Annotated in this window: 52 protein-coding genes (1 of these 52 running past the window's edge); 22 read left to right on the top strand and 30 right to left on the bottom strand. The window is 41.4% G+C overall.

The window, feature by feature from the left end:
• The 7 genes from pepT to ABD873_RS10910 form a co-directional block, all read right to left on the bottom strand.
• Positions 1-625 carry the 5' end (the start) of a peptidase T gene (gene pepT / locus ABD873_RS10940; protein ID WP_345068275.1) on the bottom strand. It extends 638 nt beyond the left edge of the window, so only the first 625 of its 1,263 coding nucleotides appear in the window; it begins with the start codon at positions 623-625; the stop codon falls past the left edge of the window.
• Positions 626-731: 106 nt separating this feature from the next.
• The gene (locus ABD873_RS10935) at positions 732-1,493 is read right to left on the bottom strand and encodes a DUF4197 domain-containing protein (RefSeq protein ID WP_345068272.1); all 762 of its coding nucleotides are present in this window, start codon (positions 1,491-1,493) and stop codon (positions 732-734) included.
• A gap of 41 nt (positions 1,494-1,534) precedes the next feature.
• Positions 1,535-2,371: an endonuclease/exonuclease/phosphatase family protein gene (locus tag ABD873_RS10930; protein ID WP_345068270.1), complete on the bottom strand. Its 837-nt coding sequence runs from the start codon at positions 2,369-2,371 to the stop codon at positions 1,535-1,537.
• A gap of 1 nt (position 2,372) precedes the next feature.
• The gene (locus tag ABD873_RS10925; protein ID WP_345068268.1) at positions 2,373-3,131 is read right to left on the bottom strand and encodes a glycerophosphodiester phosphodiesterase family protein; all 759 of its coding nucleotides are present in this window, start codon (positions 3,129-3,131) and stop codon (positions 2,373-2,375) included.
• Between the two features lie 9 nt (positions 3,132-3,140).
• Positions 3,141-3,965, bottom strand: coding sequence for a phosphodiester glycosidase family protein (locus ABD873_RS10920; protein ID WP_345068266.1), 825 nt, complete (start codon positions 3,963-3,965; stop codon positions 3,141-3,143).
• A 45-nt stretch (positions 3,966-4,010) separates the two neighbouring features.
• On the bottom strand, positions 4,011-4,658 hold the full coding sequence (locus tag ABD873_RS10915; RefSeq protein WP_039052705.1) for an HD domain-containing protein: 648 nt from the start codon (positions 4,656-4,658) through the stop codon (positions 4,011-4,013).
• A 4-nt stretch (positions 4,659-4,662) separates the two neighbouring features.
• Complete coding sequence (locus ABD873_RS10910; protein WP_345068263.1) at positions 4,663-5,826, bottom strand: THUMP domain-containing class I SAM-dependent RNA methyltransferase; 1,164 nt, start codon at positions 5,824-5,826, stop codon at positions 4,663-4,665.
• Between the two features lie 69 nt (positions 5,827-5,895).
• On the opposite strand from ABD873_RS10910, the gene ABD873_RS10905 reads away from it, so the two are divergent.
• Positions 5,896-6,270 (top strand): DUF3127 domain-containing protein, encoded by a 375-nt coding sequence (locus tag ABD873_RS10905; RefSeq protein WP_039052704.1) that lies wholly within the window; start codon positions 5,896-5,898, stop codon positions 6,268-6,270.
• Positions 6,271-6,328: 58 nt separating this feature from the next.
• On the opposite strand, the gene ABD873_RS10900 is transcribed toward ABD873_RS10905, so the two are convergent.
• On the bottom strand, positions 6,329-7,342 hold the full coding sequence (locus ABD873_RS10900) for an acyltransferase (RefSeq protein ID WP_345068260.1): 1,014 nt from the start codon (positions 7,340-7,342) through the stop codon (positions 6,329-6,331).
• A gap of 120 nt (positions 7,343-7,462) precedes the next feature.
• On the opposite strand from ABD873_RS10900, the gene ABD873_RS10895 reads away from it, so the two are divergent.
• Both ABD873_RS10895 and ABD873_RS10890 read left to right on the top strand, forming a co-directional pair.
• Positions 7,463-8,239 carry a hypothetical protein gene (locus ABD873_RS10895; RefSeq protein WP_039052703.1) on the top strand — a complete coding sequence of 259 codons (777 nt, stop codon included), beginning with the start codon at positions 7,463-7,465 and terminating at the stop codon, positions 8,237-8,239.
• Positions 8,240-8,243: 4 nt separating this feature from the next.
• On the top strand, positions 8,244-9,347 hold the full coding sequence (locus ABD873_RS10890) for a toxic anion resistance protein (RefSeq protein WP_345068258.1): 1,104 nt from the start codon (positions 8,244-8,246) through the stop codon (positions 9,345-9,347).
• Positions 9,348-9,366: 19 nt separating this feature from the next.
• Here the strand turns inward: ABD873_RS10890 and ABD873_RS10885 are convergent, their stop codons facing one another.
• From ABD873_RS10885 to ABD873_RS10870, 4 genes are all read right to left on the bottom strand, one after another.
• Positions 9,367-10,320 carry a hypothetical protein gene (locus ABD873_RS10885; RefSeq protein WP_345068256.1) on the bottom strand — a complete coding sequence of 318 codons (954 nt, stop codon included), beginning with the start codon at positions 10,318-10,320 and terminating at the stop codon, positions 9,367-9,369.
• A gap of 59 nt (positions 10,321-10,379) precedes the next feature.
• Positions 10,380-10,919 (bottom strand): fumarate hydratase, encoded by a 540-nt coding sequence (locus ABD873_RS10880; RefSeq protein WP_345068254.1) that lies wholly within the window; start codon positions 10,917-10,919, stop codon positions 10,380-10,382.
• Positions 10,919-12,316, bottom strand: a complete 1,398-nt coding sequence (fumC, locus tag ABD873_RS10875; protein ID WP_039052701.1) for a class II fumarate hydratase — start codon at positions 12,314-12,316, stop codon at positions 10,919-10,921. Before fumC ends, ABD873_RS10880 begins: the two co-directional genes overlap by 1 nt.
• A gap of 98 nt (positions 12,317-12,414) precedes the next feature.
• Entirely contained in the window at positions 12,415-12,984 is a 570-nt protein-coding gene (locus tag ABD873_RS10870) for a hypothetical protein (protein ID WP_345068251.1), read from the bottom strand.
• Positions 12,985-13,123: 139 nt separating this feature from the next.
• On the opposite strand from ABD873_RS10870, the gene ABD873_RS10865 reads away from it, so the two are divergent.
• Positions 13,124-14,731, top strand: coding sequence for a S41 family peptidase (locus tag ABD873_RS10865; protein ID WP_345068249.1), 1,608 nt, complete (start codon positions 13,124-13,126; stop codon positions 14,729-14,731).
• On the opposite strand, the gene ABD873_RS10860 is transcribed toward ABD873_RS10865, so the two are convergent.
• From ABD873_RS10860 to ABD873_RS10840, 5 genes are all read right to left on the bottom strand, one after another.
• Positions 14,728-15,849, bottom strand: a complete 1,122-nt coding sequence (locus tag ABD873_RS10860; protein WP_039052699.1) for an endonuclease/exonuclease/phosphatase family protein — start codon at positions 15,847-15,849, stop codon at positions 14,728-14,730. The two genes, ABD873_RS10865 and ABD873_RS10860, sit on opposite strands and share 4 nt — an antisense overlap.
• Positions 15,849-16,745, bottom strand: coding sequence for a rhomboid family intramembrane serine protease (locus tag ABD873_RS10855; RefSeq protein WP_345068246.1), 897 nt, complete (start codon positions 16,743-16,745; stop codon positions 15,849-15,851). The genes ABD873_RS10860 and ABD873_RS10855 overlap by 1 nt, the downstream gene beginning before the upstream one ends.
• A 26-nt stretch (positions 16,746-16,771) precedes the next feature.
• Positions 16,772-17,485: a rhomboid family intramembrane serine protease gene (locus tag ABD873_RS10850; protein WP_345068244.1), complete on the bottom strand. Its 714-nt coding sequence runs from the start codon at positions 17,483-17,485 to the stop codon at positions 16,772-16,774.
• A gap of 14 nt (positions 17,486-17,499) precedes the next feature.
• Positions 17,500-19,377: a DNA mismatch repair endonuclease MutL gene (gene mutL / locus ABD873_RS10845; RefSeq protein ID WP_345068242.1), complete on the bottom strand. Its 1,878-nt coding sequence runs from the start codon at positions 19,375-19,377 to the stop codon at positions 17,500-17,502.
• Positions 19,378-19,490: 113 nt separating this feature from the next.
• The gene (locus ABD873_RS10840; protein WP_345068240.1) at positions 19,491-19,961 is read right to left on the bottom strand and encodes an Lrp/AsnC ligand binding domain-containing protein; all 471 of its coding nucleotides are present in this window, start codon (positions 19,959-19,961) and stop codon (positions 19,491-19,493) included.
• Positions 19,962-20,249: 288 nt separating this feature from the next.
• Between ABD873_RS10840 and ABD873_RS10835 the strand changes: the two genes are divergently transcribed.
• Positions 20,250-21,293: a hypothetical protein gene (locus tag ABD873_RS10835; RefSeq protein ID WP_345068238.1), complete on the top strand. Its 1,044-nt coding sequence runs from the start codon at positions 20,250-20,252 to the stop codon at positions 21,291-21,293.
• Here the strand turns inward: ABD873_RS10835 and ruvC are convergent.
• Positions 21,290-21,853, bottom strand: a complete 564-nt coding sequence (gene ruvC / locus ABD873_RS10830; protein WP_345068236.1) for a crossover junction endodeoxyribonuclease RuvC — start codon at positions 21,851-21,853, stop codon at positions 21,290-21,292. The genes ABD873_RS10835 and ruvC overlap by 4 nt on opposite strands.
• A 72-nt stretch (positions 21,854-21,925) precedes the next feature.
• Between ruvC and ABD873_RS10825 the strand changes: the two genes are divergently transcribed.
• Together ABD873_RS10825 and ABD873_RS10820 are read left to right on the top strand one after the other, a co-directional pair.
• A complete protein-coding gene (locus tag ABD873_RS10825; RefSeq protein ID WP_345068234.1) occupies positions 21,926-22,921 on the top strand; it encodes a lysylphosphatidylglycerol synthase domain-containing protein in 996 nt (331 codons plus the stop codon).
• Entirely contained in the window at positions 22,905-24,035 is a 1,131-nt protein-coding gene (locus ABD873_RS10820; protein WP_345068232.1) for a glycosyltransferase family 2 protein, read from the top strand. The genes ABD873_RS10825 and ABD873_RS10820 overlap by 17 nt, the downstream gene beginning before the upstream one ends.
• Here the strand turns inward: ABD873_RS10820 and ABD873_RS10815 are convergent.
• The gene (locus ABD873_RS10815) at positions 24,032-24,769 is read right to left on the bottom strand and encodes a lysophospholipid acyltransferase family protein (RefSeq protein ID WP_345068230.1); all 738 of its coding nucleotides are present in this window, start codon (positions 24,767-24,769) and stop codon (positions 24,032-24,034) included. The genes ABD873_RS10820 and ABD873_RS10815 overlap by 4 nt on opposite strands.
• A gap of 163 nt (positions 24,770-24,932) precedes the next feature.
• Here ABD873_RS10815 and ABD873_RS10810 point away from each other — a divergent pair, with 163 nt between their 5' ends.
• The 4 genes from ABD873_RS10810 to ABD873_RS10795 are packed head-to-tail and all read left to right on the top strand — an operon-like array spanning position 24,933 to position 27,607.
• Positions 24,933-25,205 carry a DUF2089 family protein gene (locus ABD873_RS10810; protein WP_039052693.1) on the top strand — a complete coding sequence of 91 codons (273 nt, stop codon included), beginning with the start codon at positions 24,933-24,935 and terminating at the stop codon, positions 25,203-25,205.
• Positions 25,195-25,665, top strand: a complete 471-nt coding sequence (locus ABD873_RS10805; RefSeq protein ID WP_345068227.1) for a hypothetical protein — start codon at positions 25,195-25,197, stop codon at positions 25,663-25,665. The genes ABD873_RS10810 and ABD873_RS10805 overlap by 11 nt, the downstream gene beginning before the upstream one ends.
• Positions 25,662-26,243: a hypothetical protein gene (locus ABD873_RS10800; protein WP_345068225.1), complete on the top strand. Its 582-nt coding sequence runs from the start codon at positions 25,662-25,664 to the stop codon at positions 26,241-26,243. The genes ABD873_RS10805 and ABD873_RS10800 overlap by 4 nt, the downstream gene beginning before the upstream one ends.
• A complete protein-coding gene (locus ABD873_RS10795; RefSeq protein ID WP_345068223.1) occupies positions 26,240-27,607 on the top strand; it encodes an alpha/beta hydrolase family protein in 1,368 nt (455 codons plus the stop codon). Before ABD873_RS10800 ends, ABD873_RS10795 begins: the two co-directional genes overlap by 4 nt.
• A gap of 29 nt (positions 27,608-27,636) precedes the next feature.
• Here ABD873_RS10795 and ABD873_RS10790 read toward each other — a convergent pair whose 3' ends face one another.
• From ABD873_RS10790 to ABD873_RS10775, 4 genes are all read right to left on the bottom strand, one after another.
• Positions 27,637-29,010, bottom strand: a complete 1,374-nt coding sequence (locus ABD873_RS10790) for a RagB/SusD family nutrient uptake outer membrane protein (protein ID WP_345068221.1) — start codon at positions 29,008-29,010, stop codon at positions 27,637-27,639.
• A gap of 21 nt (positions 29,011-29,031) precedes the next feature.
• On the bottom strand, positions 29,032-32,043 hold the full coding sequence (locus tag ABD873_RS10785; protein ID WP_345068219.1) for a SusC/RagA family TonB-linked outer membrane protein: 3,012 nt from the start codon (positions 32,041-32,043) through the stop codon (positions 29,032-29,034).
• 143 nt (positions 32,044-32,186) lie between these two features.
• The gene (locus tag ABD873_RS10780) at positions 32,187-32,897 is read right to left on the bottom strand and encodes an SDR family NAD(P)-dependent oxidoreductase (RefSeq protein WP_039054466.1); all 711 of its coding nucleotides are present in this window, start codon (positions 32,895-32,897) and stop codon (positions 32,187-32,189) included.
• Positions 32,898-32,899: 2 nt separating this feature from the next.
• The gene (locus ABD873_RS10775; RefSeq protein ID WP_039054465.1) at positions 32,900-33,844 is read right to left on the bottom strand and encodes a lysylphosphatidylglycerol synthase transmembrane domain-containing protein; all 945 of its coding nucleotides are present in this window, start codon (positions 33,842-33,844) and stop codon (positions 32,900-32,902) included.
• Positions 33,845-33,993: 149 nt separating this feature from the next.
• On the opposite strand from ABD873_RS10775, the gene ABD873_RS10770 reads away from it, so the two are divergent.
• Positions 33,994-34,551 (top strand): hypothetical protein, encoded by a 558-nt coding sequence (locus ABD873_RS10770; protein WP_039054464.1) that lies wholly within the window; start codon positions 33,994-33,996, stop codon positions 34,549-34,551.
• Positions 34,552-34,699: 148 nt separating this feature from the next.
• Positions 34,700-37,066 carry a glycoside hydrolase family 3 N-terminal domain-containing protein gene (locus ABD873_RS10765; RefSeq protein WP_345068216.1) on the top strand — a complete coding sequence of 789 codons (2,367 nt, stop codon included), beginning with the start codon at positions 34,700-34,702 and terminating at the stop codon, positions 37,064-37,066.
• Positions 37,067-37,111: 45 nt separating this feature from the next.
• On the opposite strand, the gene ABD873_RS10760 is transcribed toward ABD873_RS10765, so the two are convergent.
• Genes ABD873_RS10760 through ABD873_RS10745 form a run of 4 tightly spaced genes read right to left on the bottom strand, consistent with a single transcriptional unit; the run spans position 37,112 to position 44,706 of the window.
• Positions 37,112-38,536: an alpha-L-fucosidase gene (locus tag ABD873_RS10760; RefSeq protein WP_345068214.1), complete on the bottom strand. Its 1,425-nt coding sequence runs from the start codon at positions 38,534-38,536 to the stop codon at positions 37,112-37,114.
• A gap of 53 nt (positions 38,537-38,589) precedes the next feature.
• Complete coding sequence (locus ABD873_RS10755) at positions 38,590-40,182, bottom strand: SusD/RagB family nutrient-binding outer membrane lipoprotein (protein ID WP_345068212.1); 1,593 nt, start codon at positions 40,180-40,182, stop codon at positions 38,590-38,592.
• A gap of 2 nt (positions 40,183-40,184) precedes the next feature.
• Positions 40,185-43,499, bottom strand: a complete 3,315-nt coding sequence (locus tag ABD873_RS10750) for a SusC/RagA family TonB-linked outer membrane protein (protein ID WP_345068210.1) — start codon at positions 43,497-43,499, stop codon at positions 40,185-40,187.
• A gap of 25 nt (positions 43,500-43,524) precedes the next feature.
• A complete protein-coding gene (locus ABD873_RS10745) occupies positions 43,525-44,706 on the bottom strand; it encodes an ROK family protein (protein WP_345068208.1) in 1,182 nt (393 codons plus the stop codon).
• A 201-nt stretch (positions 44,707-44,907) separates the two neighbouring features.
• Between ABD873_RS10745 and ABD873_RS10740 the strand changes: the two genes are divergently transcribed.
• The 3 genes from ABD873_RS10740 (at position 44,908) to ABD873_RS10730 (ending at position 48,885) form a co-directional block, all read left to right on the top strand.
• Positions 44,908-46,119 (top strand): acyltransferase family protein, encoded by a 1,212-nt coding sequence (locus ABD873_RS10740; RefSeq protein ID WP_345068206.1) that lies wholly within the window; start codon positions 44,908-44,910, stop codon positions 46,117-46,119.
• Between the two features lie 127 nt (positions 46,120-46,246).
• The gene (rpsO, locus tag ABD873_RS10735) at positions 46,247-46,525 is read left to right on the top strand and encodes a 30S ribosomal protein S15 (RefSeq protein ID WP_039053804.1); all 279 of its coding nucleotides are present in this window, start codon (positions 46,247-46,249) and stop codon (positions 46,523-46,525) included.
• Positions 46,526-46,689: 164 nt separating this feature from the next.
• Positions 46,690-48,885, top strand: a complete 2,196-nt coding sequence (locus ABD873_RS10730) for a polyribonucleotide nucleotidyltransferase (RefSeq protein WP_345068204.1) — start codon at positions 46,690-46,692, stop codon at positions 48,883-48,885.
• A gap of 152 nt (positions 48,886-49,037) precedes the next feature.
• Here ABD873_RS10730 and ABD873_RS10725 read toward each other — a convergent pair whose 3' ends face one another.
• Positions 49,038-49,412, bottom strand: a complete 375-nt coding sequence (locus ABD873_RS10725) for a DUF779 domain-containing protein (RefSeq protein ID WP_345068202.1) — start codon at positions 49,410-49,412, stop codon at positions 49,038-49,040.
• 54 nt (positions 49,413-49,466) lie between these two features.
• Positions 49,467-50,969 (bottom strand): aldehyde dehydrogenase family protein, encoded by a 1,503-nt coding sequence (locus ABD873_RS10720; RefSeq protein WP_345068200.1) that lies wholly within the window; start codon positions 50,967-50,969, stop codon positions 49,467-49,469.
• Positions 50,970-51,131: 162 nt separating this feature from the next.
• Here ABD873_RS10720 and ABD873_RS10715 point away from each other — a divergent pair, with 162 nt between their 5' ends.
• Positions 51,132-52,043, top strand: coding sequence for an AraC family transcriptional regulator (locus ABD873_RS10715; RefSeq protein WP_345068198.1), 912 nt, complete (start codon positions 51,132-51,134; stop codon positions 52,041-52,043).
• Here ABD873_RS10715 and smpB read toward each other — a convergent pair.
• Positions 52,040-52,495 (bottom strand): SsrA-binding protein SmpB, encoded by a 456-nt coding sequence (gene smpB, locus ABD873_RS10710; RefSeq protein ID WP_345068196.1) that lies wholly within the window; start codon positions 52,493-52,495, stop codon positions 52,040-52,042. The two genes, ABD873_RS10715 and smpB, sit on opposite strands and share 4 nt — an antisense overlap.
• A gap of 332 nt (positions 52,496-52,827) precedes the next feature.
• On the opposite strand from smpB, the gene spt reads away from it, so the two are divergent.
• Genes spt through ABD873_RS10685 form a run of 5 tightly spaced genes read left to right on the top strand, consistent with a single transcriptional unit; the run spans position 52,828 to position 57,266 of the window.
• The gene (gene spt / locus ABD873_RS10705) at positions 52,828-54,036 is read left to right on the top strand and encodes a serine palmitoyltransferase (RefSeq protein WP_345068194.1); all 1,209 of its coding nucleotides are present in this window, start codon (positions 52,828-52,830) and stop codon (positions 54,034-54,036) included.
• A 24-nt stretch (positions 54,037-54,060) separates the two neighbouring features.
• Positions 54,061-55,182: a hypothetical protein gene (locus ABD873_RS10700; protein ID WP_345068192.1), complete on the top strand. Its 1,122-nt coding sequence runs from the start codon at positions 54,061-54,063 to the stop codon at positions 55,180-55,182.
• Positions 55,179-56,174: an NAD-dependent epimerase/dehydratase family protein gene (locus ABD873_RS10695; RefSeq protein ID WP_345068190.1), complete on the top strand. Its 996-nt coding sequence runs from the start codon at positions 55,179-55,181 to the stop codon at positions 56,172-56,174. Before ABD873_RS10700 ends, ABD873_RS10695 begins: the two co-directional genes overlap by 4 nt.
• Positions 56,175-56,184: 10 nt before the next feature.
• Positions 56,185-56,871, top strand: a complete 687-nt coding sequence (locus ABD873_RS10690; protein ID WP_039053362.1) for a CDP-alcohol phosphatidyltransferase family protein — start codon at positions 56,185-56,187, stop codon at positions 56,869-56,871.
• An 8-nt stretch (positions 56,872-56,879) separates the two neighbouring features.
• Positions 56,880-57,266: a GtrA family protein gene (locus ABD873_RS10685; RefSeq protein WP_345068187.1), complete on the top strand. Its 387-nt coding sequence runs from the start codon at positions 56,880-56,882 to the stop codon at positions 57,264-57,266.
• The last annotated feature ends 405 nt before the right edge of the window (positions 57,267-57,671 follow it).

The following is a 57,671-nucleotide window of genomic DNA, read 5'->3' as shown; positions in this document are numbered from 1 at the left end:
CATCCATCGTATAGGCGAACTTTGCACCCACACGTTCGAGATTAACGAAGTCGACACCACGTCCTATCTCTTCATCCGGAGTGAAGAGGATTTTGATGTCACCGTGTTTTATATGAGGGTTTTGCAGCAATATTTTTGCGGCTTCCATGATTTCTGCCACGCCAGCCTTGTCGTCAGCACCTAGCAGCGTAGTGCCTGAGGCCGTAATGATGTCGTTGCCGATTTGTTCGGCAAGGTCTTTATGTTCGGCGTAACGGATAACCACGCTCTTATCATCGGGAAGTACGATATCCTGACCTTGGTAATTGCGGTGCACGATAGGTTTTACGTCTTTTCCCGAGCAGTCAGGAGAGGTGTCCACATGTGAACAGAAACATATTGCCGGAACGTTTTTATCCGTATTGGAAGGGATTGTCGCATAGACATATCCATTTTCATCTAGTTCTACGTCTTTTGCTCCCAAAGCTGTAAGCTCCTCCACTAACATTTTGCTAAGGTTCAGCTGTTTAGCTGTAGAAGGGAAAGTAGCAGAATTAGGATCCGATTGCGTATCTATTTGCACGTAACGCATAAAGCGCTCTGCAACAGACATATCTTTTATATCATTGATAACAGAAAAATCCATCTTTTAAATTATTGCTTTACAAATGTAGGAAAAGAAATACTCCCTAGCGTATCGTTAGTGTCAAGAAATGGGAAAACAAAGGGAAGAGCAACTCTTCCCTAAGAAATTATTTTTGTTTTTGTTGGTCCACCCATCCGAAAACGTTTTGCAGGATGCTGGAATTGCGTGAACCACCTATATTTTGTCTGATTTTTAGTTCTTCATCGGCGACTTTCACAAAAAGGCCGTCAATGGCTTTTTGGGTGACGTAAGCGTTGAGGTTTGTCTCTACTTTCGTCGTGGCGATAGGGAGGTTGTTGTACGCTGTTGTAAGCTGTGTCCAGTAAGTGCTTACATTATTTTTTCCCAAGGCTGCCTTCACTATAGGGCTAAACTTCTGTGTGAGCTCGTTGGAGGTGGTGCGTTTGAAGAAGGTTGTCGCTGCATCTTGCTGGGGTCCTAACAAGATGTTGAAGGCGTCGGTCACTGTCATTTTGGTCAATGCATTGACAAAAACGGGAGCAGCTTCCTTTACTGCCGATTCTGCAGCACGGTTTAGACTCAAGATAAAGTTGTCCACCAGCTTGCCCATACCTACGGAGCGCAAGGCCTGTTCTACCTTTTGTGCTTCTTGAGGCATCAAGATTTTCACTACGGCGTCTCCAAAGAAACCGTTTGTTGCGGATAAGGTTTTTATGCTGTTTTGAAGGCCATTGTTTAGGGCTTGCTTGATTCCGCTGACAGCTTCTGTTTGGCTTATCGTAGAATCTTTTGCTGTAGTGCCAGGGGTAGCTTGCGGCAAGGTGCTGGCCATCTGGCTCATAGCCTCACAACCTGACAGCAGAGGTAGAGCCGCGATGCTTAGTGCCAAGTAGGATAATTTTTTCATTGCTTTTGAATTTGTTATACAAAATTAAAAAAACAAATGAATTACCATTCCATATGAACCAGCACTGGGAAGTGGTCGGACGGAAATTTGCCCATGTAGGTGTCCGTTAAGACGCCGTATTTCAATACGTTAAAAGGTTTTGAGATAAAAATGTGGTCAATTCTTTCTTTAGCTTTTAGAGACTTACCCCATCCGTTGAAGGTGGAGTTAGGTTCATATACTAGGGGAGCCAACTCATAGGTGTCCTGAATGTAAGGTGAGCTAGCAAACGTATTGTAGGCGTCGCTCTTCTCGTCGACGTTGAGGTCTCCAGTGATGATGAGAGGAAGGTCTTTGGCGAGTTCGTGCGCTTTTTGGAGCATCAGCTTAGCACTTTCTGTCCTTGCGACCTTTCCCACATGGTCGAAATGGGTATTCATCATGATGAAGCGCTTGCCGTTTTCCTTATCTTCGAAGATTGCCCAAGTGCAGATGCGTGGCAGTGCGGCATCCCATCCTTTGTTAGGCTTTTCCGTGTCGGTATCCGACAGCCAGAAGGTGTCGCTTTTGATAAGCGTAAAGCGGCTTTTCTTGTAAAGGATTGCCGAATGTTCGCCTTTATCTTTTCCGTCATCGCGACCTACACCTACTGCTCCATACTTGGGAAGCAGCTTCAGCATGTCTTCAAGTTGGTCTTTGAAAGCTTCCTGAATCCCCAACAGGTCGAAATCATGATAGCGGATGAGCTTACACAGATATTCTCTGCGGTCTTGCCATAGATTTCCTTCATCTATGGTGTTTCGCTGACGTATATTGTATGTGCCTACCTGCAAAGCTTGGGCTTGCAGGGCTGTGGCTAAGCTAAAGAAGCTTATAATGGTTAATAGCAGCTTTTTCATATTATTGAGCTAAAATTTTCTGAAGTAATTCCGGTTCGTCAGTGGTGATATAGTCCACTTTGTTGTCGATAAAGTAACGCATATCTTCTTCCTTGTTTACTGTCCAAACGTTGATTTTCATTTTTCTTTCTTTAGCATCTTGGAAGTAATGAGGGTTTTTCTTGAATACCGAATAGTTGAAATCCATTTCGCTGAAGCCGTCATTGTATAGGTCTATAGGAGACTTGTCACTTCCTAAGTATTGTACGCGTACTTTTTTGTCTAGCTTTTTCAGATGAAGGCAGGCATCATAGCTGAAGGAGATGAATACTGTCTTCTTGAGTCCTTTCATCTTTTTGACGAGGTTGTAGCATTTTTCGGCAGCTTCTATGGTACGTTCTTTCCCCAGACGGTTAGGTTTTATTTCAAAAATCATTTTAGTACGTTTCTGTTTTAATCCTACGCGAAGATATTCTTCTGCTGTAGGCAATGTTTCGCCGTTTGCCAATTTCTTTTGGCTTAAGGTAGCATAATCTGTTGTGGCGATATCTATTCCTTGATAATCTTGGTCATGATTTACGACAAGAACATCATCTTTGGTTAGTGATACGTCGAACTCCGAGCCCCACACCTTAAGGTCTATGGCGTGTTTTAGGGCGGCTATAGAGTTTTGAGGGGCGTTTGTATTTTTCCAGGCTCCACGGTGGGCAACGATTTTGGTTTGGGCCCAAGCCACTGCATTGATTGATAATAGTACTGTTAAGATTAGGATCTTTTTCATAATTGTTGATTATTTTTTGATGTAAATGATGTTAGCAACTTTTCTTTCTCCTTGATGGTCAAACTTCTTGTTGTCGGATGGATGGTTTACTATGCCTTTTCCTTCGATGTACATGGCAGTGCTTCCTCCTCCGTCTAGGTTCATGGCGTCAGTACATCCCAGCCATCTGAAGATGTTGGTGAATTCTGCCAGAGAGAAGCCTTGGGACATGCTGTTGCGACCGTCTACCGTGATTAGATATAATTTGTTGCCTGCCAAGCCAACCCCTGTTCTTGGGTGCCTATTTTTATTAAAGGCGTTGTCCGCAAGACTTACCGTCCTATTGTTTTCTAGGAGGAGAGGTCCTGCCAACATTACGTTGGGCAGTGCGGTAGCTGCTACAGAGTCCGAGGTGATAATGGTCTTCTTCCTATCAAAGGCGAAGAAGGCATTGGCATGAGTACCTTTTGATTTGGAATAGGTGATCACCTTACCTTTAACTTTTATATAGTTGACAGCTCCTCCGTTTTTCATATGGAAGAAACCTCCGTTTATGGCGGCGAGAGCTTTGGCATGCCGGGCTAGGGTAGAGGTATGTTCAAGCTGCTGGGGTAATGCTACAATGCCCAGCTTCTTGTTCCTCTTGGAAAGGTCTATTTCTAAAATGCTGATAAACTGCTTGCTATTGAAAAGAGAGTTAAAATGTCCGCTTCTCCATACTACCCCTTTGGCGATATGTTCATTTTGCCACGAGAAGTTGGTAAAAGTAGCCGAATCATTATTGCTGACAAGTTGTTGGCAATAAGTGGTTAAGGGCAGGATTAGGTATAAAAAAAAGGCAGTAATATTTTTCATAATTACTGCCTAATTTACATATCTTCTTATAAATATAGAATTGATTTAGGCTATTCCATTCCATTCATCATAAAATTGTTGCAGAAAGTCTTCCATGAATTTGTGTCTTTTTTCTGCAATACGTTTTGCTGTTTGCGTATTCATTTTGTCTTTCAACAGGAGCAACTTTTCGTAGAAGTGATTGATGGTAGGTACGGAAGAGTTTTTATATTCTTCTTTGGTGAGGTTTGTTCTAGGTTTGATGTCTGGATTATACATCTCACGGTTTTTATGTCCGCCGAAGTTGAAGGCTCTTGCTATGCCTATTGCGCCTATGGCGTCAAGTCTGTCAGCATCTTGCACGATTTCAAGCTCTTTGGAATGGAAGTTTACATCTCCGAGCGAAGCTTTGAAGGACATATTGAGGATAATCTGTTTTACGTGCTCGATGACCTCTTGGTTGACACCTATGGATTCTAGGAATTCGCCTGCTACTCGGGGGCCTATGGTTTCATCACCATTATGGAATTTGCTGTCGGCGATATCATGCAATAGGGCGGCTAGCTCACATACGAGTGGGTCAGCCTTTTCTGTCTGGAGTATAAGTTTGGTGTTGTTCCACACCCTTTGTATATGCCACCAATCGTGGCCTGCTTCAGCAAATTTAAGTCTGTCTTGAACGAATGCTATAGTTAAATCAATGACGTTTTGCATAGTGTTACTTTTCTTTTGTTCCTTCGTAAAGTTCGTATTGTAATAATCTGCAGTCTAATTTACCATTAAAAAATTCAATTCTCCTAGAAGCTTTTAAACCAATTTTTTTGGCAAGGTCCGGATTTCCAGTAAAAACGTATCCGCGGTAGCCTTTACAGCGCTGTTTCATGAAGTCTCCTATACGTTTGTAGGTAGCTTCCAGCTTAGTGTGTGTGCCTAGGCGTTCGCCATATTCCGGATTAAACATGATCACTCCTGGAGTTTCTGGAATGGATGTTTTTGCAAAATCACACACGGCAAATTGTATGAGGTGTTCTACGCCGGCGGCTTTGGCATTCAGGCGTGCTATTTCAACGGCCTGTTCGGAAATATCCGAAGCAATGATCGTCGGTATATTTGACTTGTTGGTCTTTTCTTTCAGTAGTCTTCTCTCTTGGAAGAACACCGATTCGTCGTAACCGTTGAAGTGCATGAACGAATAATTCATGCGTTGCAAGCCTGGCGTGCGGTTTTGCGCTATCAGTGCCGCCTCAATGGCTAAGGTGCCGGAGCCACACATAGGATTCACAAAAGGAGACTTTCTGTCCCACTGTGTGGCCATGATGGTAGAGGTCGCCAACGCTTCCAACATAGGGGCTTTGCCGGGATGCTTACGGTATCCATGTTTGGACAATGTCTCTCCTGAGGTGTCTAGGAAAATCTCCGCTCTATCTTCCACCCAGTGTAGGTGGATTACTGCTTTGGAAAGGTCTGCCCCTGAATTAGGACGTTTCCCTATCTTATCTTTTATTCTATCGACGATGGCGTCTTTTACTTTGACATTGGCGTACAGTGGAGTCGTTATGGTTTCATTGTTTACGAAGGATGTTACCGAAAAGTAACCATCAACTGGAATAAGATCTTCCCAGCTTATTTTTACCAAGGCGTTGTATAGCTCTTGGGCGTTTCTAGCCCGAAAAGCGCCAATTTCGTACAAAACCTGACCTGCTGTCCGCAGATTAAGGTTTAAGCGTATGCATTCGTTGACAGATGCAGTGGTTTCTATGCCTGTGCTGAAGGTCCTCTTTATTTCGAATCCTAGCGCGCAGATTTCTTCTTGGAGGTAAGGGGATAGACGCTTGTAGCAAGTTACTATCACTTTGCCGGGGGTGTTGAAAACTTCTTTCATATTTGTGCAAAGTTAATTAATCTTCCATGCAAAAAATGTGTAATTTTACAGTTTAATACGAATAATGATATGGAAATCAGAGGAAAAGTTCACGAAATAGGTGCTGTACAACAGGTTACTGAGACTTTCAAGAAAAGAGATTTAATTGTTGCTTACGCAGAAAACCCACAGTTTGTAGAGTATATCAGATTTGAAGCAACACAAGATAGAGTTAGCATTTTTGATAATTTGGCTGTAGGAGATGAGGTAGAAGTATCGTTCAATCTTCGTGGTCGTCCGTGGACTAATCCACAAGGAGTGACAACGTACTTCAATTCGTTGGTAGCATGGAGAGTAACCAAGTTGGCTAATACAGCAGCGTCGGCGCCTTCTTATGCAGACAACATTCCGGCACCGGTAGACATCAGCAATTCGGGTGCGGATGACGATGATTTACCATTCTAATTGCGACCTGAATTTTTGAAATAAAGAAGCTATCCCGCCTGGGGTAGCTTTTGTTTTTTTATCCGCTTACATATTTACCGTAAGGCAGTTTACGCAACAAGATGATAATCCCTATAGAGCTTAGCAGCGTAAGCAATGTCGCTAGAGGAATCACCCATAGTGTATTCATATGTTTTGATAGCATGGGATGTATGTAGTTCAATGGAAGAATATGTACTAGATAGATGCCGAAGCTGTATTTGTCTGTGAGCTGTACCCAGAGCGGTAAAGTTCTATCTTGGGATACGGTTTTTTGCAACAGCATGAAAAGGCATATTGCAGCTAAGGCTGTATTTGGAAAGACATAATTATACCAGTGTGGGTTAAACTGGCGCTCTTGCGAGCTCCACATATAGGTCATCACTGCCGTAAAAATTAAGATAGCTACATATCCTAACAGATACCACCAGAATTTTACTTTGAAATCTTTTATGCTGAGGTAATAGCCTAGGATGAGATAGCCAATATAGCCCGAAAAGAAAGATATGTCAATCTTAGGGGTATAGGGATAATAAAATTTGTTGGTGATGAACATGGCTACGGCCCACAATACAAGGAAAAGCTCTATCTCACGCAGGGACGCTTGGCGAACGATCTTCTTAACAAAGGGAATTGCCAGATACATTCCTATGATCATATACATAAACCAGAGATGTGCATTTGCTCCATGTAGTATTTTATCCTGAATGATGGCAATGATTTTTTGGCTCGATAGTGTTGAGAAATGCGTGTATCGATAGAAATAATAAATCATATAGATGACGGTCCAGAAGACGAAAGGCCAGCACAATTTGGGAAGCCTTTTCTTATAGAAAGAGAAGGTTTCTTCTTCTTTGGACAGGAGGAGTGCTCCGGAAATCATAACAAAGAGCGGAACGGAACACCGTGTGGCCGCATTAATCCAGTTAGCAAAATTCCAGTCAAACCCTTCCGCATGAAAGCGGTTGAGGAATCCCGTGCTGGCATGAATCAGTATGACAAATACGGTGGCTACGGCTCGCGTATAACTTATAGCGTTGTTTTGGGGTGTCATTATGTAAATTTATCGATTCTTGAATTATAAAAGTGAATATTTCTGTTAAAACCCTAGTAAACAGGTGGATTAATCGTTGTAAATGATTATCTTTAGAACTGTCAATAAAATATAACGTACATGGGATTTGCGACAAATAAGAGTAAACGCTGGGAGCTTAGTAAGCTGAAATGGACTTTTTTATCCGTTTTGCTTTTTGTGCCTCCAATACATCCTTTCGTCATGATGTCGCAAGCTTCCAAGAGCAAGGTTCGCTCTTGGTATTTCTTGGCTTGGCTGCTGTTATTTGTTCAGTGTGGAATCATTTATGGATTTTTCTATTTTGCGGGAGCCATGTCCTCGGGTTTACTGGCTATGGTCTGTGCCTATATTGCTTCTTATATTGTTGGTAATGGCTTACTGCTGAGGCAGTCTAAGCCCTATCTGCAGCGGCTGGAGATGGCGGAAATACGCCCCCTAACATGGATCAATAGCATAGCGGAACAACGTCGTCTAGCACTGTCCACCGTAGAAATAGAGACACCGCAAACCTTCGTCACGAAGTTGGTGTTTTACAAGAAAGTCATACACAATACCACCTTGAAGATGCATATAGACAAGATCTTGCGCCTATTTCAGCTTATCGAGCAAAGGGACATGCAGGAAGCCGAAAAGTTCTTGGTGCGTCATGGTACGGTAGTAAACATCTTGCGGGAATATCACGATCTGGAAAACACGAGTCTTAATAATGCAATTACCATAGAGTCGAAGAACAAGTTGGAATCTGTCTTGGTGCAGGCTTCCGCAGCAATAGAACAAGATATTACGACCTTAATTCAGTATAGACTTTTGGATGTTTCGGCTGAGACCGATGTCTATTTGCAAACATTGAAAAATAAAAAACTACTTAACCATTAATGATATGAGCATCATGGATTTGACTACTTACGACGACCCAAATGAAGAGAAAGGACAGGATGTGCAGGTAAACTTCACCGATGAAGAGAAGGCCTTAATCCAACAATATAAAGAAAAGATAAACTTACAATCTACTACAGACATCATACAATACGGAACGGCGAGTCAGGTGAAGGTAAGCAACTTTGCTAACGAGATATTAAAGCAGGTGCGTACCAAAGATATGGGAGGTGCGGAAGATATCCTGCTGAATCTGCGTTCCAACATAAAATCTTTTGATGAGAAGCTCAACAAGAAGCCTCTTATTCCTTTCTTCGACTCCATGAAGAAGAAAATACAGCGACTACGGACAGAATATGCTTCCGTGGAAAAAAATATCCATCAAATTGAACTTAAGCTGGAAGGACATTATAAGAATCTGCTTAAGGATGTTAACATCTTCGACAAGCTTTTTGAAGAAAACCAAAATTATTTCAAGGATCTTTCTTTGCATATAGCTGCTGGAGAAGAGAAACTAGCGGAAGCGCACAATGTCATTTTACCTCAATTGAAGAAAGAGGCCGAAGAGTCAGGAGACCAGCACAAGATTCAAGCCTATAAGGACATGGAGCAGCAGGTTGTACGTTTCGAACGTAAGATACATGATCTTAAGCTTACGCGCATGGTGGTGCTGCAGACAGCTCCGCAGATACGCATGATACAGAGCAACAGCTCCTCGTTGATGGAAAAGATTCAGTCCAGCATAGTAAATACCCTTCCGCTATGGAAAAACCAAATGGTGTTGACCCTAGGGATAGCACATGCGCAGCGTGCTCTTGAAGCACAGAAGGCCGTAACCGATGCGACCAATGAGCTGTTGCGCAGAAATTCTGAGATGCTGAAAGATTCTACGGTCAATGTAGCACGCGAGACGGAACGTGGTATCGTGGATATTGAAACCATTAAAAAGGCCAATAACGACATCATAGAGACTATAGAACAGGTGTTGCAGATTCAGCGCGAAGGACGCGAGAAACGAAAGGTCGTAGAGCAAGAACTCCTTCAGTCGGAGAATGAGCTTAAACAACATCTACTTAAATCCTCTGATGAGACAAGACTTATAGAATAAAAGCCGCTTTAAGCGGCTTTTATTCTATCAATGAAATGTTATATGTTTCTATCCTCTTATGCTTACCTAACTCACTGTTCACATACACTACCTTATTCAGCGAAATATAAAGCGGAACACCGTAAGAAGTATTGTACTGATAATTGTTAATCAAATATAGGTCCATATCTAATTTCTTAATCTCTTCTTCCGTCTCGGCAGTTACCTGATCGGAAGATAAACTTTGAAGTAGGTCGAGCATCTGTTTTCTGAAATCTCCGTTTATTTTTTTCTCCTCAATAAAAGATATAAAGCTGTTTTCACTATCGTATTCGTCGCAGTATATAATTCCGGAGAAGCTCATCGGAATATCGAAAATAGGAATGTTTATGTCTTCATCGAAGGCTGTGGTATCGGAAATCATAAAAGAGCTTCCGAGAGCATAATGTAAGGCCAAGATGTCCTGTGTGTAGGAAGAAATAAGGGATTCCGCTTCGATGGAGTTTATTACTTCTTCCATTTTATCGATATAATCTTTTTGTAGGTCGATTTGATTGATAAGTTCCAGTACAGTGCTTTTTTGCTGCTCGAATTTATGGGTAAGCTGCTCGGTATTAAGTACTGCCTTGAAGCAACCATATTCGTCGGTTTCGTAATCTATCTGGAGGTCTGTCAGCGCTGTCAGGCTTTTCTGTAATTTAATGGGTAGGTTCATCAACTCAGGCATCAGTGACTCTAACTTTCGTGAGTATGAAAAGATATAGCTGCTATCCGTGGAGTCTCGCACAGTGATGGTGAAGTCAAATGTTACTTCACTTTTAGAAGGCTGATTTGTGGTAGAAGAGTCCGTAACAGTTTTTACGACGGTGTATTTCAGCGTGTCACCTTTGGAAAGGTAAGTGATAAGGTTCACCCTAGTTGTAGAATCGACACCTAATTGTCCATAGCAGAAGTTGAACAACAGTGAAAAAAAGATAAGAAGGCTTTTATGCATTGATGATTGGTTAGTTTGGAATAAAGATGCTAAAAATTCTCAGCATTTGAATTTGCTTTTTACATTTCCCAGCGCTTTTTAGGGACGCAAGTGATGTCCTGAACTTTTCTTAGAGTAATAGGTGTAGATTCGTATTTATTTTGTAGTACTACGGTATCTTTGGAGAGGCTCACTACTTTAAAGCGCGGAAGATATTGGCCGTTTTTATAGCATCCTGATATTTTCTGTTTGCCGTTTTCTTTGGTGTAGATTCCTTCTACGATGATGCTGTCGCCACGCTGTACGTAGACGGCTTTGGCGTACTCTTTCCAGTTGCCGTTGTTGTAGCAGGAATCGGGAATGGTTTTCTTCTTGGCATGGACGTCCATCGTGACATAGAGGGAATCACAACGGAAGGTGAAAGTATGTAAGGTGTAGGAGAGTAGTGCCTTTTGATTCGCTACGGAATCCTGCACCCAGACACCTTGCAGTTCTTTTACCCCTTCAGACTGCATGTCGGAATTGTGTTGGCACCCTACCACAGCAAATAAAAACATACCTATCAGAAGAGATAGGTATGTTTTATGAAAATGATATATGTTTGAAAAGTTGTGTTTCATTACTTCAAATTTCCAACCATATCTTCCGGTTTTACCCATTCGTCGAACTGCTCAGCAGTAACATATCCTAATGCTATAGCAGTTTCTCTCAATGTAGAGTTGTTTTTGTGTGCTGTCTGAGCAATTTCAGCAGCTTTGTAATAGCCGATTTTGGTATTTAGGGCTGTTACCAGCATCAATGAGTTGTCAAGCAATTCTTTGATACGAGGATAGTTCGGTTGGATGCCTGAAGCACAGTGTTCTTCAAACGACACACATGCATCACCTAGAAGACGGGCCGATTGTAAGAAATTGGCGGCCATCAATGGCTTGAATACGTTCAGCTCGTAATGACCTTGCGTACCGCCGATAGTGATAGCGACGTCGTTACCCATCACCTGAGCAGCGACCATAGTCAATGCTTCACATTGTGTAGGGTTAACTTTTCCCGGCATGATGGAAGAACCCGGCTCGTTTTCAGGAATCAAAATTTCGCCGATACCTGAGCGAGGGCCTGATGCCAACATACGGATGTCGTTAGCGATCTTGTTCAATGATACGGCAAGTTGTTTTAAGGCGCCGTGTGTCTCAACGATAGCGTCGTGAGCAGCTAAAGCCTCGAATTTATTAGGTGCTGTCACAAAAGGATATCCTGTAAATTCGGCGATGTATTTAGCTACCAACACGTCATAGCCTTTAGGAGTGTTAAGTCCTGTACCTACGGCAGTACCTCCCAGAGCCAGTTCCGAAAGATGTGACAACGTGTTCTTTACGGCTTTGATGCCGTAGTTCAGCTGTGCTACATAGCCTGAAAGCTCCTGACCCAAAGTCAAAGGAGTAGCGTCCATAAGGTGTGTACGGCCGATTTTTACAACGTGCATGAACTCCTCCGACTTGCGTTGTAGGGTGTCACGCAACTTTTCTACTCCTGGCAAGGTTTTTTCCACTACAGCTTTATAGGCAGCAATGTGCATACTTGTAGGGAAAGTGTCGTTAGAAGATTGTGATTTGTTGACGTCGTCATTAGGTTTCAAGATAGGTTCATCCACTCCGATTTTACGGCCGGCCAACACTTGAGCGCGGTTAGCGATAACCTCGTTAACGTTCATGTTGGACTGTGTTCCTGAACCTGTTTGCCAGATTACCAATGGAAATTGGTCATCCAACTTACCCGCTAATATTTCGTCGCAGACAGCAGCGATGGCGTCGCGCTTTTCTACAGGCAATACGCCTAAGTCGCAGTTGGCATATGCTGCTGCTTTCTTAAGGTACGCGAAAGCTTCGATGATTTCTTTCGGCATGGATGCCGCAGGACCAATTTTAAAGTTATTACGTGAACGTTCGGTTTGTGCTCCCCAGTATTTGTCTGCAGGCACCTGAACTTCACCCATAGTATCTTTTTCTATTCTGAATGACATGTTAGTAAAGTTTTATTTCTTTTATGTGACAAAGTTACTGAATTCTATATGGAATAGGGAATTCAAGTGTATCAAAAATATGTTGTTTGTTTGTCAATTTACATTCCGAGGCGACGTTGGAGGTACTGTTCCACGTGATGAAATAGCTGTATGGGCTTCAGCGTACGCCATGGAATTTCGTTGAGATATCCGCCGAAATTGATATAATAATCTATGTTTTGGCTTTGGAACTCTTCCACGACGTGGTCACGGAAGTGAAGCGCAGCAATCCAGCCGTCTTCGATGTCGTGAAACCATTCTTCGTAATAGGAATCATCCGAACTATGGAAGTTGAGCACGTTTTCACCGATAATGATGAATTTGGTAATTCCTTCTTGGATCATCAGGTCAATCACTTCACGTTTGAGGACCATAATGTCATTGTAGAGGGCATCGTTCCACTCGCCGATAAATTCGATGATGGCGTAATGCTTGTCGTAATCTGCGAACAGAACCTTCAGATATAGCGTCTGTGAGCCGAAGTCATCCCATTGGGGATGCAACAAGTAGTTGTATACCTGCTTATCGAATTCAAACTCGTTATATATAGTGCCATAGAAGGGCGACTTTTTGTCCTCCGCTGCAATATAGTCATGTCTCCAGTTGTAGAAAGGTTCTATCTCGTGCATGGTTGTCAATTAATTTTCAAATATGACCAATTATTTATTGATAATAAAGAATTTGGAATACAATTTGTTTCGACAAATATTGAAATATCTGTAAAAGAATTTGAATTAACTCTTATTTTTGCTTTCGCAATTACTTTCCATGCAGAAGGGTACTGGTAGAAATATTTTTGTGGCAGCAACCTATGCCGCTACATTGATGCTTGGACTTATTCTTGGCCAGAATTATGTGGACCAACAGAATAACAACCCAGGGGTTTCTTTAGTGCCTATAGGACTGTCTGATAACTCGTACAAAATTCAGCAGGTCTTGGACTTACTGTCCAACTCGTATGTGGACAGCCTAGACTTGGACTCTCTTCAAAATGGAGCGATAAACCATATTATTTCCCATTTGGATCCTTATTCGAGCTATCTGCTGCCGAATGAGACCAAAAATCAAAATGAGGTGCTGGAAGGTACTTTCGAAGGTATTGGTCTTGATTTTTTCAATCTCAACGATACGTTGATGGTCGTGGGCCTTGTCCGCAACGGCCCAGCGGAAAAGGCTGGATTGCGTGTAGGTGATCGCATCACCAAGATTGACACCACACAGATTGCCGGAAGAAATATAGGACAGAAGGTCGTGGATCGTCTGATGCGTGGTACTAAAGGTTCTGTCGTTAACCTTTATGTGTATAGAGATAGCCTGCACATGAACCAGCTTTTCAAAGTACGTAGGGATCAGATCAACGTAAGTTCTATCGATGTGTCCTACTTGCTGGAACCTCGTACAGGGTATGTTAAGCTACGTCGTTTCGGACTCAAGACGGCGGAAGAGTTTAGGACAGCTTTGTTGGAACTTAAAAAGCAGGGTGCTAATCAGCTGATCTTGGATCTTCGGGACAATGGGGGAGGCTATTTCCATATCGCTATCAAGGTTGCCAGCGAGTTTTTTGCCGATAAAAGATTGCTGGTATATACCAAGGGGGCGCATGAGCCACGTAGGGAATACTTTTCCGATGGCAAGGGTGTCTTTGCTGATGGCAAGCTTGTGGTGCTAATCAACGAGTCGTCGGCATCGGCTTCCGAGATTGTTGCCGGCGCTCTGCAAGATTGGGATAGAGCTACCATCGTGGGGCGCAGGTCCTACGGCAAAGGTATAGTGCAGGAACAGTTCGACTTTTTAGACGGTTCTCGTATCAACTTGAGTATCGCCCGCTACTATACGCCATTAGGCCGTTCTATACAGCGAAAATATACAGCCAACTGGTCTAACATGATGAACTATGTTACCATGTACAGAGGGTTGTGGACTTTGGATACCACCTATACGGGGGCTGAGATTTTCAAGACTTTGGCTGGCAAGCAGCTGTTGAGTGGTGGTGGCATCAATCCCGATGTCCGTGTAGAGGTAGACTCTAATGCGGTGAGCTTGCTGTATCAGGATATTTTGAAATCCAGCTTGGTAGAGCAGTTTGTTTACGAGCGTTTCACCAAAAGGTCGCCGGCCTATTCTATAGAGAATTTTCTTCAGGGATATAGGTTACCGCAGCAGGAGTACGACAAGTTTATCGCTTATCTCAACGAGCGAGGGCTGATGGTCTCCGAGCGTAAGAAAAAGGACTTATTGAAGCTGATACAATCTGATATTGAAGCTATTGTAGCCCGCTATTACTTTGGTAGGGAGGCCTATTTCAAGGTGAAAAACCGATATGACGACTTTATCGATAAGTCTTTAGAGATACTTCAGGTGAAAAGACCTTCTTAATGCAAGGATAGGTCCGCCCAGATAGGGTAGTGGTCAGACAGTTTCTCCTTGATGATTCCGTAATCGTTTACTTTCAGTTTCTTGTCGGCAAGGATATAGTCGATTTGAAAGATGGGAAGGACTCCAAAATGTGTCACTCCCCAGCCGAAACCTTTTTCCGCAAAGGCGTTTAACATGTTTTTACTCACCAGATTGACACTATATGACATAGGGGTATCGTTGAAATCTCCCATGATGATGTAGCGGTGAGGGCAATTATTTTGGATATGATTTAGGAGTGTCTTGGCCTGTTCGCTGCGGCTGGTAAAGGCCCTTTTGAGCTTACGGCCGAGACGGATGGTCTGTTTCTCGTCTTTCATCTGCTCAGAAGGAGACTTTTGGATGAAGTCTTTATCTTCATCCTGTAGTGCAAAAGACCGCATGTGTACGTTATAGACTCTTATGGTGTCTCCGGCTCTTTTTATATCGGCAAAGATGATGCGGTTTAAGCCGAAGCTGTTTTGCGTGATCGTTCCCTTGTTGATAATGGGATATCGGGAGAATATAGCTTGACCATATCCTTCATAGTCATTTTGTTGGAAGGGTTCAAAGTAATAATCTTCGAAATCACCTTTCTCTTTAAGTTTTTTTGTGAACTGTTTGGTGCCTCGCAGACGGCTATAAAACTCCTGAAAACATACAATATCTGGGTTCAAGGTATTGATGAATTCTATGGTTTCGGCACGGAAATTATCCTTGCTGTCATCATATCGTTGGAAAAGGTGTACATTGTAGCTCATCACCCTTAAAACAGAATCGGCTTTCACCAAGATTTTTTCATTGTCATTTCTGAAATTTATATGTTTGATGAGAAGCGGCCAGCCTAATAGGATGGCGGTGATACTCACAAGAGCAAAGCGTTTGCGGCGGAGCAGCCAGTAGACGATAAATCCACCGTTGATGAGCAGGATAGGTAGATATCCCAAACCGAAAAAGGCCAAAGGCCAGAAACTTTTAGGGTCGATGAAGGAGGCACCATAACTCAACAGCAGTGCCAGCACAGCAAAAATATTTGCGGTGAACACGGTTTTGCTGAAGTAGCCGAGCTTTTTCTTACGTAAATACGAGCTGTCTGCCATTAATTTTGCTTTTTACTTGCCCTAAAGAGTATAGCCTTTTCTTGCGAAGTTAGGCTTTCATAGCCATACAGCGAAATTTTGTCCAATATTTGATCGATTTGTTCCTGATCAGGAAATTCGTCTTTTTTCTTTTTATTGTTGGTATAAACGGGTGTCCGATATTTTATATAAATGAAATCTTCGTCCTGTACAGCGGTATTTTTATGCATTTGTTTTCGGCGGGCAAAAAGTTTGCTCCAGTCACGGCCATTTTCCAACTGATAGGTAAATAGAATTCCCAAGAGGATGACGACTATATGTGTTGCCAAGGCGGTAAGGTCCATAAAAAAGTAATAGGTAGCTTCTAATGCCAGATACGCTATGGCCACAATCTTAAATCGAACATTGCCTATTAGAAATAACCGTATCGTGGTGTTGGGAATCAATATAGCCAAGGTGCTTATCAATGCCGCAATCCCGAAGGCAGAGCTGCTCCACATGGTGTTTTGCTGGGTCAAATTGGTGCTTCCGATAGCCACATACAGAATAGCTCCCAATAGCCATCCTCCGAAAAATACCGTGTTGAATTGCCTTTTGTTAAGAAGGTTTAAGAATAGGTTGCCCACCCAGTAGAGCCATAGGCAGTCGAAAAGTAGAGCCCAAAGACTTTCATATACCAATATATGAGTTATTAAAGACCAAGGCTGGGAAATGAAATCACCGAAATTGTTAGGCAGGCTTAATTTTTCTATTATAAAACTATAGATATTAAGCGATGTAATATCGGAAAATGTCAACAGGTCGAAGATGCAGAGCAATACAAATCCTACCGCTTGGATGGTAATAAAATAGGGAATTACAGAATGGTTGAGAACAAAGGTGTCTCTCACGAAAGATTTAAAAACATTTTCCTTCATAATTCCCTCCTTATTTTGATTAATTATTAGTAATAACCTTTTCTAAAGCCCCATATTTTTATCATCAGATAGCCGAAGAGGGCGCCGCCCACATGAGCCAAGTGCGCTATCGATGAACCGGAATAATTGAATCCTAAGTAGATTTCTATAAGGATATATGCGGTGACAAAATATTTTGCTTTGATAGGGATAGGGATGAACATCAGAAAAAGCGGCATGTTTGGATAAAAATAGGCGAAGGCCAATAGCAATCCGAAAATTGCACCGGAGGCTCCAACGATGCTGGTGGCGTAGATAGAAGCTACAGTATCGAAATCCGACTGGCTAAGTGACAGATTAGTGCTTATAGTTCCAGCAAAATAGTCAAATGTGAGAAACTGCGAGGCCCGCAATGTTCCGGTGATGCTGTAGACCTCGTAGGCTTGCACGCCATATTGGAGTACCAAAGCTCCCAATGCCGTGATGACGTAATATTGCAGGAAACGCTTGGATCCGAACATACTTTCGATAATAGGACCGAACATCACCAGAGCAAACATGTTGAAAAAAAGATGAGAAAAGTTGGCATGCATAAACATGTACGTAAAGGGTTGCCATACTTCAAAAAATGGAGAATCCGGATAGAAAACCCCTAATAAGCGTGATGCCTGTGGCGAGATAATGCTCCCCACAAAACAAATGATATTTAGAATAAGAAGGTTTTTTGCTACAGGGGTTAAATTTCCTAATATGTTGTTCATCGGTTTTTCAAAATCTAAATTTTATCAAATTTTTCCATCAAATCTGAGAGTGTCAGTGTGATTACCGTCGGCTTTCCGTGAATTGACACGTTAGGGCTTTCACAGGCGAACAGTCTGTCAATAAGTTCGGCGATAGCATCATTATCCAGGGGGGTGCCTGCCTTGATTGCAGCACTTTTTGCTAAGGACCTTGCTATGTTGTCCCTTTTGTCCACTTTCAGCTCTGCTCGGCTCTGTTTATAATCTTCCAGTAGCTGCTCGATAATCTGCTTTTCGTTAATGTTATTCCCCAAATCTGCTGGAATACCATCTACAATATAAGTAGTTTTTCCGAAAGGTCGGAGCTGAAATCCTAACGATTGTAATTCGGGAAGGATTTCGTTCATCAGCTCGAAGTCTGCCACCGAAAGGTCTATTGTCGTAGGAAAGAGGCTCTGTTGGCTGCTTCCCTGATTGTTGACCAGCTGTTCTTTATACTGCTCGAAGAGAATTCTTTCGTGTGCTGCCTGCTGATCAATAATCATCATTCCAGAATGTATCTGCGTGATGATATAACGGTTATGGATCTGGAAGAAATTCTTTTTTATTTCTACCGAAGGTTCTGCTGATGTCTCATCCTCAGTAGAGAGATCATCGCCAAGCAGGGGCAGCTGTATCTGGTCTGCTTGTTCAGTGATTTTGTATAGCGATTCCCAGTTTTGTGGGACAGCTTCTCTTTCAAATTTGGAACTGTAGTCGTACGAGCGAGAGGTGTATTTAGACTTCAGTGCACCAACCTCATTTTCGAACGGATTGAAATTCGGATTGAAGTTGATGGTTGGAACTTGAATCTCTTCCAGCGGTTTTGTTGTTATAAACTGGCTGAAACTGGTATCTTGATCGAAATCTAATGAGGGTGTAATGTTATAGCGTCCCAGCGAACGTTTGACGGCAGAACGTATGATAGCATATATAGCCTTATCGTCCTCGTATTTAATTTCTGTCTTGGTAGGATGGACATTGATATCAATCCTTGCAGGATCAATGTCGATGAATAAGATATATAGCGGATAAGTTTCCGGCGGCAATATCTCTTCGTAGGCATCCATGACCGCATGGTTAAGATACGGATCTTTGATAAACCTGTCGTTGACAAAGAAAAACTGTTCTCCTCTAGTTTTCTTGGCATATTCCGGCTTACCGATAAATCCTTTGAGTTTGATGATGCTCGTATCTTCTTCCACAGGAACCAGTTTTTGGTTGTAGTTATTTCCAAAAATGTGGACGATACGTTGTTTCAGTGTTCCCGGAGTAAGGTGAAAGAGCTCGTTGTTGTCGCTATGTAAGCTGAAAAAGATGTCGGGGTGTGCCAATGCTACCCGTTGGAACTCGTCGATGATGTGGCGTAGTTCCACGGAGTTGCTTTTCAGGAAATTGCGTCGTGCAGGGATGTTGTAAAAAAGGTTTTTTACTGCCACACTTGTTCCGGCTGGCACGGCTTCCGGAAATTGGTTGACGATTTTTGAGCCTTCGATCTGTACGACGGTGCCCAGTTCGTCTTCGACACGTCGTGTTTTTAGCTCTACCTGTGCTACGGCGGCGATGGAGGCCATCGCCTCACCACGGAAACCCATCGTTCTTATGGCGAAAAGGTCCTCGGCCTTGCGGATTTTACTGGTGGCGTGACGCTCAAAGCAAAGTCTGGCGTCTGTCACACTCATTCCACAGCCGTTGTCTATTACCTGCAATAATGTTTTTCCCGCATCTTTGACGATGACTTTTATACGATCCGCACCCGCGTCAATAGCGTTTTCTATCAGTTCTTTGACAGCTGAAGCTGGCCGTTGAACCACTTCTCCCGCTGCTATCTGATTAGCAACCGCTTCAGGAAGTAATTGAATGATATCCGACATACAAACACAAAGTTACAAAAAATTAAAGGCTCTGCCTTTATTGGTGGCCATATTAAAATAATAAAAGAAGGCAACATTCCGTTGCCTTCTTTTGTTACGGATGTCCTAAAAAACTATAAAGTGATTTGACGTCTGATACTTTCTTCCAAGGAGATGATAGTCTCTGTGCGCTGAATGCCTTTAAGGCTTTGTATATCTTCATTTAGCACCTTTCTAAGGTGTGCTGTGTCACGGCATATGATTTTAGCAAACATACTGTATTGTCCTGTGCAGTAATGTAGCTCTACGATTTCTTTCACGTTTTTAAGTTGCTCTACAGCATCGGCATATTGAGAGCCTTTTTCTAGGTAAATACCTAAAAACGCTGTAATGTCAAATCCGATTTTCTGCGGGTTGATGATAAGGTTCGAGCCGTGGATGATGCCCATCTCTTCCATTTTTTTCATACGGACATGGATGGTTCCTCCAGAAACGATTAATTTTTTTGCGATTTCTGTGTATGGAATTGACGCATCTTGCATCAATATAGATAGAATCTGAATATCAAGATTGTCTAAATCGTAGTTAGAATAATTTTTTTCCATAGAATTCAAATTTTACAGCTGGCTATTGATATGGACAACAGCTGATTAATATGTCAAATAAAACCTTAAGTCTTTTTTGTTTAGATTTATAATTGATTTGTAGCGTCCCGTCGAATCTTTCTCTTCTATCATCATCCCTCAAACTGTAACATCTTCTGATTCTTTTACAAAATTAGTAACAAATTTTGATATTTTATTCGCCAATTTTGATTAAAAACAAACAAAAATTGTCATATTTATATATAGTGACCATATAATAGAATTCATAAGGTTAGATAAGGGGGAATTATGGAAATTGGGGATGTAGTCATTTCACGTAAAAAACCTATTTATCCGGTGAGTCCGGGCTTAGCCAAATATTTGAGGCTTTATCAGCGGGAGGCTAAGCTGCCTATCTCGTATTTCGACCTGCTGAACTTTCAGGAGACGGTTCCGGTTATCGATAAGTACGGCAATGACACGCTGTGGGAAACGCCACTGTATCCGCCTTATTTGCAGGATCAACTGTATGACGGACTCAAGGTGATTTATGCCAAGCTTAAAGCGTCGGGCAACACGCGTATCGTGCAGCACAAGATTATTGACCGAATCGAGTATTGTGCTTTCGGCAATACGCGGCCTTTCCGTGTACGCATCATCAACAGACTGAACGATGTATATGACTATTTTTATATCAAGCAGGCGGATGCTTCACGTATTTATGGGCTGGAGCTGGAGGAAATTTTATCACCCAACCAGGTAAATTATCTATATGATTTCGAAACATTAGTGGAAGAACATATTGTTGGAATTCCGGGAGATCTTTTCTGCAAGTCTCAGATGAAAAATCCGGATTATAACCCTACGCGTATCGCTAAGGAGTTTGTTAAGTTCAACGAGCGATGTACCATAGCCTTGCTGGGGGATATGAGGGCTTACAATTTTGTAATGCAGATCACTCCCGATTTTGACGATTTCCAGTTTCGCATACGTGCAATAGACTTTGACCAGCAGTTTTACGAGGGCAATCCGAAAGTTTATATGCCTCAGTTTTTCAAAGAATGTTTCCCTTATGTGAAGCTATGTATGGAGCATCTCAACGAGAAGACTGTACTGCAATACCAACAGGAGGAGCGTTCGTCGATAGTGCATAGGGTACGTAGCGAAAGACATCGTATCAAAGATTTGCGGGATGCCTCACGAGAGCAGCAGCTCTCTACTCCGGAGAATATCCGCATGTTGAGAGAGGGGTATGCTAAGTTTTATAAGGACGATTCGTACTATCGCTGCAAGACCATGACGGATATTGTGGAGCTTAATGTCAAAAATGTGATCCGTTCGGTGAAAATCTAACGGATGCGGTCCTCATTGTCTTTGACGAAGGCTTCCCATCCCGAATAGCTTTTGTTGCCTGTGGTCGAATTTTGTTGGAAGGAGTGGCATACGGCCACGGCAAGACCGTCTGTAGCATCCAGAAATTCGGGGGTTTCCTTGAAGTTGAGAAGTGTCTGCAACATGGCAGCAACCTGCTCTTTGCTGGCGTTACCGTTGCCAGTGACCGACTGCTTGATTTTGCGAGGTGAATATTCGAAAATGGGGATGTCTCTGCTTAGTGCTGCGGCCATGGCCACACCTTGTGCTCGTCCTAGTTTTAACATCACCTGCACGTTTTTACCGTAGAAAGGAGATTCTAGTGCTACACAGTCCGGTTTGTATTCGTCGATGAGGGCAAGTACCTTTTTGAAGATACGTTGCAATTTAAGTCCATGGTCGTCCAGATGTCCTAATTTTACCACGCCCAAGGTCTGCAGCTGCACCTTTTTGCCAATCTCTATTACCACACCATACCCCAACACTACCGTTCCCGGGTCAATTCCTAGTATGATGCGCTCTTTGGCTTTTAGTTTCAACATGAAGCAAAATTACATATTTAAATACGCATTTTTGTGTTGGCAATTGAATTCCATAAAATAATTGCTAAAATTGTGCGACCAGAACACGTCATGTTGAGCAGACAGAATAAGAAATATCTCAATTATGGACTTAAATTGACAATTGTCGGTTTGGCGTTCTGGTTTATTTACGAGAAGGTCAGCAATCAACAGAATTTAAGGGAGTTCAAAAAACTTATTACAGGAATAGATTCTACGGAAATTTACTGGGCTATTGGAATTGTAGTTTTCCTGATGTTTCTAAATTGGTTTTTTGAAGTGGTGAAGTGGCATTATCTGGTGCGTGAGGTAGAAGCTATCAGTTTGTGGAAGGCTGTGAAGTCTGTCTTTTGTGGACTGACGTGGGCCATTTTCACGCCGAACAGGATAGGAGAGTACGGCGGTAGGGTTTTGTTTTTGCAGCCCTCGCATAGGGCGCGGGGTGCGGTGCTCATGGGAGTAGGGTTGTTTGCACAGCTGGTGCTGACCAGCCTTTTTGGAGCAATAGCCATAGCTTGGTTTGTATCGTCCTTTCTGGACACTCCTACCGCGGTAAAATTTGGAGTATGGCTTCTGGCATTTATTTATGGTTTAGCCTTTGTGTTTCTTTATTTTAATGTGCATTGGGTGGACTATATGGTGGGCAAGGTTCGGTGGCTGAAGAAGATACAGCCTTTTTTTGATGTGTTGAGGGCAGTGTCCTTAAGACAGCTTGCCGTGGTGCTGTTCATTTCTTTCACACGCTTTATAATCTTTACCTCTCAGTATATTATTCTGATGGTGGTGATGTTGCCGCAGCTGCCTGTTTTCCCTATGGTGATGATGATATTTATTTTGTTTTTTGTGCAGTCAGCATTGCCAACCTTGGATATTTTTGATTTCAGTGTACGTAGCTTTGTGGCAAGTAATCTATATGCGTATATTACGACGCAGGAGCTGGCGGTCATGGCCATTGTATCCTTCATATGGTTTGTCAATCTGATCCTTCCCGCAATCATAGGGTCAGTTTTTGTTTGGAATGTAAATTATTTCGGTGATACAGATTCTTAATATTTGTCTGATTATAAGTGCTTGCGTGTATGTATTGATCGTGCTTTACTTACGTAAAGGGTGGTCCAAGTTACCTTATTTTACCTCGCAATCGCAGCCTTCAAAGAAAGTTTCTATCCTTGTTGCAGCTCGTAATGAGGAAGAAAATATCGGCAGGACGATAGAATGTATCCTGCAGCAGGATTACCCTCAAGATTTGTTGGAGCTGATTGTTGTGGATGACCATTCAACGGATCGTACTGCAGAAATTGTCCGCTCTTATGCGGGGCAGGGTGTAAAACTTTTGCAGCTAAGGGTGGGAGACAAGCTGAATTCGTATAAGAAATATGCTATTACCAAAGCAATTGATGCGGCTTCGGGAGAAATTATAGTGACTACGGACGCCGACTGTCGCATGGGACCTAAATGGGTGAAGACGGTGATGCAGTATTTTGAAGAGCATGACAGTTACCTTGTGTCTTCTCCTGTAATATATTCCGAAGAGAAATCTTTTTTCGAGGAACTACAGACCTTAGAATTTCTATATCTGATAGGGTTGGGAGCTGCGGGAATAGGCAATGGCAACCCTACTACCTGCAATGGCGCAAACCTAGCTTATCGCAGGGACGTATTTTTTGAAATGGGAGGTTTCAAGGGAATTGACAACCTAGCCTCTGGAGATGATGAGCTTTTTCTGCACAAGGTTGCGGAAAAGTATGCTCATAAAATAGGTTTTTGCAAGTCTCGTGATGCTGTGGTCTTCACAGATGCTAAGCCGGACCTAGCGTCCTTTATCAGCCAACGGAAGCGCTGGGCCTCGAAGAGCACCAAATACAAAGACAAAAAGGTAGTTGCTTTAGGGGTAGCTATATGGCTTTTTAATTTAGCTTTGATAGGTTCGCTGGTAACTTTTTTTGTGTTGCTATCGCAGCTTAACTGGCTTCTACTTACTTCTTTCGTTTTAAAGATTGTTGTGGAGCTTTGCTTTATGATTCCGGTATTGCGTTTTGCACAGCGTACGGAACTATTGAAATATTTGCCCTTTCTTTCGGTGATACACACTTTTTATTTGGTGTATATCGGCGTAGCTGGCAATACGGGAAAATATAACTGGAAAGGAAGAAAGGTACACTAACCTTCAACCTTTTCGCGTATAGCATCTTCCGCCTGCTGTACAACTTCTTCTACGGTTTTTCCTTCAGGGTCAATAGGGGCTAACACTTCCCATCTTAAAGGGGTGAAGGGTCTTAAGGGGAACATACCGTATTGGACCATCTCATACGATCCGGTAATTGCTACAGGTACTACCAATGCTTTAGGGTTTTTCTTCAACAAAGTAGCTATACCTCCCACATTAAATTTCTTCATCTTGCCTGTCTTGGTTCGGGTGCCTTCCGGAAAGATGAAAGCAGACCAATTCTTTTGTTTCATGTTGTTGGCCAGTTTCAATATCTCAGCGATAGACTGTTTCGGGTCTTTACGGTCTATATTGGCTGCTCCACCATGTTTGAGGTTGAACGAAATGCTCGGAATTCCGGCGGTAGCAAGCTCTATTTTGGAGATGAATTTTCCGTGAAATCGGCTCAAATAATAAATCATAGCCGGAATATCGTAGGTACTTTGATGGTTTGCTACAAAAATTAACGGCGTATTCAGTGGCAGACTTTTGTTGTCTACAAAAGTAACCTTGTTAAATAAAATGTAGTTGCAGGAGGTGAGAAAGTAATTCAGAATGTCAACGCTTTTTTTGTGTGCGCTATATCCCCCTAATTTAAGACATATCCATTGAATAGGATGGAATATTAAAAGAAATAAACCAAACATTATATAAAAAATAGGGGACAATATAAATCCTAAAATCTTTCTCATCGTTTGCTGCAAATTAAAATTTAGCAAATATAAACATATTACGGTGTACTGCAGAATCTGAGATATTTCTTGTGTAATCTGAAGTTTTGTTTTAACAATGTTTAATGTTGTTTTAAAATTGTTAAAAATTTTATTATATTTGTTTAGATTAATCTGAGATAATATGAAGTTACCAGTACAGTGTCCTAGCTGCGATGCAAGGCTTGTGGTGTCCAAATTGCGTTGTGAGAACTGTGAGACGGAGGTGATGGGAAAATATGATATGCCTTTATTTATGCAGCTTTCAGCGGAAGAACAAGATTTTATTATAGAATTTTTGTTGAGTTCAGGAAGTTTAAAGGAAATGGCGAACAAAATGGGTAAGAGTTATCCTACGGTTCGCAATAAATTGGATGATTTAATAATAAAAGTAAAAGAACTGCAAGATGAGAAATAAGTTTTTTTCGGAGGAACAGAATTTTTTTGCTCCTTGGTTGTATATCCTTTTTGCGGTGTTGGTGATATTAGCCGCATATCCTTTTTTTGTTGATACGACCGAAAAAGAAGCTTCGTATGTTTCTGTAGTATTGATATTGGCTGTAATAGGTCTTTTTGTATGGATGCGACTGAAAACGCAGATTGATGAGCAGGGTATTCTTATCCGCTTCATGCCTTTCATTCGTCAGAAGCTTATTGCCTGGCAGGATGTGCAGGAAGCCTACGTGAGAAAATATTCGGCATTAGAATATGGTGGCTGGGGGTATAGAGTCAGCTTCGGTGGGGTGGCCTATACAACCAAAGGTAAATATGGGCTGCAACTGGTATTGAAAAATGGCAAGAAGATTTTGGTCGGAACACAAAAGCCGGAAGAGGTGATGTTGGTTATCAACGAAATCTTAAACGATAGGAACGCATGAAAAAGTGGTTAAACCCTTTCGAATATTTTTCGGAGCAGCTGCTCCTTTTTACGGGAGTTATTTTTGCGTTGCTCACGGTGCTGGTTTCTTTTCTGTCTGATATTTTGTTGTTCGGCTCCTTGAAAATTGTTCACGGTTATCCTCAGAGTATCATTGGTGCCCTGCTCAATGTAGCAATAACCTTATCGGTAAATATTGTAGTATATTTTGCTTATGCCAAGGTACGCTACAGAAAATCTAGGCTTATAGATGTTTCTAATGTGGTGTTGATGAGCCATATTCCCATGTACGTTGCACTTTATTTGGCAACGTTGCCTATTGTTAAGGAATCCCTTTCTGAGCTGGAGTCTCTTATGAAGCATAATAGCTTGGATGTGGTGGCGTTACCGACGAAAGAACTATTGGTCCTTTTAATTTTCGGAGGGCTGTCGCTATTGTTGATTGTTGGCTTTTTCTATTGGCTCATAATAGGTATGAAAATTGCGATTAACAGTAAGCAGAAATGGGATGGGCTGCTTGTGGTTATTATAGGATTAGTGGTCAATACGTTGTTGCAAATCATAAATCCATTTGTATGATAAGATATTTAACATTACTATTATTTATTGTATTGCAATCTTGTGTAGGATATTCGCAATCTATTGTAGGCAGCTGGCTTGGCAATTTGGACTTTGGTGTTCAAAAGCTGAAGTTTGTTTTGCATATACAGGAAGAAAACGGAACATATACAGCGAAGGCTGATAGCCCCGACCAGGGAGCTTATGGTATTCCCTTTGATATTGTCGTAAAAGGAGACTCCGTCGTTGTCAAGAACAGTATGGGCATAGCGTTGGGGCTTAAGGTGCAGGGTGATCATAAGTTGGTAGGGACGTTTTCGCAGAATGGCATTACGATTCCTGTGGTGCTGAGCCGCAGTGAGCAGAAGATGATGGAAGCTCCCAAAGTAAATAGATATCAGACGCCACATCCTCCATATGCTTATGACACCTTGGATGTGACGATAAATAATTCCTATTCACAGATTAAATTGGCAGGAACAGTTACCAAACCGAAAGGTAAAGGAAAATATCCTGCCGTAGTATTGCTTAGCGGCTCAGGAGCGCAAGATAGGGACGAGACTCTTTTTGGTCATAAGCCTTTTAAGGTACTTGCGGACTATCTTTCGCGAAACGGTATTGTCGTGTTGCGCTACGACGATAGAGGTGTAGGGAAGAGTGAAGGCTCTTTTGACCAAAGTACGATAGAAGATTTTAGCAAGGACGCTATTTCGGCATTCGACTTCCTGAAGCAGCAGGACTATGTAGACATCCATAAGGTGGGTATTATAGGTCATAGTGAAGGAGGCCTTATAGCTACCCTGTTAGCGGCGCAAGGCGTGCCTAACCTATCGTTCATTGTATCGCTTGCCGGTCCAAGTATTCCTATTGATGAGCTTTTGGTAGAACAGCTGTACAGTTTAGGCAAGGCAGAAGGGATGAGCGAAGCACAGCTAGCTCAGGCTCGAGAAATTAATAGAAAAAATTTTGCAGTGGTAAAGAGTAACTTGAAAACAGAAGAAGCCTATCAGAAGCTCCTTGAAAATATGAATATTGCAGATAAGGTAGACGCTAATGCTGCGCTGCGAAAGGAAGTGTTGGCCATGCTTGCACCGGCGTATCGTTATTTCGTACGTATCAATCCACAGCATTTTATCAAAGACATACATATTCCTGTCTTTGGAGCATTCGGCACTTTAGACTTACAAGTTCCGTCTACGTTAAATCTAAAGGGGTATTACGACCTTCTTCCTAAAAATACGAAAACCGTATTGAAGGAATATGAAGGACTTAACCATCTGTTCCAAAGAGCCAAAACAGGAAAGGTGTCCGAGTATGCACAGCTTGAGGAGACATTTCATGAGAAGGTAATGGAGGATATAGTCAGGTGGATTAAGGAATTATAAAAAAGAGGGCGTATCGCCCTCTTTTTTATTTAATATCCTGTATTTTGTTGAAGATTCGGGTTTACCACTATTTCACGATAAGGAATCGGGAAAACAAGTTTAGGGTCGTTCCAGGCTACCGCTCCTATGGAGCGTTTGGTTCTTTTGTAATCGTGTAATCTATAGCCTTCGAAAGCCAACTCTATGTCCCTTTCGTTGAGAATGTCTTCTAATGTCAGTGTCATTAGAGGTGACAGCCCTGCCCGCTCCCGAAGAGTGTTGATATCGTTTAGAGGTGAATCTCCTACATTGGTACTTAGACGGAAATTACATTCAGCGCGGGTGAGATACAGTTCGGTAAGACGTACCACAGGGATGTTGTCATAGTAATTATACCACTTTCTGGAAAAATAACCTGACTTTTGGCCAGTACCATCATAAATCATCTGAGTTTTGCGCTTGTCGTTATCATCCAGAGAGTTATAATATGCTGCCGAGACGTTGAGGTCTCCACGGCCTACGTTGCCTCCGGTGATATTTTTATAGCTCGAATAAAATGTTGCTAGTCCGTCATTGGATGAGCCGGCGTTGCTTTGTTCGGTCTGTTGGATTTCGAAGACACCTTCGGAGGAGTTTTTCACACGGAAAGGAGCTTCCAGGTTGCTTGCTAATGAAAATTCGCCACTGCTTATCACTGCATGTGCCATGTCGCGGGCCTGTTGGAATTTGCTTTGCTGCAGATAGACACGAGCCAACATACCTTGAGCAGCATAGAGGTGGGATGAATTTTGAAGTTTGGAAATTGCTGTGGTAAGATCATTTTCTACAGCCGTATAAACTTCCGCTACTGAGTTTCTAGTTACAGAATTATTTACATCCGATACCGATTTGACTGCTTGGGTGATGATAGGTACTCCCAAACCGTTGTTGGAACCCGTATTGTCGAAGGGGATGCCGTACAGACGTACCAGCTCAAAATGCATTATACCTCGGATAAATAAAGCTCTTCCTTCTATTTCATCTTTTTCATCCGGATCATTGATGATATCCAATGCAGACAGCACGGTATTCGCGATATTGATAGCTTCATAAGCATGTGTCCACGTGCGGGAAGCCTCCTCGTTGGTATTGACAATATTATGGTTGAAGATTTCTCTGTAAGAGGAGAAAGTTCCTGTCCATCCAACATAATTGGAGTTGAAATAAAGGTCTGGTACCATGATAAGGTTGGTCCCGTAGAGGGCTCCTTCAGCAATTACGGTATAGGCACCGATAAGAGCATTTCGTACGTCTGAGGGGGTAGAAAGAGCTAATTCAGTAGAAATAGATTGTTTTGGTTCTATGTCCAACTTTGAGCTGCAGGCTCCTGACAGCAAGGAAGCTGTCAGTGTAGTGTATATGATAGTTTTATGTATATTTTTCATGACAGTAAATTTTGAGAACATTTAAAATCCGACATTAATTCCGAACGTGATGGTACGCGCCTGCGGAGGAGTATAAAAGTCTGTTCCCAGCTGATAATTTCCTGCGAAGGTGGTATTTATTTCCGGATCATATCCTTCATAGTTTGTAATAGTAAAGAGGTTTGTGGCAGAAAGATATACTCGTGCATTGTTAATCTTATATTTACTGATGTATGCAGAAGGTATGTTATATCCTAACACTACATTTTTGACACGGAAATAAGAACCGTCTTGAAGGTAGCGTGACGAAGGGCGAGTTCCGTTGGCTTCGTCAAATCGAGGTTGTGGAATATCCGTGATATCCCCCGGTTGTTTCCAATAGTTCATCTGAGAGACCAATTGGTTGTCGAAATAGTCACCATTAGCTGCTTGGAATGCTCCAGCAGCATTGTAGATGTCATTGCCATAGACGAACTGCGTTTGAATGTCTAGGTCAAAGTTTTTGTAGGAAAATCTGTTACCGAAGCCGCCATAAAATTTAGGATGTGGAGTTCCAAGCTCTTGGTCTCCAGCGGCATTATAGTCGTTGGTGGTAGCAGTACGTGTGTCGTCAACATAATATAATGCATCGCCGTTGTTGGGATCTACTCCTGCATACGCTTTACCATAAAAGTATCCGAACGGTTTACCTTCTTCCACACGTCCTAGATATCTACCTCCCGGATATATAGGCTGACCATCCACCAATTTTAATACTTTGTTTTTGTTGAATGCAATATTAAAAGAGGTTGACCATTTAATGGTGTTGACTAGGTTACGGGAGTTGAAACTGAACTCCAGTCCTTTATTTTCCAGCTCGCCATAGTTTTGCAAGATAGAGGTGAATCCGCTTGTAGATACAATAGGTACGTTGAGTAAGAGGTCCGTGGTTTTTTTATGGTAAGCATCGAAGGTGAATGTAAGGCGGTCGTTAAAGAAGCCTAGATCCAAACCTATGTTTGTCGCTTTTGTATTTTCCCAAGTAAGCTCACGGTCTCCTAAGGTTGTAGGTTTTGTTCCTGGGGTACCTGCATAGTTTACTCCGGAATATAAGGTGCGCCATAGATAGTTGCCGATTTCGGCATTACCGGTAAGGCCGTAGCTAACCCTTGCTTTCAGGTAGTTCCATGTGGAGCCATCGCCGAAGAAGTCTTCTTCTGATACTACCCAGCCGATGGATGCAGCAGGGAAGGTACCATATTTCCTTTCCGGACCAAAACGCGATGATCCATCTACACGTAAAGATCCTTCCAAAAGATATCTGTTCTTCAGTTTATAGTTTATCCGTCCGAAGTAAGAAAGGAAAGAGAACTGATCCTCGTAGGAAGAGGCGTCCGATTTTACCGCTGCACTAGCGATCTTTTGAAACTTGTCAGAAGGGAAGCTGTTTCCTTCAGCTTGTGTGTATCTGAATTGTCCGTCTTGGTAGGACATACCTAAGAGGGTAGAAAAATCGTGTATGTCGTTGAAAAGTTTGCTATAAGTTAAAGTGTTGTTAAAGTTGTAGTTTATGGATTTGGCGATGTGACTGAAACCGTAGCCACCCACATCTCCTCCATCTTGGGTTCGGGATCCCAAGAACATTTCTTCTTCCAAGGTCAGAAGGTCTAAACCATATTCTGTCCTGAAGACAAGATTTGGGGTAATCTGTGCAGTAGCATAGATGTTGGAGAAAGTCCTATAAGTATTAGACATTTGACGGCCGTTCTCTAGGTCGATAAGATTGTTATAATAGACGGTGTTGTTGTTCAGCTCGCCATCCGCGTTGCGGATAGGTTGTATTGGCGGAAGGGCGTTCAGCTGTTGTGGGTTAGAAAAAGCGTTGTCACTACTCACGCGGTAGTTGTCGATTTTATTGAGGTTTATATTGCCCCCGAAAGTAAGCCATGTACTGACATTGTGATCGAGTCCTAGGCGGCCGCTGGTACGTACGTATCTGTTACCGACAAGTATGCCTTTGTTGTCGTTGTGTGCTCCTGAAGCGATGAATCTGGTTTTGTCATTACCTCCCGACATGGTAAGGGAGAGTTGCTGAACATTGCCTGTGCGGAACGCTTGGTTTGCCCAGTCGGAATCGTAGTTTTCATCCCAATCATTTGTTCCCGTCCAGTCTTCCCAGAATTCAGACATGGAGGAATATTGGTCTGGGGCACTTCCTATATACCCTGCATTGGTAAGGGAAGCTGTCAATAGTTCTCTATACTGCTGACTATTTAGAAATTTACCTACTTTGGTTGGCTTGCTGCCACCATAGTAGTATCCTACATCAATATTTGTACGGCCGGCTTTACCTTTTTTTGTCGTTATTAATACCACACCATTAGAACCGCGGGCTCCGTAGATGGCGGCGGCCGATGCATCTTTAAGAATATCCATGCTCTCGATGTCATCGGGATTTATTGCTGCCAGAGGATTCTCTGGCTCAGTGTATGTGCCCATGTCTCGCGTAATTACGGGCACGCCATCAATAACAAATAAAGGTTGGCTGCTGGCTGTAATAGAGGATGTTCCTCGTACACGAATCTGTAAAGCTTGGCCTAATTTTCCGCTGCTAGAGTTTATGAATACTCCGGAAGCCCTCCCTTGTAAAGCGCTTTCTATGGTGGGAAGTGGTACATTCTCCAAATCCGACATTTTTACAGTGGAAGTAGATCCTGTGACATCTTTTTTGAGCTGGGTGCCATAACCCACTACGACTACTTCATCTATGGTGGCTTCAGAAGGTAATAATGTTACATCGTATGTATTGCTGTTGGTTATGGGAATCTGTTTGGTGTGATAGCCGATATAGCTGAATACTAACGTTCCAGTGTTGCTGCTTATCTCTATGCTGAATTTTCCAGAAACATCAGTTTGTGTAATCCTATTGCTCTCCGATACTTTAACTGAAACCCCTGAGATGGGATTTCCTGAACTGCCATCGATCACTGTGCCCGATATAGTTCTATTTTGTGCATATATAAGTTGAGTACTAGATAAACAAAATAGAATAAGCAGTAATAGCTTGCTTCTCATAACTTTAAGTATTATTTTGTTAGTTTTAGTTAAATATAAAAAAATTAAGGGGTATTGTTGGCAAGTAAGGATAAAAATTAAATAAAACAGGTTTTACACATATGCGTATAAAACCTGTTTTATTTTTCTAGTTAAAATATTTTTTATGGAGTGGTATTGGAAACAGGGATGATCTTGCCGTTGAAGTATTTGCTGCCGTTAAGAGCGAAATCGGCAACGTATCTACCCATTTCGAAAGCTAATGTCCCTGCTTGCATTCCAGGAAAGGCAGCTTCAAACATTTCTGTCTGCGAAGATCCTAGGGCTAGGCAGTTGACTTTAATATTTTTGTCTTTCAGTTCTTCTGCCAGACATTCGGTAAGGATTGCCAAAGCTCCTTTACTTGCCGAATAGGCGCTGAGCCCCGGAAATTTTACTGAGCCCTGAAAGCCGCCCATACTACTAATGTTTACTATATGGCCTCCCTCACGCATCAGAGGGACAATATGTTTTATCATATTGGCATGTGCCATCACATTCGTTTGTAGCATATGGGCAAACTCCTCCATAGAGGTATCTAAAAAAGGTTTGTTGATCAATGCCCCTGCATTATTGATAAGAATGTCAACCTTATCGAATTTGGATTTGACGAAGGGAATCAATGAGTCAGGATAGTTGTCATACACGATATCGAACTGGGCAGGAAAGAGTTTGCCTCCATCGAAGTTGAGATCGCTAGCAATCTCATGCAGTCTTCGGAGCTTATCCGCTGAGCGGGCCAGAGCGATAACGTTGTTTTCCTTTTTTGAGGTGAGGTCCAATACAGCTTCAAATCCTATTCCACTGCTAGCCCCTGTGATAATAATATTTGCCATAATTAGTCGTAATCTTCTTTTTCTTTTACAATTTCTTCTTCTACTTCTGCTACGGAAGGTAGTTTTTTGGCGCCGAGCCGTTCAGGACGTATCACATAATAGATACCCGAGCTAGCCATCAGCAAGGAAATAACATAAAAAAAGATACTCAAAAGAAGTGCACTATGTATATCTATTTTAAGGTACATGGCCCCATACATCATGACGAGCTCCCTTAATCCGGCACCTCCGCCGATGGATGGAACGATGGATACCAGTGAGGAAACAAGAAATAGCAAGAGATATGGTGAAAATTTATCCTGGAAGTCCAAAGAGTATAAGATGAGTATGGCTGAAAGCACCTGAAATCCTTGCACTCCTAAAGCTTTGATATGTGTAATAAAAAACTTTTTCGAGAAATCTTTAAAATAGGTATGGAGAATGAAGTAATAGCTTAGTGTACCTAATAGCGCTGCCGAAATGGTTATATAATTGGGTATCGCTAGTCGCGGCATAAAGATAATCAACGCACAGGTGATGATACACAGAGCCCATAAACCGCTAAGGCGGTCGAAAAATACGGCACTTAATATCTTTCTTCCACGGACATGATGTTCTTTCTTCAGAAAGTATATTTTATAGCCGTCGCCTCCAATACCTCCGGGAAGGAAGAAATTGTAGAGGAGGCCCAGCTGATACAGTCGGAAGTTGTATCTTTCAGTAAGGTTGAGCTTAATAACCTTAAAAAAAGAGTTGAGTCTCCAAGAGGCCATGAGCTGGGATGCGGCATATGCACAGAACGCCAAGAAGAGAATGGTCCAATCGCAATTCATCAGTTCGTTTTCCAGCTCTTCCAGACTGATATCTTTGTTATTTCGGATATTTCTTATCACCCAATACAAAGCCCCTAGCGTAACTAAGACTTTGGATATATTTTTTAAGATTTCTAAGGCTCTGTTTTTTTTCATAAATTATGATTCTCTTAGCAAAAGTAAAGATTATCATAAGAACAAAGGTGTAAAGTTGAAATTTGTTGTGGTATGATTTTTGGATGTGCTAGAAAAGTGCAGAGAGTGTATCTTTGCTTTAGGATTAGATATTCTTTAAATTATTAATTATGCGAAAACACATTCTATCATTCTTATCGCTTGTTGTGGCGGTTGTTTTAGTTTCAGCGTGCGGTGCTCAACGTAAAGATGGAGGCTACTCTAATGTACCTGCAACAAGTAATGAAGGGCCTACTGCTTCGCAATGGAGAAATGGCGTAAAAGGTACTTGGGTGTTAAATTCTGTGACACGGGAGGATATTCCTCAGACTTATACTATTAAGAATATTTTTGATGAGGCTCCGGTAGAATGTTTTATCGGTAGCGTGTGGCATTTGCCTACAGGCAACTATAGAGGAAGCATTACTTTCAATGCTTCGGGAACGTTGTGCGCTACAGGAGCGGTGAGAACGATAATCTGGTCCATCTACAATCCCGGCAAAGGCATGGGACAACCGGAATTTCAATTCAAGAAGCTATATGCAGGAGATAAGGCGGCAAACGTGACTACCGGATATAGATTGGGTCTTTCATACGCCGATGCACAGACATTGACAATGCGTATGCCCGTAGACTTGGATAATGGATCCCGAGGTTATCTGATTTTCAATTTTACAAGAAATCAATAATAGTATTGAAGAATAGGTTTGTAACAAAAAAGTCCTGAAATTTTTTCAGGACTTTTTTGTTGGGAGCAATTTATAAAAGGTGTACTTTAGAGGTTAGTAGTTATAAACTTAAATAAACAATCACTTCAGTGTTTTTTAGCATCTTGTTATGAGGTATATATTTCCATTTTTGCTTCTATGTTTTTTTTATTTCAATGTGTGTATAGGTCAATCTTATCGCTATAAAAATGAGACTTTGCCTGTTGAGGAGCGGGTTCAAGACTTGTTGCAGAGGATGACTCTTGAGGAGAAAGTTGGTCAGCTTTCCAAAGAATTGGGCTGGGAGATGTATGAAAAAGATGGAGAGCATGTTTATGTCAGCAAAAAGTTTAAGGATCTGATAGCTAAAAGACCCATAGGAGCTTTATGGGCTACTTTGCGTGCAGATCCGTGGACAAAAAAGACGTTGATAACAGGTCTCTCTCCTCAACAGGCCGCAAAAGCTATTAATGCATTGCAAAAATATATAATTGAAAACACCCGTCTAGGTATCCCGCTATTAATTTCGGAGGAGGTACCTCACGGTCATATGGCCATTGGGGCTACTGTTTTTCCGACGGCAATAGGCCAAGCTAGCACATGGAACCCTAAGCTCTTGGAAGAGATGGCTTCAGTTATTGCTAAAGAGACATATGCTGTGGGTGGAAGAAATGGTTATGGACCTGTGTTAGATTTGGCAAGAGATCCTCGATGGTCTCGCACAGAAGAAAGCTATGGAGAAGACGCCTATTTGGTGGGAAAGATGGGAGAAGCAGTTGTTAAGGGGTTGCAAGGTCAACGTTTGGGAGAGAAAGATAAAATAATGAGTACTTTAAAACATTTTGTTGCATATGGCGTACCTGAGGGAGGGCATAATGGAGGTTTCAATACCATAGGGGAAAGAGAATTGCGACATCATTTTCTTAAGCCTTTTGAATCGGCTGTTAGAGCAGGAGCAGGATCAATTATGACTGCATACAATTCCATCGACGGAATTCCGTGTTCTTCCAATGAATGGCTTTTGAAGCAGGTGCTCCGTAAAGAATGGGGCTTCCAAGGATTTGTAGTTTCAGATTTATTGAGTATATCAGGACTGCAAGGGAATCATAGAACGGCGGCGAGTGGAGTGGAGGCGGCCACGCAGAGTATACAGGCAGGCTTGGATATGGATCTCAGCGGTGTGGGCTATGGCGATAATTTGTTGAAAGCTGTCAAAGAAGGAAAAGTAAGTATGCAAACATTGGATAGCGCCGTGGCTAATATTTTAAGAGTGAAATTTAAGCTGGGTTTGTTTGAAAATCCGTATGTGGATGAAGGTGAAGTGTTGGCAAAAGTAGGTACTATGGAAAATAGGGAAATAGCTAGACAAGTCGCTCGAGAATCCATTGTGCTGCTAAAAAATGAGAATAACCTGCTTCCTTTAAAAGAAGGAGTAAAGCATATAGCGGTAATAGGACCTAATGCGGACAATATTTATAATCAATTGGGGGATTATACTGCACCACAGCCTGATGAGAAGGTAGTTACCGTTTTGGATGGTATACGTGCTTTGGTGGGCGATAGAATAAAAGTCCAGTATGAGAAAGGTTGTGCTATACGTGACACACAACATTCAGATATTGAAAATGCTAAAAAGATTGCCAAACAGGCAGATATAATCATTGCTGTAATGGGAGGCTCCAGTGCAAGGGATTTCCGTACTTCCTATGAAGAAACCGGTGCAGCACGTGTTGAACAGAAAACGTTAAGTGATATGGAAAGTGGAGAGGGATATGATCGTGCTACATTGGATTTCTTGGGAGACCAACTTAAATTATTGAAAGAGCTACATAAACTAGGTAAACCTATAGTTTTGGTTACTATAAAGGGGAGACCGCTGAACCTATCGTGGGCTCAAGAAAACATTCCTGCCATTGTTGAGGCTTGGTATCCCGGTCAGGAGGGGGGGATGGCTATAGCTGAAGTATTGTTTGGAAAGTATAATCCTGCAGGAAGACTGCCTATTTCTGTTCCTAGAAGTGATGGTCAGCTGCCAGTCTATTATAATCATAACAAGCCAAAGCATCATGATTATATAGAAATGGAGGCAAAACCTTTATATCCTTTTGGTTATGGGTTAAGTTTTAGTCATTTTACATATCAAAATCTAAAAGTGAATGTGGTTGAGAAGAGTGAGGATTTTGAATGTACGATATCTTTTGAGGTAAGTAATACTTCTGATATTGATGGAGATGAAGTGGTTCAGGTTTATGTAGTAGACGAAGTCAGTAGCGTAGTTACCGCAGTCAAACAGCTCAAAGCTTTTGAACGTAGACATATAAAAGCTCATAATACAGCTTTATTTTCCTTTAACCTCAGAAAAAATGATTTGAAATTATGGGGAGCTGACAAAAGATGGAAAACCGAAAAGGGAAGCTTTAAAGTGTTGGTAGGGAAATCATCAGAAGATATTCAGCTGGAAGGAGAGTTTAGTTTGAGTAAAGATTATTCATTATAAGGGAATCCATATTCAAGGATTCCCTTATAATGAATAGAAGATATCTTATTTGACTGTAATTTGGAATACTGCAACATACTCGATTTTGTGATCGGGAGGTATAATCGTAATGATGTGCTTATCTTTCTTCCATTTTAATTTTCCTCTATATCCTAGTAGTTTTATGTCTTGGATAGACTGTTCAGGAGCTATTTCAAATCGGTATAAGGAAGGTTGTTGATAAGTTTCTCCTTCTGAAAGATGAAAGACGTTGATATGCTTAGAGTCTTTGGATCGCATATAATAATATGAATCTTTGTGATAAGGATATATTGTTCGTGTTGAAAAAATCGCTGACTTGTTTATATTTATCCATGGGGTCAGTTGTTCCAATCTTTCGTAAGCAATAGGATCAAAATCCCCATTAGGTCCAGGAGCAATGTTGAGCAAATAATTTCCCCCTCTTGAAATTATCTTTACTAAGGTTTCTATTATTGTCTTTGTGGGTTTATAGTTATCATTGGGGACGTAACTGAAAGAATCTCCCATGGTGATACAGCTTTCCCATGGAATATGGAGAGGTTGTTCAGGTATGGATTGTTCTGGAGTTACATAGTTTTCCCATTTTCCCGGTACGGTTCTATCTACAATAATTATTCCGGGCTGGTTTTTTCGGGCCATAGAGCCAATCCTGTCCATATCAATATCCTGTTCCAATTTTATCGTTTTTTGCCAATCGACAGTTGTGTCTACGGTGCTCAAAGGTCTTACCCAGCCTCCGTCTAGCCATAGTATGTCTATTTTCCCGTAATTAGTAGTAAGTTCATTTATTTGGTTAAATGTGTATTGTTTAAATTTTTCCCAGCGATCTGGGTACTTTTGGGGATCGTAGTTTACGTTTCTGTCTTTTGGTGGAAAATAAGGCCACCAATAATATTCGGAGTGCCAGTCTGGTTTAGAGAAATAGGCTCCTATTTTGAAGTTTTCTTGACGGAATGCTTCAAAAATTTCTTTGGTAATATTGGCTTTAGGATGTGTTGAAAAAGGAGTTTTAGGGTCTGTGATTTTATAGTCAGACTCTTTGGTGTCAAACATGGCAAAGCCATCGTGATGTTTGGTTGTAAAAACGACATATTGCATGCCTGCAGCTTTGGCTGCTTTTGCCCATTTTTGAGGATTGAATTGTATAGGGTTAAATGTTTTTTGTAGATTCTCGTAATTCTTTACGTATTCATAATAACTAGCTCCATGTTCTTTTTTTCGTTGTGTCCATCCTTCATCTTCCGGACATAAGCTCCAGCTTTCCACTATTCCCCACTGACTATAAGTACCCCAATGCATAAATAGACCGAATTTTAAATCTTGCCAATCTTCCAGATTCTTTATTACTAAAGGGTCTTCGGGTTTTTGGTATCCTGCTGAGATGTTATGTGCTTGCCCTAAAGTGCAGGTATAGTATAAAGCAAAGATAAAAGTCAATAATATTTTCATGTGACATCCTTTAAACGGAAGAGCCACTAGAAGTGGCTCTTATCCGGTTCAAATTAATTTAAATCCCAAAATAGCTTTGTGTTTACATTATCCTGATCTTTTACCGCATTATAATTTTCCCCGTTATAGACAATTTCGGATTGCGGTAGGTTCCATTTTGCTGGAGGTGTTTTTTGTGTGTCAGATTGCTCTACTCTGAATGCGAATACTGGATAATCCAGGCGTCTTACTTCAGACCAGTTTTCTACCGACTGTATGATATTCAGATGGAGCCACTTTTGCATAGCAATAAGTTGTATATTATTTGTACCCCATCCTATATTATTTATATAAGTGTTTATTTGTGTTGCTGTTGGTGGAGTTGGAGCACTTACTATACTGTTATTGCTTACAGCGCGGATACGTTGTTGTAAATCGATAGATGCTCTGATACCTTCTTCAAAATCCGTTCTAGCATCCGCTGGATTTCCATTTCTAACCTTATATTCTGCTAACAAATAACGCACTTCTGAGGCTGTCACTAGTATCCCAGGAAAATTTTGGTTTCGTGAATAGGTAGAGCGGTTATAAATCGCAATTTTGCTAGGTTCTGTCGGAGTGCCAGCAATAAGTGTACTTTGCGTAGAAGAAGGTAGGGATTGGTCTAGGCCTATGTATTCATTAGGAGCGGCTCCAGCACCTGGTTCAAACATATAAGGTAATCGAGGGTCTGCATTGGAAACCATATGGTCAATCATAACTTTTCCAGCTATGTTGTTATTCCAGCTTTCCAAGGCATCCTGAAAACCACTGGAGTTAATATCTGAACCGTTGTTGAAAATGTCTACCTGAATATTGTCATCATTGTTTAGTACAAGAGGATAAATGGTAGGAGAGGCAAGTATTTCGTTGATTTCTTGGGTCGTTCTGGCGCTGAAAGAGCCTACTTGGCTTACTCTCATTAACATTCTCAGGCGTAATGAATTGCAATATTTTTTCCATAAATCAATAGAGCCTGAATTTATTAAATCCTGAGTTTTGAAGGATTCCAAAACTGTACTTGGTGGAGTAATGTTGTTTAATTCAGTGCTTATTGATTTAAGATCATCTAGCATTGCTGTATAGATATCTTCGGCCTTATCGTATTTAGGATAGGAAATAGCGTAGTTGCCACCATTACTACTTAACTTGCCGGCTTCAGACCAAGGGATGGCTCCATGCAAGTCTACTTGTTGCTGGGTTTGATCATAGAAGAATATTTTAGCCGCTAGAAGAAATATTTTCTTTTCTTCTTTTTCAATGTCTAGACTAGCGTCATAAACTTTTTCTAGTTCTCGGAATTGAGCTAGCCCCTGATAATATCTTTCCCAGCGGTCGGTAATGGCTGCTGCTCCTGGAAGAAGCTGATTTTCGGAGTTTGCCCATCCTATAGTTTGTATGTAGCGATGGATGGTAGGAGCCAGCGTTACAAAGTAGTTTCTATAGGTAGGGACTACCAATTCGCGGTAGGTATATTGAAGACCGGCAAACTGTTTTTCAATTGTTGTTTCCGTAACTTTTGATGGATCACGATACCAATCATCAAAAGAGGATTTTTTACACGATATATTGACTGAAAGAGAAGCAGCACATAGTCCTGCTATCATCATTATTTTTCTCATTTTCATAATTAAAAGCTAGCACGTAACATTAAACCATAAGTTCTTGTAGCTGGAGAAGTTCCTGCATTTGCTACATTATTTGTCCAGTGAGAGCCTCCTGTCATTTGCTCTGGATCTAAATCTTTCATGCTTCTATAGAGGAAGAACAGATTTCTTCCAAATACAGAAAGATGTAGATTCTTAGCTTTCAGTTTAGCCGTTATAGACTCAGGAAGTTTGTAGCCAAGAGACAACTCTCGCATTTTTATGTAATTATTTTTTTGGACATATAATCCGTAGTTTGAATTTGAATATTGTGGACCACCCCAGTTATAGGTGTTGGCATAATAGAATACATGAGAAATGACATTGGTATTAGGAGAGCCGTCGGCTAGCACTCCTTCCATCAACATACCGTCATGATATATTTTTTCGCCGTTAGGTCCAGTGTTTCCTGAATACGCAACGCCCTTGCCATTAACATCTCTGTAATAGGAAATTCCTCCGTGCTCAGCATCCATTGCGTTCAATGATTCTTCCAATAAGCCTCGGCTAACCATCCAAGCTATACCTGTAGGCATAGCGTGTCCTCCCCAACGGAAATCAATTAATGCATCGAGAGTAAAGTTTTTGTAGTTAAATGTATTCATGAATCCACCTACCACTTTAGGAAGAGCATTTCCTGCTTTTACCCAATTGTCAGCATCCAGCTGATATAAACCGTTGGATTGAACAATTTTATTACCTGCTGCGTCTGTCGCAATAGGGTGCACCATGATATCCCCCATGGACTCACCTACGTTAGCCACTAGTTGGGCTGCGGCGCCATCATAGTCTCTTAGCAATAGTGTTGTTGCCCCTCCAGGAAGTTTTTCTACCTTGTTTCTATTCATAGCAAAATTGATAGTTGAATTCCATCTGAAGTTGCTATGTTGAATAGGTGTTGCATTGATGGCAAATTCCCAACCTGTGTTTCTTAATGTACCGACGTTTGCCAAAATAGATGAGGATCCCATGGAAATAGGAAGTGAATAGTTGAGGATTTGGTCTACAATCTTACCATTGTAATAGGTAATATCTATACCTAATCTGTTGTTTAGCATTCTGGTTTCTAAACCAAACTCGATTTCATGTTTGTTTTCTGGTTTAATACCTTCATTTCCGAAAGAACTTGTAGGAATGGTTGTGTATAGAACAGCCGTTCCCGTTCCTTGATTTCCTAAGGAGTTTTGTGTATAACTCAATGGACTCTGATAAGGGTCTGGATATTTACCTACAATACCCCAGGCAGCTCTTAATTTAGCATAGTTGAATAATGATGAAAGATTGAAGGCATCGGTAAGAATCAAACTTGAGTTAACTGAAGGATAATACAGTATGTTATTATCAGGGTGCATAGTTGAAATAGCTTCTCTTCTAAGCGTACCTTCCACAAACCAATAATCTCTGAAATTGAAATTTAAGGTTCCAAAGAATGCATCACGAAGCATATTGACCCTGCTGTTGGAGGTACGAGCTTGGTTAATAGACGCGTTAATATTGAACCAATCACGTACGCTTAATCCTCCATCTGTGTTGCTGGTCATATAGATGTTTTCTGACTTGGTGGCAGTATATCCCAGCATAGCGCCAATTTTGAGGTCTTTGGAAATGGATTTATTATATGTTGCTAACAAGTCAGTATAGAAAATATTTCCTGTTTGGTTCTGTAAGGCATAATAACCGCTATTACCAATAGATAGAGGTACTTCATTAGGATGTTTATCTTCAATGCGCATATTGGTCAGGTCAGCCGAGAACCGTCCTCTTACAGATAGGTCCGAAGTAATTTGCCATGTGTTGGTAAATGAACCTATAAATCTGTTAGAATATTCGTCATATTGTTTTCCTAATACATTCCACATATAGTCTAACACATCGGCTCTATATCCATTGTAACGTATATTTTCATCTGGAGTTGCACTTGCTTCTGAACCAATTCTATATCTATAGCCTAAGCTAGTCTTATATTTATTGATATACCATTCGGGACTGTCAAATGTAGAGATCATCCCGGTGAAATTATTGATTAGTCGATCGGTAAGGAATGGTCTGTTGTGGGTATGTTGGTTAATGTAATTGATTACCACATCTGTAGTTAGCTTGTCCCAAAGTTTGAAAGAGCTGTTGAGATTGGCTATATTTTTTTTGTTATAAGACTCGAGAGATGTCATCTCATTATCTTGGCGCGTTAATGAGAAGCGTATGTTTGATTTATCTGTAGAGTGGCTTAATGCCAAGTTAGCAATGCTATTATTCGGGTTGTTAAAGAATTTGCTGTACGCATTTTGCGCGACATAAGGTCTTATTTGACCGTCCCAAGATAAGATAGGCTGTCCATCGAATTTAGGACCAAAGTTCAATGTTGTGTTGGCAGGAGCTCTAGTCTCTGCTATTCCATCTCCATCCAAATCGTAATAAAAAAACATATCATCCGCTTGACCTATATCGGCATAAGAAATATCATATCCTGCTCCGCGGACATTTTGGAATCTAGGGAGATAGGCTATTTTGTCATTTGTATAAGTAGCGTTAAAATCTATAGCAAAACCTTGTTTCCCTTTTCCACTTTTTGTGGTTACCAGAACAACACCATTTAAAGCTTCAGATCCATAAAGGGCAGCTGCAGAAGCACCTTTGAGTATGGAGATAGACTCTATATCTTCTGGGTTGAGGTCTTCAAGACCGTTACCTCTTGCTCGTTGGTCACTCCAATAATCAGAGTTGTTAAAAGAGGTCTGGCGGACAGGTACTCCGTCAATAATAACCAATGGTTGTGAATTTCCTGTGATGGAGTTCACTCCACGGATATTAATATTGACTCCGGAGGTAGCTCCTCCAGGGGCTGCAGAAATACGCACACCAGGAGCTTTTCCGTATAGTGCACCTGCAAAGTTTGGAGATCCTGTTTTTGTAAGTTCTTCAGCATTTACAATACTCATTGAGTAACCTAGTTCCCTTGGAGCTCTCTTTATTCCCATTGCTGTTACGACTACTTCGTCGATATTGCTGGCATCTTGCTCCAATTCCACGTTAAGGGTGGGGCCATTGACCTCTACTTCCTTAGGTGCATATCCTACAATGGAAAACCGAATTCTTTCGCCTCGGTTGGCCTGTATGGTGAAGCTTCCGTCAGTGGTAGATTGGGTAGCTCTGTTTGTCCCGACTACCGTGATGGTCACGCCGGGAAGCCCGCCGTTTTGATCTGTTACTCTCCCAGTAACAGACTGTTGTGCAAATAATGATGTTACACTGATGAAGTATAACATCATTACAAGACTAAGGTGTTTGTACAAAGTGCTCATATCTTTTTGGACTTTATAGGGTTAATTATTTATACTTTGTTTTTATTAGTGATTTGCTTTGTAATACCGCTATGCTAACAGCCGCAATAGGTTCTATATTTGGTGTTGTCGATATTTTTATAGTCGTGGGTTGTGCTAGACGTGGAATACAGTAAATCTGAATAGCTGATTGTATTTCCGGCAACAGGATACGGCCGAATACAGCTCCAATGCCGCTGATGATAACAGCATTGGGGTTGAGGATATGAATTAGGGTGGCGATACCCTTGCCCAGCATGTATCCAATCCTTTTGATGGCATGGATGCTAAGCTGATCTCCCGCCTGATAAGAACGGACAAGATTTTTTAATGTCCTAGTTTTGTGCTGGGAGTTGAAGTTCTGGGACATCAGGGACACTTCTCCGGCGGTTAGGCATTCGTCTATATAGTCTATGGCGGATTCCAATGATGCTTCCACCTCTATACATCCTTTCTTACCACAGGAACACAGTTTGCTCTCATTGGCCAACGGAATATGGCTAAACTCTCCGGCATATCCGTTTGAGCCACGGAAGAGCTGGTTATCCACCAAAATTCCCAAACCTACTCCCCAAGTAAGATTGATAACGAGCACATGCTTGAGATTTTTGACATCAGAAAAATTTTTCTCTGCAATGGCTATGGCCGAAGAATCATTTTCTATATAAGTCGGAGTACCGAACACCTCCTGCATCCTATTGGCCAGATTATAAAGTGGTGAAGTTATTGGATACGAGTTGTTGACGCGTAAAAGAGAATCTACAAATCCCGGGGCAGTTATACTTATACATAAAATCGTTTGGGAATAATTTTCTATTATATGGCGACTTTGTTCGATAATATGTTTATAAATATCCTCGTCCGAAAGGCCGTCTATTTCTATTTCTGTTGGTTTAATTATCTCCTCATTTGCAATATTGTACAAGGAGAAAAGAATGGAATAGCGGTTGATGTTAATACACAGAATAGCTCCAAAGGCTTCTTTATTAAGAATATAGGAGTTTGCTCTTCTGCCTCCTGTCGAAGCTTTTAATCCGTTGGTTAAAATTATGTTCTCCTTTAATAATTGCTGTACGGCTTTTGTTACTATAGGAATACTTTTTCCAATGGAATTACTGATCTCGGCTATAGATTGAGATTGAGCAAAGTATATCGACTTTAATATTTGGGAATGGATAACGTCCCTCATAATCTAGCTCTAATTGGTTGTGTAAAGTTAAATAATTATTAATTTAAACACCAACAACTTTTTAAAAAATTCTATTAAGTTTTCGTTTTTAAGTTAATTTTTGTGAATGTTTATATGGTTTTATCATTTTAAGCCTAGAACTTTCTCGTTAATTCTTTCCTTATTTCTTATCTTCGGAACAATATTTTTCACAGTCTATTTATGAAACCACGCTATTATTCACTAGATGTGTTCAGAGGAGCAACGGTAGCCTTAATGATTATGGTTAATAATCCGGGAACATGGTCTTCGATGTTTGCTCCGTTAAAACATGCCGCGTGGCATGGGTGTACACCTACGGACTTGGTGTTTCCTTTTTTCTTGTTTGCCGTAGGAAATGCGATGTCGTTTGTGATTCCAAGGTTAAAAGAGTCCGGAGATGCGGTATTCTGGAAGAAGGTTGTAAAAAGATCAATTCTTATTTTTCTGATAGGATTGGGGCTTAACTGGTTTCCTTTTGTGCAATGGGTCGACGGTTCTTTGCAATTCAGGGAATGGGTGAGCTCGGTAGATCCGAATAAAGGAGTTCGTATTTTAGGCGTATTGCAGCGCATAGCTTTGGCGTACTTCTTTGCTTCCATCTTAGCTTATTATTGTAGGCCTCGAACGTTGATTTATGTTTCGGCGGTACTGCTTTTGGGCTATTGGGGACTTTGTGCTTTTTTGGGAGGAGAGGATCCTTATTCTCTGGCGGGATGGTTCGGAACGGCTATCGACAAGCAGCTTTTAGGTGTGCCGCATATGTATAAAGGAGAGGGAGTACCTTTTGATCCGGAAGGGTTGATGAGCACTATTCCTGCTATCGTGCAGGTAGTCTTCGGCTATTTGGTAGGGGTATTTATCCGTAACAGAGGAGAGGTGGATTGGCTTTGGGCGAAAGTTCCACAATCCCAAGAACCGCATTTCAAATTGCTTTCCGGACTTTTTGTTACAGGATTTATTTTGTTGGTATTGGCTTGGACTTGGTCTTTGGGTTTTCCTATCAATAAAAAAATATGGACAAGTTCTTATGTGCTCTATACTACGGGGTTAGGGATTATGACCATTGGCGGAATGATATGGTATATAGAGGTGCAAGGAGTTAAGAATAAGCTTACCAAGTTCTTTGATGTATTTGGAAAGAACCCGCTTTTCATTTTCGTGTTGAGTGGATTGCTTCCTAAGAGTCTCGGCTTAATCCGTATTCCGAGCGGGGTAAATGAGCAGGGAGAAGCTATATTTACGACACCGCTGTCGTGGTTTTATAAGAATGTGTGTGCGCAGATTCCGGGGATTCCGGAAATCGGATCCTTTGCGTATTCTTTGGTTTTCTTGGCGGTGATGTGGGTGATAGTGTTCTTCATGGATAAGAAGGGAATCTACGTCAAAGTATAGTGAGGAAGTGTAAAGGACATCATGAAAATCAGTAGGATAATTTTCAAATTCTTTTCATTTTCAAATGAAAATACTTAACTTTGCACGCAATTAATAAAATTTTTAACGCTTTAATATTATTCAAGAAATGTATTTAAGTAAAGAGTACAAAGCTAATATCTTTGCAGAATTTGCAGGTTCAGCTACAAACACAGGTTCTGCAGAAGGGCAGATCGCTTTATTCACTAAAAGAATTGCTCACTTGACAGAGCACTTGAAGAAAAACAGAAAAGATTTTAATACACAACGTGCGTTACAAAAATTAGTAGGTAAACGTCGTGCTTTATTAGCTTATTTGTACAAAAAAGATATCGAAAGATACCGTGCTATTATCAAGGCTTTAGGTTTACGTGATATCATCAAGTAAGTCTATATAGTGAAAAGCATTAAGCCATCCAAAATTTTTGGGTGGCTTTTTTTGTATAATACTGACTTTTAGAATAAAAAATCTGTACATTTGTTCAGAATTTTTAGAGGTCATAAAAATTAGTGCATCAGTAAAAGAGGAAAATGCACCATTATTAGTACACAATGAGTTATTACAACGAAAAGAAAGTTACAATTGAAATGGGGGACGGAGTTCCTCCTATCGAGTTGTCTACAGGCAAATTGGCTAAGCAAGCCGACGGTTCTGTAGTGTTGAAACAAGGAGAAACGATGCTTTTGGCGACGGTAGTGTCAGCCAAAGAAGCAAAACCAGGGGTAGATTTCTTACCTCTATCGGTAGATTACCAAGAGAAATATGCGGCGACAGGCCGTATTCCGGGAGGTTTTTTACGTCGTGAAGCGAAATTGTCGGATTACGAGATTTTGATTTCACGTTTGATAGATAGAGCTTTACGTCCTTTATTCCCTGAGACCTACCACGCCGACACACAGGTGATGGTATGGTTGATTTCTTCGGACAAAGATATTATGCCGGATGCGTTGGCCGGTTTGGCGGCATCGGCAGCTATTGCTGTGTCAGATATACCATTCAATGGTCCTATATCTGAAGTTCGTGTAGCCAAGATTGACGGTAAGTTGGTTATCAACCCACGTCTTTCGGAATTAGGCAATTCCACATTGGAGTTTATCGTTGCGGGCTCTGCTTCCGATATTGTGATGGTGGAAGGTGAAGCTAAAGAGATTTCTGAAGCCGAGATGGTGGAAGCTATTGCCTTTGCGCACGAGGCTATCAAAAAACAAGTGGCGGCGCAAGTGGAATTGGCTAAGTTAGTAGGAGCAGAACAGAAACGTGAATTCAATCATGAGCCTTCAAACCCTGAACTGGAGAAGGCAATTTACGACGCTGCTTACGACAGAGTATATGCTATAGCGAAATCGGGTACTTCGAAGCACGAGCGCGCTGAAAAATTTGCCGCTATTGAAGAAGAAATTATTGCTTCCTTAGGTGAAGAGGTGGATGAAGAAACCCTCTTCTTGGCGAAGAAATATTATCACGACGTACAATATCACGCTGTGCGTAACCTGATTCTTGATGAAGGTATCCGCCTAGATGGCCGTGATGTACGTACTGTACGTCCTATCTGGTCGGAAGTGGATTATCTTCCTGCAGCACACGGCTCGGCAATCTTTACTCGTGGAGAAACCCAGTCTTTGACTTCGGTGACTTTGGGGGCTAAAGACGATGAGCAAATGATTGATGGCGCATTCATCCATGGTTACAACAAGTTTATCTTACACTATAATTTCCCAAGCTTCTCTACAGGAGAGGTAAGACCTAACAGAGGTCCTGGCCGTCGTGAAATCGGTCACGGTAACTTGGCTATGCGTTCATTGAAGCAGGTATTGCCTCCAGATTCTGAAAATCCTTATACCATCCGCGTAGTATCGGATATTTTGGAATCCAATGGTTCTTCATCTATGGCGACAGTATGTGCCGGTACGCTGGCATTGATGGATGCAGGCGTTAAATTGAAAGCTCCGGTATCTGGTATCGCTATGGGGTTGATTACCGACGAGAAGACTGGCCGCTACGCTATTCTTTCGGATATCTTAGGTGATGAAGATCACCTAGGAGATATGGACTTCAAGGTTACGGGTACTGAAAAAGGTATCGTAGGTTGTCAGATGGACCTTAAGATCAACGGTCTTAAATGGGAAGTGCTGACACAGGCGTTGGAGCAAGCCCGTGAGGCTCGTCTTCATATCTTGAACGAGATGAAGAAAACTATTGCTGAACCTCGTCCTGATTATAAACCACATGCTCCACGCATCATGCAGATGATTATCGATAGAGAGTTTATAGGTGCGGTTATCGGTCCTGGTGGTAAGATTATCCAAGAGCTTCAGCGTGAGACTGGAACTTCAATCTCTATCGAAGAGGTGGATAACAAAGGTATCGTTCAGATCTTTGCTGCCAACAAGGAGGGAGTGGATGCTGCAGCTAAACGTATTAAGGCTATCGTTGCCAAACCAGAGGTGGGGGAAACCTATGAAGGTAAAGTGAAGTCTATAATGGCTTTCGGTGCTTTCGTGGAAATCCTTCCGGGTAAAGACGGTTTGTTGCATATCTCCGAAGTGGACTGGAAACGTCTAGAATCATTGGACGGCATCTACAAAGAAGGGGATACAGTGACGGTGAAATTATTGGATATCGACAAGCAAGGTAAGATGAAGCTGTCGCGTAAAGCTTTGTTGCCACGCCCTCCAAAGGAGGAAAGACCGAACAATAACAAGCCTAACCCGCACAGACCTGCAAAAAATCCTAAAAAGGCTGACTAAGGATCTTTAGTCCTCATAAAAAAATCCTAACCCCATGCGGTTAGGATTTTTTGTTTTCCCTCTTTGAGGCATTGTATTGGGGAAGATGAATTGCTTTAGTGAAATCTGAATATTAATTGAAGTAATTCTTACGAAGACGGTTTGTTTTGCGATTATTCATTTCTTTTTACGGGTTCTAGATCTTTTAGTTCTTCTTCCGTAAATAATCTGTAATGCACTTTGAAAGTTTTTCCCAGCGGAGTCTCTAGGGAGAAACCTCCAGGACCGAAGCCATCGACCACATCAAGGGTAAAGTGAGCATGCTTCCAGTATTCAAAGAGGTCACGGTCTACCCAAAATTCATATCCTTCCGCTAGTCCTATCATGGCGTCATTCATCCTTGGGAAATAACCGCCTTTGACAAAGCATTGTGGTTGTGTGCCTTCACAGCAGCCACCGGCTTGATAAAACATCAAAGGACCGTGTTGTTGTGCTAGTTGGTGGATCACTCTTTTGGCTTCTTCCGTTACATCTAATCTCTTTATCATAGGCAAAAAATTTAAATAGAGGAGGTATTTCCCTCCTCTATAGTTAGCGTGATTTTAGAAGAATCCCAATTTTTGCTTGCTGTATGAAATCAGCATATTTTTTGTTTGTCTGTAATGGTCGAGCATCATTTTGTGGTTTTCACGTCCTATGCCCGATTGTTTATAACCACCAAACGGAGCTCCAGCAGGATAAGCGTGATATTGGTTTACCCATACACGGCCAGCTTTGATGGCACGTGGAACGGTATAAATCTGATGTGCATCTCGGGTCCATACACCAGCGCCTAATCCATACATGGTGTCATTGGCAATTTCGATAGCCTCCTTTTCGTCTTTGAAAGTGGTGACAGCCAATACCGGACCGAAAATCTCTTCTTGGAAGATGCGCATTTTGTTATGGCCTTTGAATATGGTAGGTTGTATGTAGTATCCTCCTTCCAAGCCAGGGCCCACATGATTTTCGCCCCCTCCGATTAGCACTTCAGCACCTTCTTCTTTTCCAAGTTTGATATAGGACATGATTTTATCTTTTTGAATTTTTGAGGCTTGGGCTCCCATCATGACTGTTGGGTCTAGCGGATCTCCTACCTTGATGGCTTTCACACGGTCAATCACCTTTTCGATAAATTTATCGTATATAGATTCTTGTACTAACAGACGCGAAGGACAGGTACAGATCTCGCCTTGATTAAGAGCAAACAAAACAGCGCCTTCTAAGGCTTTATCAAGGAATTCATCATCTTGTGCCATCACCGATTCGAAGAAGATATTTGGGGATTTACCCCCTAGCTCTAAGGTTACAGGGATAATGTTTTCGGTAGCGTATTGCATCACTAGGCGGCCAGTGGCTGTAGAGCCTGTAAAGGCAGCCTTCGCAATCTTAGGATTTGTCACCAATGTTCTTCCCAATTCGGCGCCAAATCCATTCACTATATTCACCACACCTGGAGGTATTAGGTCTCCTATAAGCTCCATCAAAACCATAATAGAAGTTGGCGTACTTTCGGCGGGTTTGAGTACTACCGTATTGCCGGCAGCAAGGGCTGGCGCCAGCTTCCATACGGCCATTAATATAGGGAAGTTCCAAGGAATAATCTGGGCCACCACACCTATAGGTTCATGGACTATAAGTGATACGGTATTGGCGTCCAGTTCACTCAGAGACCCTTCTTCAGCACGTATCACACTAGCAAAATATCGGAAGTGGTCTATCGCTAAAGGAATGTCGGCATTTAGTGTTTCGCGTATAGCTTTGCCATTGTCTACCGTTTCTACTGCGGCAATATATTCTAAGTTTTCTTCGATACGGTCTGCAATCTTGTTGAGGATGATGCTGCGCTCTGTGGCTGAAGTTTTGCTCCAGCTTTCGAAGGCTTTCTCGGCAGCGTCTATGGCGAGCTCAAGATCTTCTTTGGTAGAATGGGCAGCCTGAGTAAACACCTTGCCATCCAGCGGAGAGATATTGTCAAAGTATCTTCCTAATACCGGAGGGACGAACTTGCCTCCTATGTAGTTGTCGTAACGTTCCTTAAACGTTGGTCTTTGAATAGTTCCCATAATTTTAAGTTTATTAATTGAGTTCATCTATTTACTCAAAAATACCGAAGAGGTTTATGGAGCTGTAGCACATTCGTGTCAAAGCATAGCACTATCGTATCGTTTCTTCTTTGGCTGAATTTTGTTATATTTGATTATAGCCAATTATAAATCTTAGAGCTGATGAAAGGCGGAACGTTATTGGAGACCTTGCCTTTTTCCACGGAAAAGGAACTCACCACTTTTGTGGAGAACAAGCGTACTTTTGCTGTGGATGAGATGGAGCTTCATGTCTTTGAGACCTATGAGTCTTGTACGCTGGTGCCTTTGAAGTTTGATGACCTGGTGATGGTTAATATGTTGCAGGGCAAAAAGGTCATGCATATAGGACAGGTGGAAGATTTTGAATATTACCCTGGTCAGATGTTGGTCTTACCAGCTAATACCAAGATGCTTATAGACTTTCCGGAAGCTAGCATACACCGACCTACGCAATGTACTGCATTAGTAATCAGTAAGGAAAAGATTGACGGAGTGCTTAACTATCTGAATGAGTTTAGCCCCAAACATCAGATGATTGGTGAGTGGAACTTTAATCCGGACCTTTTCCATCTTTACAATATACCAGAGCTTACCGAATTATTGAATAAGTTTTTCCGGATCATGATGGGGTCCAATTCGTTGAAGAGTGTTTTTGCGGATTTGGCTTTTAAAGAAATAATGATTCGTTTGCTTCAGAAGCAATCTTTGCTGGCATTGGAGATAGGTACTTCTTCCAATGCTGTATTGTTGCATCTAAAAGATTTTGTGCGCAGGCATATTAGTGAAAAGATCTCATTAGAAACTTTACAAAAGGTTGCCCATATGAGTAAATCGAGTCTGACACGTCTATTTAAGAAAGAGTTAGGGATGAGCCCTATGGAGTATGTGATTACACAGCGCCTAGAGCGGGCCAAAGAGCTTCTTAGGCAGACAAAATCGGTGAAGGAGTCGTGTTTTGGAGCCGGCTTCACCGAGGTTAATTATTTCGTTAGGTTATTTAGGAGCCGCGTGGGCGTCACCCCCGGAGCATATATATTGAATCTCGGGAATTAACGTTTCATTACGCGATCTAGCTCTCTTTTGGTTTCTCTTTCTTTGATGGATTCTCTTTTGTCATAGTCTTTTTTACCTTGGGCCAGCGCGATTTCGACTTTGGCATACCCTCTTTCGCTGATGAAGATACGAAGAGGAACGATGGTGAAGCCTTTTTCTTCCCCTTTTTCTTTAAGTTTTTTTAGTTCTTTTTTTGTTAATAGCAGTTTTCTGTCGCGCTTGGCTTCATGATTGTAAAAGGAGCCATGCGAATATTCCGCTATATGCATATTACGGATGTAAAGCCCGTCTTCGAAGAAAGTACAGAAACTATCGTTAATATTGGCTTTCCCCTCTCGGATAGATTTGATCTCCGTGCCCAGAAGTTGAATGCCCGCGACATACCTGTCTAGCAGGTGGTAATCAAATGATGCTCTTTTATTTTTTATGTTGACTTGTGATGATATAGCCATGTTAATGTTCGTTAGGTTGCAAATTTACTAAAATAAAATATTCATTTTTATTTGGATAATCTTGTTAGTATATTAACAATAATTTAACTTTATGATATTTATAAGATTAGAAAATTGTAAATAATCGGCCAAAGTTTTGTAAGTTTGCACGTTTTGATAGAAGTTCTATACTCATCATAAGTCGGTGGTGTATCGGTCTTTGTAAGAATGTTATAATAAAGTAAAAGTTTATTATCTCTTGATACTAAGACGATATTAAGCTGTACTTTTGACGAATATTGGATTTTAGTCAAAAAGTAAATTAAAATCGCATTAATAGAAATATCTATAGCATGAGCAAGGGAAAGTTAAGTGAAAGAACGTCTAAGTTTCTTCAAGAACAACTAGAGCCTATAAAAGCAAACGGATTGTATGCCTATTTTAGACCTATCCAATCTAAGCAAGATACCGAAGTGATGATTGATGGAAAGCGGGTGTTGATGTTTGGCTCTAACTCGTATTTAGGTCTTACCACAGACCCTCGTATTATCAAGGCCGCTCAAGATGCATTAGCAAAATATGGTACCGGTTGTGCAGGTTCTAGATTTTTGAACGGAACTTTAGATATTCATGTTGAATTAGAGGAAAAATTAGCGGACTATGTAGGGAAGGAAGCAGCGGTTCTTTTCAGTACAGGTTTTCAATCTAATTTAGGTCCTTTGTCATGTATCACTGGTCGTAATGACTATATCTTGTTGGATGAGCGTAATCATGCTTCAATCATAGATGGGAGTAGACTTTCATTTTCGAAAGTTATCAAGTATGCCCACAATGATATGGAAGACCTAAGAGCTAAGCTGTCTCGTCTTCCGGAAGAGAGTTTCAAGCTTATCGCTACCGACGGTATTTTCAGTATGGAAGGTGATATTGTAAAACTTCCAGAGCTGGTGAAAGTGGCCGAAGAGTTTGATGCTGCTGTGATGTGTGATGATGCCCACAGTTTGGGTGTTATCGGTGAGCGAGGTGCCGGTACTGAAAGCCATTTCGGTCTGAAAAACAAAGTAGACTTGATCATGGGTACTTTCAGTAAATCTCTTGCCTCTTTAGGAGGTTTTATAGCTGCGGATAAAGATACTATAGAGTACCTTAAACATAGAGCCCGTTCTTTGATGTTCTCGGCAAGTATGACTCCAGCTTCTGTAGCCTCTACGCTGAAAGCTTTAGAGATCATCCAATCAGAGCCTGAACATATCGAAAAACTTTGGGCAAATACAAACTACGCGAAGAAATTGTTGTTGGATAATGGCTTCGATCTGGGACATACCGAAAGTCCTATTCTTCCGATCTTCGTTCGTAACAACGATAAGACGTACTATGTGACTAAAGCACTTCAAGATAATGGTGTATTCGTAAATCCTGTGGTGGCACCGGCAGTTCCTGCCGAAGAGTCGTTGATTCGATTCTCATTGATGGCTACCCATACATTCGACCAAATTGAAGAGGCTGTTGAAAAGATGGCTAAAATCTTCAAAACAGCAGAAGTAGAGTCTTTTGTTGGATAATGAAAGATCTAAAAATAAAAGGAAATGATTAATATCATACCTGTAACAACAAAAAAACAACGTGCGGAATTCATTGATTTTCCGCATGATTTGTATATGGGGGATTCAAATTATGTGCCTGAGCTTTTCATGGCGCAAGATGATTTGTTGAATCCAGACAAACACCCTTTTTATAAGAATTCGTCGGCTCAGCTTTTTCTGGCATACAAGGACAAGAAGATTGTAGGACGTATCGCCGCTATCTGGAACAATGTATATAATCAGTATTACAATGTTTCGGAAGGGCAATTCGGTTTTTTCGACTGTATCAATGATCAGGAAGTAGCCGACAAATTGTTTGACACAGCGGTCGAGTGGGTGAAATCCAAAGGAGGAAACAAGATTTTTGGTCCCGTAAATCCTTCTACCAACGAAACTTGCGGCATGTTGATCGAAGGGTTTGACCTGCCACCGATGGCTATGATGCCTTATAACCGACCGTATTATAATGAGCTGGCAGACAATTACGGATTTACAAAGCAGGTTGATTTAAGAGCTTATCTGGTGCGTTCGGAAAATGCAAACCTTCGGTCGGTGACGCTATTGGATAAGCTGGAAGAAAGATTGAAACGATCCGGCATTATATTGCGTCAGATTGATTTAAAGAATTTTACCCAAGAGGCGGATAAAATTAAAAAGGTATATAATAAGGCGTGGGATAAAAACTTGGGGTTCGTTCCTATGTCGGATGAGGAGTTTGCCTATGTGGCTAAAGACCTCAAAATGGTTGTAGACCCTAAATATTGTATCCTTGCTGAAAAAGAAAACGAAATCGTAGGCTTTGCGGTGGGCATCCCTAATATCAACGAGGTGCTGATTAAAATCAAGCGTGGTAGATTATTCCCGTTTGGCATATTTAAATTGCTTTTTGGTCGCAAGAAAATCAAAACACTTCGAGTGATGATGTTGGGTGTGTTGGAAGGCTACCGTAAGATGGGTATAGAAGCGTGCTTGTACGGTAGGATTATCAAAAACGCACAAGCAAGTGGCATCCAAAGTGCAGAATGTTCGTGGATGTTGGACCACAACTATATGATGAACCATGCCATTGAGCAGATAAATGGGGAATTGTATAAGAAATACCGCATTTATGAAAAACAAATATGAAAAAGCTTTTTTTGACTGGTGCGAGTGGATTTGTAGGGTCTCATATAGTCGAAGCAGCAAAATCTAAAGGATGGATAGTTCATGCAGCTATACGCAAGTCCAGTAAGACGGACGATATAGCGCCATTCGTGGATGAATTTCTTTATCCGGATTTTGAGAATATTGAAGATCTTAAGGCTATATTTAGAAGCGGAAGGTACGATTATATCGTTCATGCTGCGGCACTGACTAAGTCCAAGTCGGAAGAAGCGATGAGAAAGGTGAATGTGGGTTATACCGACAACCTTATGGAGGCTGCATTCGACAGTGAAATAGGGGTGTCACGATTTGTGTATGTGAGCAGCTTGGCAGCCATAGGGCCCATAGGCTATAACGATAACGTGGATATCACGGAAGAACATCCGTACCGGCCATTGACCATGTACGGACGAAGCAAGCGTGATTCCGAAATGAACATAAGACAGAAATATGCGGATATGCCTATTACGGTGCTCCGTCCTACAGCTGTATACGGCCCGCGAGAAAGGGATTTGTTCATACTCTTTGAAACCTTAAATAAAGGATTAGATCCATACATAGGAAGAAATCCACAAAAACTAAGCTTCGTCTACGTAAAAGACCTGGTGGATGTCATCCTCCGTGCGTGCGAGATTCCGCAAGGCTCACTGGACTTTTATAACATCTCTGACGGCAATGTATACTCGAAGTATGCTATGGCCGACATTTTTAGAGATACTTTTCATAAGAAGCCTTTCCGCGTACACGTCCCCTACCGTTTAGTTTCTTTTGTGGCTCGACTCTCCAACTATCTGTACAAAAATTCTTCGAAAACACCGGTAATCTATCCGGAGCGTTTAGGAGAACTTACGGCAGAGAATTGGAGCTGTAATATTACTAAAGCAAAAGAAAAGTTGGGCTTCGTCCCCAAATATGATTTAAGAAAAGGTTTGACAGAGGCCTTATTGTGGTATAAAGACCATAATTGGCTGTAAATATATAGTGATGAGTGAAAGTAAAATTGACAAGAAGTTATTCCAAGACAGAAAAAGAACTAACATTCTCAGTAATCCGGAACAACGACTAATTACATTTTTTCTACCTAGAATTCCGAGTTGGATTTCTTCTGATGGTCTTACGGCAATAGGATTTTTTGGTTCTTTAATGATTATGTGCAGCTTCTTGCTGGCCGAATATGTGAACCGCTATTTGTTGTTGCTTGCTATCGTAGGCTTTTTCGTACAGTGGTTTGGCGACTCTTTGGATGGAAGACTGGCTTTCTACAGAAACAAATCGCGTAAGTGGTATGGATTTGCTTTGGATATTGTGATGGACTGGGTGAGTACGGTGATGATAGGATTGGGGTATGTGTTTTATGCTGCTGAAGATTTTAAATATTCAGGCTTTGCTTTGGTGGCTTTGTATGGGTGGGCTATGATTATTTCCCAGTTGCGGTATAAGATTACCGACAAATATACGATAGATGCCGGCTTGTTGGGGCCGACGGAAATTCGTGTCATCATTTGTTTGGTGTTATTGCTGGAAGTTTTTGTGCCCTTCTCTATCAACTACTGCGTAATCGTGATCTGTGTTATTCTCTTCTTTATCAATATTGCCGATACCAAAAAATTGCTGGATATGGGAGATGCGCGCGATAAGGCAGAGAAATTAGCAAAAGGGGAAAAGAAATAGCATTGTAGATGTCGAATAAGATTGCAGAATTCTTAAGAGCGCAACTGTCCGCCTTTATAGGAGGGATGACAGATTTGGGTATTTATACATTCTGTTATAAGATTCTGCATTTGTCGGCCCCCTTATCCAATGTTGTGAGTGGCTCATTGGGCGCTATAGTGAATTTTTTGATCAATCGATATTGGTCGTTTAATAGTACAGAGACATCTGTAGGTTGTCAGCTTTGGAAATTTGTAATTGTAGTATTAGGAAGTATAATGCTAAAATCGCTGGGGATCCACTATTTTGTGGATGTATGGGGATGGCATTTTCTATTTTCAAAGCTCCTAGTGGAGTTGATAGTATCGCTAGTATTCAACTTCACCTTACAGAAATTTTGGGTTTTTAAGAAGTGAAAACCTTTTTCTTTTGAGCCTGCTCAAAAAAATATCTTACGCATTATCAGCGTATTATGTTTTAAGGGTTAAAAAATAGATTAAAAATGTTTGGAAGTAATGGTTTAAACTCTCTATCTTTGCACCACTCCGCGAGGGAGAGAAGTTCTACGGAGCGTTTGAAAAGAGGGTAGAAGAGGGTAAGGAAAAGATAGTTTATCTTTTTTTTGTTGCCCGATAAAAAGAAGAGAAAAAAACTTCAAAAAAGTTTTTGGAAAATCGGATAAAGTTTCTACCTTTGCAGTCCCGTCCGCAAGGAAGGGGGAAGAGAAAAAGAAATAAAGGCCGTAAGGCAAGAGATAAAGCCGAAGCGAGATGCGGAGGCGGAGAGTTCTTTAAGATATTAATCATGTAGCGTAACGGGTA

It is taken from the genome of Sphingobacterium thermophilum, assembly GCF_039541675.1.
Lineage (GTDB): Bacteria > Bacteroidota > Bacteroidia > Sphingobacteriales > Sphingobacteriaceae > Sphingobacterium > Sphingobacterium thermophilum.
This window is presented reverse-complemented; position numbering and strand designations above follow the sequence as displayed.

Excerpts from the sequence above, each read along its gene's own strand:
- ABD873_RS10935 (WP_345068272.1), bottom strand. The coding sequence starts at position 1,493 with ATGAAAAAATTATCCTACTTGGCACTAAGCATCGCGGCTCTACCTCTG.
- ABD873_RS10930 (WP_345068270.1), bottom strand. The coding sequence starts at position 2,371 with ATGAAAAAGCTGCTATTAACCATTATAAGCTTCTTTAGCTTAGCCACA.
- ABD873_RS10925 (WP_345068268.1), bottom strand. The coding sequence starts at position 3,131 with ATGAAAAAGATCCTAATCTTAACAGTACTATTATCAATCAATGCAGTG.
- ABD873_RS10920 (WP_345068266.1), bottom strand. The coding sequence starts at position 3,965 with ATGAAAAATATTACTGCCTTTTTTTTATACCTAATCCTGCCCTTAACC.
- ABD873_RS10915 (WP_039052705.1), bottom strand. The coding sequence starts at position 4,658 with ATGCAAAACGTCATTGATTTAACTATAGCATTCGTTCAAGACAGACTT.
- ABD873_RS10910 (WP_345068263.1), bottom strand. The coding sequence starts at position 5,826 with ATGAAAGAAGTTTTCAACACCCCCGGCAAAGTGATAGTAACTTGCTAC.
- ABD873_RS10905 (WP_039052704.1), top strand. The coding sequence starts at position 5,896 with ATGGAAATCAGAGGAAAAGTTCACGAAATAGGTGCTGTACAACAGGTT.
- ABD873_RS10900 (WP_345068260.1), bottom strand. The coding sequence starts at position 7,342 with ATGACACCCCAAAACAACGCTATAAGTTATACGCGAGCCGTAGCCACC.
- ABD873_RS10895 (WP_039052703.1), top strand. The coding sequence starts at position 7,463 with ATGGGATTTGCGACAAATAAGAGTAAACGCTGGGAGCTTAGTAAGCTG.
- ABD873_RS10890 (WP_345068258.1), top strand. The coding sequence starts at position 8,244 with ATGAGCATCATGGATTTGACTACTTACGACGACCCAAATGAAGAGAAA.
- ABD873_RS10885 (WP_345068256.1), bottom strand. The coding sequence starts at position 10,320 with ATGCATAAAAGCCTTCTTATCTTTTTTTCACTGTTGTTCAACTTCTGC.
- ABD873_RS10880 (WP_345068254.1), bottom strand. The coding sequence starts at position 10,919 with ATGAAACACAACTTTTCAAACATATATCATTTTCATAAAACATACCTA.
- fumC (WP_039052701.1), bottom strand. The coding sequence starts at position 12,316 with ATGTCATTCAGAATAGAAAAAGATACTATGGGTGAAGTTCAGGTGCCT.
- ABD873_RS10870 (WP_345068251.1), bottom strand. The coding sequence starts at position 12,984 with ATGCACGAGATAGAACCTTTCTACAACTGGAGACATGACTATATTGCA.
- ABD873_RS10865 (WP_345068249.1), top strand. The coding sequence starts at position 13,124 with ATGCAGAAGGGTACTGGTAGAAATATTTTTGTGGCAGCAACCTATGCC.
- ABD873_RS10860 (WP_039052699.1), bottom strand. The coding sequence starts at position 15,849 with ATGGCAGACAGCTCGTATTTACGTAAGAAAAAGCTCGGCTACTTCAGC.
- ABD873_RS10855 (WP_345068246.1), bottom strand. The coding sequence starts at position 16,745 with ATGAAGGAAAATGTTTTTAAATCTTTCGTGAGAGACACCTTTGTTCTC.
- ABD873_RS10850 (WP_345068244.1), bottom strand. The coding sequence starts at position 17,485 with ATGAACAACATATTAGGAAATTTAACCCCTGTAGCAAAAAACCTTCTT.
- mutL (WP_345068242.1), bottom strand. The coding sequence starts at position 19,377 with ATGTCGGATATCATTCAATTACTTCCTGAAGCGGTTGCTAATCAGATA.
- ABD873_RS10840 (WP_345068240.1), bottom strand. The coding sequence starts at position 19,961 with ATGGAAAAAAATTATTCTAACTACGATTTAGACAATCTTGATATTCAG.
- ABD873_RS10835 (WP_345068238.1), top strand. The coding sequence starts at position 20,250 with ATGGAAATTGGGGATGTAGTCATTTCACGTAAAAAACCTATTTATCCG.
- ruvC (WP_345068236.1), bottom strand. The coding sequence starts at position 21,853 with ATGTTGAAACTAAAAGCCAAAGAGCGCATCATACTAGGAATTGACCCG.
- ABD873_RS10815 (WP_345068230.1), bottom strand. The coding sequence starts at position 24,769 with ATGAGAAAGATTTTAGGATTTATATTGTCCCCTATTTTTTATATAATG.
- ABD873_RS10810 (WP_039052693.1), top strand. The coding sequence starts at position 24,933 with ATGAAGTTACCAGTACAGTGTCCTAGCTGCGATGCAAGGCTTGTGGTG.
- ABD873_RS10805 (WP_345068227.1), top strand. The coding sequence starts at position 25,195 with ATGAGAAATAAGTTTTTTTCGGAGGAACAGAATTTTTTTGCTCCTTGG.
- ABD873_RS10800 (WP_345068225.1), top strand. The coding sequence starts at position 25,662 with ATGAAAAAGTGGTTAAACCCTTTCGAATATTTTTCGGAGCAGCTGCTC.
- ABD873_RS10795 (WP_345068223.1), top strand. The coding sequence starts at position 26,240 with ATGATAAGATATTTAACATTACTATTATTTATTGTATTGCAATCTTGT.
- ABD873_RS10790 (WP_345068221.1), bottom strand. The coding sequence starts at position 29,010 with ATGAAAAATATACATAAAACTATCATATACACTACACTGACAGCTTCC.
- ABD873_RS10785 (WP_345068219.1), bottom strand. The coding sequence starts at position 32,043 with ATGAGAAGCAAGCTATTACTGCTTATTCTATTTTGTTTATCTAGTACT.
- ABD873_RS10780 (WP_039054466.1), bottom strand. The coding sequence starts at position 32,897 with ATGGCAAATATTATTATCACAGGGGCTAGCAGTGGAATAGGATTTGAA.
- ABD873_RS10775 (WP_039054465.1), bottom strand. The coding sequence starts at position 33,844 with ATGAAAAAAAACAGAGCCTTAGAAATCTTAAAAAATATATCCAAAGTC.
- ABD873_RS10770 (WP_039054464.1), top strand. The coding sequence starts at position 33,994 with ATGCGAAAACACATTCTATCATTCTTATCGCTTGTTGTGGCGGTTGTT.
- ABD873_RS10765 (WP_345068216.1), top strand. The coding sequence starts at position 34,700 with ATGAGGTATATATTTCCATTTTTGCTTCTATGTTTTTTTTATTTCAAT.
- ABD873_RS10760 (WP_345068214.1), bottom strand. The coding sequence starts at position 38,536 with ATGAAAATATTATTGACTTTTATCTTTGCTTTATACTATACCTGCACT.
- ABD873_RS10755 (WP_345068212.1), bottom strand. The coding sequence starts at position 40,182 with ATGAAAATGAGAAAAATAATGATGATAGCAGGACTATGTGCTGCTTCT.
- ABD873_RS10750 (WP_345068210.1), bottom strand. The coding sequence starts at position 43,499 with ATGAGCACTTTGTACAAACACCTTAGTCTTGTAATGATGTTATACTTC.
- ABD873_RS10745 (WP_345068208.1), bottom strand. The coding sequence starts at position 44,706 with ATGAGGGACGTTATCCATTCCCAAATATTAAAGTCGATATACTTTGCT.
- ABD873_RS10740 (WP_345068206.1), top strand. The coding sequence starts at position 44,908 with ATGAAACCACGCTATTATTCACTAGATGTGTTCAGAGGAGCAACGGTA.
- rpsO (WP_039053804.1), top strand. The coding sequence starts at position 46,247 with ATGTATTTAAGTAAAGAGTACAAAGCTAATATCTTTGCAGAATTTGCA.
- ABD873_RS10730 (WP_345068204.1), top strand. The coding sequence starts at position 46,690 with ATGAGTTATTACAACGAAAAGAAAGTTACAATTGAAATGGGGGACGGA.
- ABD873_RS10725 (WP_345068202.1), bottom strand. The coding sequence starts at position 49,412 with ATGATAAAGAGATTAGATGTAACGGAAGAAGCCAAAAGAGTGATCCAC.
- ABD873_RS10720 (WP_345068200.1), bottom strand. The coding sequence starts at position 50,969 with ATGGGAACTATTCAAAGACCAACGTTTAAGGAACGTTACGACAACTAC.
- ABD873_RS10715 (WP_345068198.1), top strand. The coding sequence starts at position 51,132 with ATGAAAGGCGGAACGTTATTGGAGACCTTGCCTTTTTCCACGGAAAAG.
- smpB (WP_345068196.1), bottom strand. The coding sequence starts at position 52,495 with ATGGCTATATCATCACAAGTCAACATAAAAAATAAAAGAGCATCATTT.
- spt (WP_345068194.1), top strand. The coding sequence starts at position 52,828 with ATGAGCAAGGGAAAGTTAAGTGAAAGAACGTCTAAGTTTCTTCAAGAA.
- ABD873_RS10700 (WP_345068192.1), top strand. The coding sequence starts at position 54,061 with ATGATTAATATCATACCTGTAACAACAAAAAAACAACGTGCGGAATTC.
- ABD873_RS10695 (WP_345068190.1), top strand. The coding sequence starts at position 55,179 with ATGAAAAAGCTTTTTTTGACTGGTGCGAGTGGATTTGTAGGGTCTCAT.
- ABD873_RS10690 (WP_039053362.1), top strand. The coding sequence starts at position 56,185 with ATGAGTGAAAGTAAAATTGACAAGAAGTTATTCCAAGACAGAAAAAGA.
- ABD873_RS10685 (WP_345068187.1), top strand. The coding sequence starts at position 56,880 with ATGTCGAATAAGATTGCAGAATTCTTAAGAGCGCAACTGTCCGCCTTT.